The 55984-nt window shown below is 54.6% G+C and carries 58 protein-coding genes and 2 pseudogenes (2 of these 60 cut by a window edge); 28 read left to right on the top strand and 32 right to left on the bottom strand.

The window, feature by feature from the left end; all coding sequences use genetic code 11:
• Together GA0061103_RS33105 and GA0061103_RS33100 are read right to left on the bottom strand one after the other, a co-directional pair.
• Nucleotides 1–10, bottom strand: the start of a protein-coding gene (locus GA0061103_RS33105; RefSeq protein WP_092719938.1) for an ABC transporter permease. 779 nt of this gene lie to the left of the window's left edge; the window shows 10 of its 789 coding nt (coding positions 1–10); the start codon lies at nt 8–10; its stop codon lies beyond the left edge, outside the window.
• Nucleotides 11–15: 5 nt separating this feature from the next.
• Nucleotides 16–1014 (bottom strand): ABC transporter ATP-binding protein, encoded by a 999-nt coding sequence (locus tag GA0061103_RS33100; protein WP_092719937.1) that lies wholly within the window; start codon nt 1012–1014, stop codon nt 16–18.
• Nucleotides 1015–1436: 422 nt separating this feature from the next.
• Between GA0061103_RS33100 and GA0061103_RS33095 the strand changes: the two genes are divergently transcribed.
• Nucleotides 1437–1727, top strand: coding sequence for a hypothetical protein (locus GA0061103_RS33095; protein WP_092719935.1), 291 nt, complete (start codon nt 1437–1439; stop codon nt 1725–1727).
• Nucleotides 1728–2006: 279 nt separating this feature from the next.
• On the opposite strand, the gene GA0061103_RS35200 is transcribed toward GA0061103_RS33095, so the two are convergent.
• Nucleotides 2007–2288 (bottom strand): hypothetical protein, encoded by a 282-nt coding sequence (locus GA0061103_RS35200; RefSeq protein ID WP_092719933.1) that lies wholly within the window; start codon nt 2286–2288, stop codon nt 2007–2009.
• A 217-nt stretch (nt 2289–2505) separates the two neighbouring features.
• Between GA0061103_RS35200 and GA0061103_RS35600 the strand changes: the two genes are divergently transcribed.
• Both GA0061103_RS35600 and GA0061103_RS33085 read left to right on the top strand, forming a co-directional pair.
• On the top strand, nt 2506–2634 hold the full coding sequence (locus tag GA0061103_RS35600; protein ID WP_280949809.1) for a hypothetical protein: 129 nt from the start codon (nt 2506–2508) through the stop codon (nt 2632–2634).
• A 511-nt stretch (nt 2635–3145) separates the two neighbouring features.
• Nucleotides 3146–3391, top strand: coding sequence for a hypothetical protein (locus tag GA0061103_RS33085; RefSeq protein WP_092719930.1), 246 nt, complete (start codon nt 3146–3148; stop codon nt 3389–3391).
• Nucleotides 3392–3482: 91 nt separating this feature from the next.
• Here the strand turns inward: GA0061103_RS33085 and GA0061103_RS33080 are convergent, their stop codons facing one another.
• The 3 genes from GA0061103_RS33080 to GA0061103_RS33070 form a co-directional block, all read right to left on the bottom strand.
• Nucleotides 3483–3746, bottom strand: coding sequence for a DUF982 domain-containing protein (locus GA0061103_RS33080; RefSeq protein WP_092719928.1), 264 nt, complete (start codon nt 3744–3746; stop codon nt 3483–3485).
• Between the two features lie 150 nt (nt 3747–3896).
• The gene (locus GA0061103_RS33075) at nt 3897–4142 is read right to left on the bottom strand and encodes a hypothetical protein (RefSeq protein ID WP_092719926.1); all 246 of its coding nucleotides are present in this window, start codon (nt 4140–4142) and stop codon (nt 3897–3899) included.
• Nucleotides 4143–4775: 633 nt separating this feature from the next.
• Nucleotides 4776–4985 (bottom strand): cold-shock protein, encoded by a 210-nt coding sequence (locus GA0061103_RS33070; RefSeq protein ID WP_092719924.1) that lies wholly within the window; start codon nt 4983–4985, stop codon nt 4776–4778.
• A gap of 312 nt (nt 4986–5297) precedes the next feature.
• On the opposite strand from GA0061103_RS33070, the gene GA0061103_RS33065 reads away from it, so the two are divergent.
• The gene (locus tag GA0061103_RS33065; protein WP_092719922.1) at nt 5298–7079 is read left to right on the top strand and encodes a B12-binding domain-containing radical SAM protein; all 1782 of its coding nucleotides are present in this window, start codon (nt 5298–5300) and stop codon (nt 7077–7079) included.
• A 350-nt stretch (nt 7080–7429) separates the two neighbouring features.
• Here GA0061103_RS33065 and GA0061103_RS33060 read toward each other — a convergent pair whose 3' ends face one another.
• The 4 genes from GA0061103_RS33060 to hmpA all read right to left on the bottom strand — a co-directional run bounded on the left by GA0061103_RS33060 (nt 7430) and on the right by hmpA (nt 10845).
• Nucleotides 7430–8458 (bottom strand): fatty acid desaturase, encoded by a 1029-nt coding sequence (locus tag GA0061103_RS33060; RefSeq protein WP_092719919.1) that lies wholly within the window; start codon nt 8456–8458, stop codon nt 7430–7432.
• A gap of 5 nt (nt 8459–8463) precedes the next feature.
• Nucleotides 8464–8607 (bottom strand): DUF4167 domain-containing protein, encoded by a 144-nt coding sequence (locus GA0061103_RS35710; RefSeq protein ID WP_425349577.1) that lies wholly within the window; start codon nt 8605–8607, stop codon nt 8464–8466.
• A 480-nt stretch (nt 8608–9087) separates the two neighbouring features.
• Nucleotides 9088–9561, bottom strand: coding sequence for an RrF2 family transcriptional regulator (locus GA0061103_RS33055; protein ID WP_092719917.1), 474 nt, complete (start codon nt 9559–9561; stop codon nt 9088–9090).
• Nucleotides 9562–9636: 75 nt separating this feature from the next.
• On the bottom strand, nt 9637–10845 hold the full coding sequence (gene hmpA / locus GA0061103_RS33050) for an NO-inducible flavohemoprotein (protein ID WP_092719914.1): 1209 nt from the start codon (nt 10843–10845) through the stop codon (nt 9637–9639).
• A 190-nt stretch (nt 10846–11035) separates the two neighbouring features.
• Between hmpA and GA0061103_RS33045 the strand changes: the two are divergent.
• The 4 genes and pseudogenes from GA0061103_RS33045 to GA0061103_RS33025 all read left to right on the top strand — a co-directional run.
• Nucleotides 11036–11563: pseudogene (locus GA0061103_RS33045) on the top strand (RtcB family protein); the annotation flags it as partial.
• 242 nt (nt 11564–11805) lie between these two features.
• Complete coding sequence (locus GA0061103_RS34885; protein WP_141694504.1) at nt 11806–12018, top strand: hypothetical protein; 213 nt, start codon at nt 11806–11808, stop codon at nt 12016–12018.
• A 308-nt stretch (nt 12019–12326) separates the two neighbouring features.
• Nucleotides 12327–12980, top strand: a complete 654-nt coding sequence (locus tag GA0061103_RS33035; RefSeq protein ID WP_092719910.1) for an alpha/beta fold hydrolase — start codon at nt 12327–12329, stop codon at nt 12978–12980.
• 742 nt (nt 12981–13722) lie between these two features.
• The gene (locus GA0061103_RS33025) at nt 13723–14280 is read left to right on the top strand and encodes a GNAT family N-acetyltransferase (RefSeq protein WP_092719906.1); all 558 of its coding nucleotides are present in this window, start codon (nt 13723–13725) and stop codon (nt 14278–14280) included.
• Nucleotides 14281–14316: 36 nt separating this feature from the next.
• Here GA0061103_RS33025 and GA0061103_RS33020 read toward each other — a convergent pair whose 3' ends face one another.
• The 7 genes from GA0061103_RS33020 to GA0061103_RS32990 all read right to left on the bottom strand — a co-directional run bounded on the left by GA0061103_RS33020 (nt 14317) and on the right by GA0061103_RS32990 (nt 21292).
• On the bottom strand, nt 14317–14616 hold the full coding sequence (locus GA0061103_RS33020; protein ID WP_092719904.1) for a PAAR domain-containing protein: 300 nt from the start codon (nt 14614–14616) through the stop codon (nt 14317–14319).
• Between the two features lie 159 nt (nt 14617–14775).
• Nucleotides 14776–15735, bottom strand: coding sequence for a hypothetical protein (locus GA0061103_RS33015; RefSeq protein WP_092719902.1), 960 nt, complete (start codon nt 15733–15735; stop codon nt 14776–14778).
• 13 nt (nt 15736–15748) lie between these two features.
• Nucleotides 15749–16399 (bottom strand): hypothetical protein, encoded by a 651-nt coding sequence (locus tag GA0061103_RS33010; protein WP_092719900.1) that lies wholly within the window; start codon nt 16397–16399, stop codon nt 15749–15751.
• Between the two features lie 193 nt (nt 16400–16592).
• Nucleotides 16593–17225: an ankyrin repeat domain-containing protein gene (locus GA0061103_RS33005; protein ID WP_092719898.1), complete on the bottom strand. Its 633-nt coding sequence runs from the start codon at nt 17223–17225 to the stop codon at nt 16593–16595.
• 8 nt (nt 17226–17233) lie between these two features.
• Complete coding sequence (locus GA0061103_RS33000; RefSeq protein ID WP_092719896.1) at nt 17234–17758, bottom strand: PIN domain-containing protein; 525 nt, start codon at nt 17756–17758, stop codon at nt 17234–17236.
• Nucleotides 17758–18687 (bottom strand): DUF4123 domain-containing protein, encoded by a 930-nt coding sequence (locus GA0061103_RS32995; RefSeq protein ID WP_167376691.1) that lies wholly within the window; start codon nt 18685–18687, stop codon nt 17758–17760. Before GA0061103_RS32995 ends, GA0061103_RS33000 begins: the two co-directional genes overlap by 1 nt.
• Before the next feature lie 13 nt (nt 18688–18700).
• The gene (locus GA0061103_RS32990) at nt 18701–21292 is read right to left on the bottom strand and encodes a type VI secretion system Vgr family protein (RefSeq protein WP_342588022.1); all 2592 of its coding nucleotides are present in this window, start codon (nt 21290–21292) and stop codon (nt 18701–18703) included.
• A gap of 113 nt (nt 21293–21405) precedes the next feature.
• Between GA0061103_RS32990 and GA0061103_RS32985 the strand changes: the two genes are divergently transcribed.
• Nucleotides 21406–22206 (top strand): AP2/ERF family transcription factor, encoded by an 801-nt coding sequence (locus GA0061103_RS32985; RefSeq protein ID WP_167376690.1) that lies wholly within the window; start codon nt 21406–21408, stop codon nt 22204–22206.
• Between the two features lie 133 nt (nt 22207–22339).
• Here the strand turns inward: GA0061103_RS32985 and GA0061103_RS32980 are convergent, their stop codons facing one another.
• The 3 genes from GA0061103_RS32980 to GA0061103_RS32970 all read right to left on the bottom strand — a co-directional run bounded on the left by GA0061103_RS32980 (nt 22340) and on the right by GA0061103_RS32970 (nt 25042).
• Nucleotides 22340–22885 carry an SMI1/KNR4 family protein gene (locus tag GA0061103_RS32980; protein ID WP_092719888.1) on the bottom strand — a complete coding sequence of 182 codons (546 nt, stop codon included), beginning with the start codon at nt 22883–22885 and terminating at the stop codon, nt 22340–22342.
• A 183-nt stretch (nt 22886–23068) separates the two neighbouring features.
• A complete protein-coding gene (locus GA0061103_RS32975; protein WP_092719886.1) occupies nt 23069–23308 on the bottom strand; it encodes a hypothetical protein in 240 nt (79 codons plus the stop codon).
• 282 nt (nt 23309–23590) lie between these two features.
• Nucleotides 23591–25042 (bottom strand): alkaline phosphatase family protein, encoded by a 1452-nt coding sequence (locus tag GA0061103_RS32970; protein WP_245304948.1) that lies wholly within the window; start codon nt 25040–25042, stop codon nt 23591–23593.
• 611 nt (nt 25043–25653) lie between these two features.
• On the opposite strand from GA0061103_RS32970, the gene GA0061103_RS32965 reads away from it, so the two are divergent.
• The 3 genes from GA0061103_RS32965 to GA0061103_RS32955 all read left to right on the top strand — a co-directional run bounded on the left by GA0061103_RS32965 (nt 25654) and on the right by GA0061103_RS32955 (nt 26475).
• On the top strand, nt 25654–25803 hold the full coding sequence (locus GA0061103_RS32965; protein WP_016553206.1) for a hypothetical protein: 150 nt from the start codon (nt 25654–25656) through the stop codon (nt 25801–25803).
• Between the two features lie 112 nt (nt 25804–25915).
• On the top strand, nt 25916–26173 hold the full coding sequence (locus tag GA0061103_RS32960; protein ID WP_092719882.1) for a type II toxin-antitoxin system ParD family antitoxin: 258 nt from the start codon (nt 25916–25918) through the stop codon (nt 26171–26173).
• 5 nt (nt 26174–26178) lie between these two features.
• Nucleotides 26179–26475: a type II toxin-antitoxin system RelE/ParE family toxin gene (locus tag GA0061103_RS32955; protein WP_092719880.1), complete on the top strand. Its 297-nt coding sequence runs from the start codon at nt 26179–26181 to the stop codon at nt 26473–26475.
• A gap of 42 nt (nt 26476–26517) precedes the next feature.
• Here GA0061103_RS32955 and GA0061103_RS32950 read toward each other — a convergent pair whose 3' ends face one another.
• A complete protein-coding gene (locus GA0061103_RS32950) occupies nt 26518–26727 on the bottom strand; it encodes a hypothetical protein (protein WP_092719878.1) in 210 nt (69 codons plus the stop codon).
• Nucleotides 26728–27467: 740 nt separating this feature from the next.
• Here GA0061103_RS32950 and GA0061103_RS32940 point away from each other — a divergent pair.
• The 6 genes from GA0061103_RS32940 to GA0061103_RS32915 all read left to right on the top strand — a co-directional run bounded on the left by GA0061103_RS32940 (nt 27468) and on the right by GA0061103_RS32915 (nt 34368).
• Nucleotides 27468–28160, top strand: a complete 693-nt coding sequence (locus tag GA0061103_RS32940; RefSeq protein ID WP_092719872.1) for an iron-containing redox enzyme family protein — start codon at nt 27468–27470, stop codon at nt 28158–28160.
• Entirely contained in the window at nt 28157–28711 is a 555-nt protein-coding gene (locus GA0061103_RS32935) for an Nmad2 family putative nucleotide modification protein (protein ID WP_092719868.1), read from the top strand. Before GA0061103_RS32940 ends, GA0061103_RS32935 begins: the two co-directional genes overlap by 4 nt.
• 4 nt (nt 28712–28715) lie before the next feature.
• Nucleotides 28716–29795, top strand: a complete 1080-nt coding sequence (locus GA0061103_RS32930) for an ImmA/IrrE family metallo-endopeptidase (RefSeq protein ID WP_092719866.1) — start codon at nt 28716–28718, stop codon at nt 29793–29795.
• Complete coding sequence (locus tag GA0061103_RS32925) at nt 29796–30281, top strand: PIN domain-containing protein (RefSeq protein WP_092719864.1); 486 nt, start codon at nt 29796–29798, stop codon at nt 30279–30281.
• Nucleotides 30282–30420: 139 nt separating this feature from the next.
• The gene (locus tag GA0061103_RS32920) at nt 30421–32415 is read left to right on the top strand and encodes an ATP-dependent nuclease (RefSeq protein ID WP_092719861.1); all 1995 of its coding nucleotides are present in this window, start codon (nt 30421–30423) and stop codon (nt 32413–32415) included.
• A 105-nt stretch (nt 32416–32520) separates the two neighbouring features.
• Nucleotides 32521–34368 (top strand): UvrD-helicase domain-containing protein, encoded by a 1848-nt coding sequence (locus tag GA0061103_RS32915; RefSeq protein WP_167376688.1) that lies wholly within the window; start codon nt 32521–32523, stop codon nt 34366–34368.
• Between the two features lie 209 nt (nt 34369–34577).
• Here the strand turns inward: GA0061103_RS32915 and GA0061103_RS32910 are convergent, their stop codons facing one another.
• Nucleotides 34578–35693, bottom strand: a complete 1116-nt coding sequence (locus GA0061103_RS32910) for a HEPN domain-containing protein (protein WP_141694503.1) — start codon at nt 35691–35693, stop codon at nt 34578–34580.
• Between the two features lie 36 nt (nt 35694–35729).
• Nucleotides 35730–38063, bottom strand: a complete 2334-nt coding sequence (locus GA0061103_RS32905; RefSeq protein WP_092719856.1) for an SEC-C metal-binding domain-containing protein — start codon at nt 38061–38063, stop codon at nt 35730–35732.
• 144 nt (nt 38064–38207) lie between these two features.
• Between GA0061103_RS32905 and GA0061103_RS32900 the strand changes: the two genes are divergently transcribed.
• Nucleotides 38208–39773, top strand: a complete 1566-nt coding sequence (locus GA0061103_RS32900; protein WP_141694502.1) for a DUF5677 domain-containing protein — start codon at nt 38208–38210, stop codon at nt 39771–39773.
• A 170-nt stretch (nt 39774–39943) separates the two neighbouring features.
• On the opposite strand, the gene GA0061103_RS32895 is transcribed toward GA0061103_RS32900, so the two are convergent.
• A complete protein-coding gene (locus GA0061103_RS32895; protein WP_092719853.1) occupies nt 39944–42247 on the bottom strand; it encodes a KAP family P-loop NTPase fold protein in 2304 nt (767 codons plus the stop codon).
• Between the two features lie 234 nt (nt 42248–42481).
• Here GA0061103_RS32895 and GA0061103_RS35705 point away from each other — a divergent pair.
• Nucleotides 42482–42834 (top strand): annotated as a pseudogene (locus tag GA0061103_RS35705) (IS66 family transposase); the annotation flags it as partial.
• A 21-nt stretch (nt 42835–42855) separates the two neighbouring features.
• Here the strand turns inward: GA0061103_RS35705 and GA0061103_RS32885 are convergent.
• Nucleotides 42856–43233: a hypothetical protein gene (locus GA0061103_RS32885; RefSeq protein ID WP_208603603.1), complete on the bottom strand. Its 378-nt coding sequence runs from the start codon at nt 43231–43233 to the stop codon at nt 42856–42858.
• 292 nt (nt 43234–43525) lie between these two features.
• On the opposite strand from GA0061103_RS32885, the gene GA0061103_RS32880 reads away from it, so the two are divergent.
• Entirely contained in the window at nt 43526–43918 is a 393-nt protein-coding gene (locus tag GA0061103_RS32880; protein WP_245304947.1) for a GNAT family N-acetyltransferase, read from the top strand.
• Nucleotides 43919–43959: 41 nt separating this feature from the next.
• Here the strand turns inward: GA0061103_RS32880 and GA0061103_RS32875 are convergent, their stop codons facing one another.
• Both GA0061103_RS32875 and GA0061103_RS32870 read right to left on the bottom strand, forming a co-directional pair.
• Nucleotides 43960–45627 carry an IS66 family transposase gene (locus GA0061103_RS32875; protein WP_092719849.1) on the bottom strand — a complete coding sequence of 556 codons (1668 nt, stop codon included), beginning with the start codon at nt 45625–45627 and terminating at the stop codon, nt 43960–43962.
• Between the two features lie 487 nt (nt 45628–46114).
• Nucleotides 46115–46381 carry a hypothetical protein gene (locus tag GA0061103_RS32870; protein ID WP_092719847.1) on the bottom strand — a complete coding sequence of 89 codons (267 nt, stop codon included), beginning with the start codon at nt 46379–46381 and terminating at the stop codon, nt 46115–46117.
• A gap of 235 nt (nt 46382–46616) precedes the next feature.
• Here GA0061103_RS32870 and GA0061103_RS32865 point away from each other — a divergent pair, with 235 nt between their 5' ends.
• Nucleotides 46617–47789 (top strand): site-specific integrase, encoded by a 1173-nt coding sequence (locus GA0061103_RS32865; protein WP_092719845.1) that lies wholly within the window; start codon nt 46617–46619, stop codon nt 47787–47789.
• A gap of 26 nt (nt 47790–47815) precedes the next feature.
• Nucleotides 47816–48103, top strand: a complete 288-nt coding sequence (locus tag GA0061103_RS32860; protein ID WP_092719843.1) for a hypothetical protein — start codon at nt 47816–47818, stop codon at nt 48101–48103.
• 335 nt (nt 48104–48438) lie between these two features.
• Here GA0061103_RS32860 and GA0061103_RS32855 read toward each other — a convergent pair whose 3' ends face one another.
• The gene (locus tag GA0061103_RS32855) at nt 48439–48891 is read right to left on the bottom strand and encodes a hypothetical protein (RefSeq protein WP_141694501.1); all 453 of its coding nucleotides are present in this window, start codon (nt 48889–48891) and stop codon (nt 48439–48441) included.
• A gap of 89 nt (nt 48892–48980) precedes the next feature.
• Here GA0061103_RS32855 and lepB point away from each other — a divergent pair, with 89 nt between their 5' ends.
• A complete protein-coding gene (lepB, locus tag GA0061103_RS32850; protein WP_245304946.1) occupies nt 48981–49841 on the top strand; it encodes a signal peptidase I in 861 nt (286 codons plus the stop codon).
• An 18-nt stretch (nt 49842–49859) separates the two neighbouring features.
• Here the strand turns inward: lepB and GA0061103_RS32845 are convergent, their stop codons facing one another.
• Nucleotides 49860–50369, bottom strand: a complete 510-nt coding sequence (locus GA0061103_RS32845; protein WP_167376687.1) for a GNAT family N-acetyltransferase — start codon at nt 50367–50369, stop codon at nt 49860–49862.
• 104 nt (nt 50370–50473) lie between these two features.
• Between GA0061103_RS32845 and GA0061103_RS32840 the strand changes: the two genes are divergently transcribed.
• Nucleotides 50474–51160 carry a gamma-glutamyl-gamma-aminobutyrate hydrolase family protein gene (locus GA0061103_RS32840; protein ID WP_092719836.1) on the top strand — a complete coding sequence of 229 codons (687 nt, stop codon included), beginning with the start codon at nt 50474–50476 and terminating at the stop codon, nt 51158–51160.
• A gap of 166 nt (nt 51161–51326) precedes the next feature.
• Here GA0061103_RS32840 and GA0061103_RS32835 read toward each other — a convergent pair whose 3' ends face one another.
• Together GA0061103_RS32835 and GA0061103_RS32830 are read right to left on the bottom strand one after the other, a co-directional pair.
• A complete protein-coding gene (locus GA0061103_RS32835) occupies nt 51327–51968 on the bottom strand; it encodes an HAD-IA family hydrolase (RefSeq protein ID WP_092719834.1) in 642 nt (213 codons plus the stop codon).
• A gap of 140 nt (nt 51969–52108) precedes the next feature.
• Nucleotides 52109–52621 carry an NUDIX hydrolase gene (locus GA0061103_RS32830; RefSeq protein WP_092719831.1) on the bottom strand — a complete coding sequence of 171 codons (513 nt, stop codon included), beginning with the start codon at nt 52619–52621 and terminating at the stop codon, nt 52109–52111.
• 546 nt (nt 52622–53167) lie between these two features.
• On the opposite strand from GA0061103_RS32830, the gene GA0061103_RS32825 reads away from it, so the two are divergent.
• The 3 genes from GA0061103_RS32825 to GA0061103_RS32815 all read left to right on the top strand — a co-directional run bounded on the left by GA0061103_RS32825 (nt 53168) and on the right by GA0061103_RS32815 (nt 54917).
• Entirely contained in the window at nt 53168–53428 is a 261-nt protein-coding gene (locus GA0061103_RS32825; RefSeq protein WP_092719829.1) for an antitoxin, read from the top strand.
• Nucleotides 53425–53829 carry a type II toxin-antitoxin system VapC family toxin gene (locus GA0061103_RS32820; protein ID WP_092719827.1) on the top strand — a complete coding sequence of 135 codons (405 nt, stop codon included), beginning with the start codon at nt 53425–53427 and terminating at the stop codon, nt 53827–53829. The genes GA0061103_RS32825 and GA0061103_RS32820 overlap by 4 nt, the downstream gene beginning before the upstream one ends.
• Before the next feature lie 182 nt (nt 53830–54011).
• Nucleotides 54012–54917 (top strand): recombinase family protein, encoded by a 906-nt coding sequence (locus GA0061103_RS32815; protein WP_092719825.1) that lies wholly within the window; start codon nt 54012–54014, stop codon nt 54915–54917.
• A gap of 179 nt (nt 54918–55096) precedes the next feature.
• On the opposite strand, the gene repC is transcribed toward GA0061103_RS32815, so the two are convergent.
• On the bottom strand, nt 55097–55984 hold the 3' portion of the coding sequence (gene repC / locus GA0061103_RS32810; protein WP_092719823.1) for a plasmid replication protein RepC. It continues 327 nt past the right edge of the window; only the last 888 of its 1215 coding nucleotides appear in the window; its start codon lies beyond the right edge, outside the window — the gene reads right to left on this strand; it ends in the stop codon at nt 55097–55099.

Genomic DNA, 55984 nt, shown 5'->3' with positions numbered 1-55984 from the left:
CCAGATACATTCTGCTCACGCTGGCTCCATCGCGGGGCGATTTTGGTAATAGGTCCGGATCACCTCCTCGATATCGGGCGCGTCGACGGAAACATCATGCAGGTCGTAACCACTGCCCAATTCCGTCAAGACCTCGACCAACGAGGTTTTGTCGTTCTCCAGTAAAAAGTGCCGCGTCAACCCTTCGCTGGCGACAGGCGTCGCGCATTTCAAGCGAACATGACCCGGATCGGATTTGAATTCCAACGTCAATCGCCGTCGCGCACCAAAAGCGGCCCGCAACCTCGTCAACTCGCCATCGAATAAGAGCTTTCCATTATCCACCATGATCAGACGTGGGCAAATCTGTTCGATGTCTTGAAGATCATGGGTCGTGAGGATGATTGTAACCCCTCGTTCCTTGTTGATCTGCGACAGAAACTTTCGCACCACATCCTTGGCCATGACGTCGAGACCGATCGTGGGCTCATCGAGAAACAATATCTTTGGATCATGCAATAGAGACATGGCGATCTCGGCGCGCATCCGCTGGCCGAGGCTTAGTTGCCGAACCGGCCTATCGAGATAGGCCGATATACCCAGCATACCGCACAGCATATTGAGATTCTCATCAAAGCGTCTCTGCGTGATATTGTAGACGTGACGGCTGAGCTCGAAGCTATCCCGAACCGGCAGATCCCACCAAAGCTGACTGCGCTGGCCGAACACCACGCCAATTTCTCGCGCATTGGCCATGCGCTCCTTGTGCGGGACGCGCCCAAGGACCGACACTCCGCCGCTCGAGGGAACGAGGATCCCGGTCATCATCTTAATCATCGTTGACTTTCCGGCCCCATTCGGCCCGAGATAGCCCACAGCTTCCCCAGCCCTGATGGAGAAGGAAAGCCCGGTGACAGCTTTGATCTCGGTATACTCGGGAGAAAAGAGGCCTCGCATCGAACCGAGCATCCCGGGATAGCGGCAGCGCTGGCGGAATATTTTCGACGTCTTTTCGGCGACTATGATGTCCGTCATGACGGAAATACTCCCTAACCAAGCATTCCGGGGTTCTGGGCGCAAGCGTCGGAGTCGATCAACTGGCACGGTGGCGGTCGAGCCGTCGTGTGGTCATTGAGATTTTGACGATTAACGAATCAAATTATCAATCAAGGATTGCTTACAGGCTAGTCCTTTGTTCAAGTTTTCTCAGATGAGCATGGCAGTGAATTGCAGATAGAGATGTGCATCCCGAAAACGAGCTCGCCAACAAGTGCGCCAGGGCGCTCGCACTCACCGGTCATTCAACTGACAAGCTCAAAACAGGGGTCCAATATTGCCGGATGATTGAAGGCTTCTGTATGCTCTTGATGAGATTCGAACCTGCGGCCCATTAGACCAATTGACACCAAGCCACTGATTACATGTGATAATGTCCTTTGTCACATATAGGAGGCACCATGCTAAAACCCCATCAGCCCTTCCTGATCACTATCGTCGATCGCGACAAAAAGCTGTTCACCGTCGAAGGCCCCACCTTCGACGACACGCCCTGGTACGAGGCGCAAGCGCAAGCTAGCACCGCAGGGCGCAAGGTGGATGTCATCCCTCATCAGAGTTGGGACACCATCGACCGCAAGGAACCTCCCACACAAAGCACCCTTGTCGACCAGACGAAGCGCGATCCGGGTTTCAGAGATTTCCGATGTGTTTCGCCAGGCACGATCCTCAATCCGCAATCCTTCCGATGAACGAGCTTATTGCCGTCACCGCACATGCCCGCTTGCCGCTCATGATAGCGTAGAACGCGGTGCACAAGCGACACTTTCTGGAATTCTTCGCGGTGCAGATCCGCAACCCGAACACCCGGCGCTCTGCGTTCGGCGGGATTCGGGTCGTTCGTCCGCCGACGCAGGCTGAGCGAGGAGATCGCTTTGCATCTGACTGCAGGGCTCGCCGACACGAAGCGTTCGGTCTCATGATGCTGGCCAATCCAGCTCTTATCCAGAGTTTGAAGTCACGCACGCTATTCAATGAGGTGCTGCGAATGCTTTTCTACGCCGGCGGCAATGCGGGAAGTTATTTATAATGACTATCCCGCACCCTCCGCATCGACTGGCTGAAAGGATTGGGCAAAGCTCTTCAGGTCGGGACGCGAGGGTAGCGATGATGTACCTCAGCATCTTGCTGACAAACTCAATGAGCGTCTGCCGCCGCATCGTTCGGCGGACAATCACCACACCTTTGCTGTCGACACCGACAATGCTGTAGCTATTCTTGTCTATATCGATGCCCAAAATCGAAATCGTCATGGATCGACACCGCTTCCTTCAGTGACGGATCATCATACTCGATGTCTTCGGAAGGGCGGGCCATCCCATAATCAGCATTCAGTCACTTTCCCTCGTGGCGGCCCGGCCGGATATTCAGAAAAATCTAAATTAATATTTCATAAACTTTATGAAACTTTTCTAAGAAACTGTGATATTATGCCAAATTCCTAGAAAATAATTATAACAAGGAGCCAAAATGAAAAACGTTCTTTTTGCAAATACATCGCGCCGATTGACACGCATGCTGATCGAGACCTCGGTATTGATCGCTGGAACCGCCGCCATTTTGAGCGTTAGCCTTCCACCAGTTCATCTTTGGTTATGATCATGTCCAAGCGCCCAAAGCGATTCACCTGCCCGATCCGCGAGAAGACCGAAACGGTCTTCCGACAAATTACCACTGGTGATGTGGCCGGCCGGCTCGAAAAGGCTGCGCTTCTTAAAGCTCTAAGGATAGAGAGGAACCGGCCCATGCGTCCTCAAACTGTACGCTAGTGGACTGCTCGTTGCATGGGGGAACAGTGCGCATCGGATTTCCAGCGGCACTATCGGGAGAAAAATATTATGAGTAACGATTTCGATAAACCAAACCGCGACCAACGAAGGACAACTCCCAGATCTGGTCGCCAATTGGATATATTACTCCCGATGCTGGTTGTTCTCGTCTTGGCTGCTCTCGTGTGGAATTTCTGGCCAATCATACGATCAGCCTACGCGCCTGCTCCAACTGTTCAATCTACAACTATTCCGTCCGCAGCCGTTCCGGCACAATAAATACCGATCAATCTTACGACGGCAGACTATTCGACTGTCGCGTGATATTGTGAAAACGATCGATGAACGCAAAGGCCGTTTCGGCCGCAGCCATCCTTCAGGAGAAGGCGATGGCAACAAGCACCAGACGCTATGCCGTTCGTCAGGAAATGGATTTTTCCTGGACCGTCTATGATATATTTACCGGAGTGCCTGCAAAGCCGTCGACCTGGGAGCTTGAGAACTTGCCAGAGAAGGAAGCGCAAGTCTTCTGCGCCATCCTCAACGAAAAAGATGCCGCTCGCCGCATTATCAGGGATTCGAAGTAAAGGCAGCATCTCACAGAGCCGCCCGTTGCCTATTAATCTTTACCCATACCGGCCACCGTTTGCCGTGGCCGTTGACCGGTACAACACCAGTTTAACGGGCATCGATCAAGGCATTGTCACAAGCGATAACAAAATATTTGCGGGCAATTTCGGCGGCGGATCGATATCGAAGCGCTTTCATACAGGAATAAACCGCGTTCCAATAAAGCTGACCGGAGTGTTGGTCAAAATCTCGCTGCAGATATCGCAGCGCCTCTCTGGGACCATCTATCGCCCTGGTACAGAAGTCACCCTTATGGATGAGGACCGGCGTCTCCCAAATAAGAGAAAATCCCACCTTGATAACAGAACCCATTGATCTCCTCCCAGGGATCGCGGAGAGAAAACCTCTGCCGTCATTGTCAGTACCACCCACTGAATGAACTTGTCTAAAGGGATGGAAACGAAAGCGTGTCGCGATCTTTCAGATCTGCTTCATGCGAGGCTGGTCCTAAACATCATCGTGTTATCGCCGCGCCTTTTGGCCGTCGAGATAGCCGTGTTCAAAGGCTTTCGCGAGCACGCATCCTTCTGGATATGGATTCTCTTCATCTTGCGTCTCCCGCATGCCAGCGTCGCCTCCACGCTCGTAAGCCTCTCTGGATGCCACATCGGAGGTTTCCAGGTCCGGAGGGCCGATCGCTCCTGCGCTCGTCGGATCAGGAAGCCGCAACCCCAGGCCGGCCGGGACGATAGGATTTTGGACGTGCATAGCTGTTTCCTCCATGTTGCGTAAAGCAGTCTGCGGCTGATGTTTCCAAGCCAACTTGCGCGGCTGCCTGAAACTTCCGCCTTTGCAAGAACCCTGCTACCGCTGAGGCGACGCCCACACTCTGGTAGGACAAGACGAGAGCGACGCTGATGCAACACTATCGCTCTCCATTTAAGGCTATTTCATGCGCGGGGCTTGCGCGATTTATCGTTTCCATTCTTGCTGGACGATGTCTTCGCATCATAGGTTTGCCCGAAATTAGTGCCTCCCAAGTGCCCGCCACCGCTTGTGTTCTTCACTTGGCGTAGTGCTCGCTGAAGGAGCTTCTCTGCATTTGTCTTCGTCATTATATTTCTCCAAAACAAAAAGGCCGGGGAATGCCCGACCTTTCAAAAAGGTTCGCAATCCCGCCGTGCCAGTACATGCGTGGTCAAAGCAGGCACGAGCCGATTGCTGTTTGATTATGCAGATGCTGAGTTCTATTCAGCTTGCTATTACATGCGTCTCTTACCACTTCGTAGATGCAGGTGAGAATACGACTGGTTCCAATAAGATGGGGTGTTATCCCGATCTCCTACGGTCATTCAATTCTGCTGCCAGTACATCCGTGGTCAGCTGGAATGAGTGACAAGCTTAAACCGCCTGAAGATTGTCGGCAGAGCTTTTGCCGGTTTTGCGATCCTGGAAGAGATCATAGCTGACCTTCTGACCATCCTTCAGCGCGCGCATCCCAGCGCGTTCCAAGGCGGAGATATGAACGAATACGTCCGTGCTGCCGTCATCGGGTTGAATGAACCCAAATCCTCTGCCGGCATCGAACCATTTCACAGTGCCTGTGGCCATGGTGATTTCCTTTCGAAGCAATTGTCGTAGTTCCCGCAATACCTTGCAGGATCAGATCGATTATTTGAGCGGAAATCCGAGGGAGCCCTGTGGCTCTTGAGCGACATCACAAGCAATGGTCGATTTACCCAACATAGGCTCTATTTCTGATTTGGCAATGCGCGGACAGATTTAATCGACAAAGGGTGATTGTCGCCGACAGCCCGATCAACATCGGCGGAGAAGTCCTACAGGGCCAATCCCAATCTATTCCTTGCATCTAAAATATTGCCTGTTACCCTAGGGCCAGCGCCTCCACCGAAAGATAGATCTTTGGCCCAACAGATCGAGGCGCGTCATCGACGCTTCCAGCTCATTCTTATAAAACCCTCTCACTACGACGATGACGGCTACGTTATCCGATGGTGGAGAGCGATGATTCCTTCCAACTCGCTGGCTGCCATCTATGGCATCGCCCGCGATTGTGCGGAGCGAGAGAGCCTTGGTCCCGATATCGGGATCGACATTGTGGTAATCGATGAAACCAATACCCGCATCAAAATCGCATCACTCATCGAAAAGCTGCGCCAGAACGACAATTTCGGAATGGTGGCGCTGGTGGGTGTTCAATCCAACCAATATCCCCGCGCGCTTGATATTGCCCGCCCGTTCCGAGAAGCCGATATCGCCGTTTGTATGGGTGGCTTTCACATTTCCGGCTGCCTGGCCATGCTTGACGGCGCCGCCATCGAACTGGATGCCTGCCGGGAGATGGGCATTGCGATGTTTGCGGGCGAAGCCGAGGGGCGCCTCGAAGCTGTCCTGCGCGATGCTTCGCAGGGGGCATTGAAACCCCTCTATAATTTCATGAATGATCTGCCCGGCATCGAGGGTAGCCCGGTGCCCTTTCTGCCCAAGGATAGCATCGAACACACGCTTGGCCTCAGCAGCAGCTTCGATGCAGGGCGCGGATGCCCATATCAATGTTCATTCTGCACGATCATCAATGTCCAGGGCCGCAAATCGCGCTTTCGCTCCGCCGATGATATCGAAACGCTGGTGCGCCTGAATTGGGCGCAGGGAATTCACAAGTTCTTCATCACGGATGACAATTTTGCTCGGAACCGAGATTGGGAGGCAATCTTCGACCGCCTTATCGAGTTGAAGGAGCAACACGGCATTCCGCTCGGCTTGATGATCCAGGTCGACACGCTCTGTCACAAGATCCCGAACTTCATTGAAAAATCCAAGCGCGCCGGTGTTACTCGCGTCTTTATCGGGCTTGAAAATGTCAATCCCGACAATCTCGTCGCGGCGAAGAAGAACCAGAACAAAATAACCGAGTACCGCAAGATGCTGCTCGCCTGGAAAGCGCAAGGCATCATGACGCTTGCGGGTTACATCCTCGGCTTTCCTTCCGATACGCCGGATACCATTCGCCGCGATATTCGCATCATCCAGGAGGAACTGCCACTCGATGTCATCGAATTCTTCGTGCTCACCCCGCTACCCGGCTCGGAAGATCACCAGACGCTCTGGCGCAATGGCATCAGCATGGACGATGATCTGAACATATACGACGTCGAACATGTTTGCACAGCGCATGATAAGATGAGCAAGGTGGAGTGGGAGGAGATCTATCAGGAGGCCTGGTCCCTCTATTATTCTCCGCAACATATGAAAACGTTGCTGCGTCGCGCTGTCGCCACGGGCATGCCGGTCGCCAGTCTGGTGAAGGTGCTGATATCCTTTGCAACAACGGTGCCGCTCGAAAACGTTCATCCCTTGCAAAGCGGCGTGATGCGGTTGAAGCATCCAGATGAGCGTCGGCCGGATCTGGAGAGGGAAAATCCCCTATGGTTTTGGCCAAAATTCATCGGCGGCACCCTCGTGAAACATTTGAGGCTCGCCGGAGCAATCACCAGCCTCTCTTTCTCCGCCTACCTGATCGCCAGGGATAAAACGTCAAAGGCCTATATGGATCAGGCACTAACACCGGTCGCCGACGATGACGACAGCCGTCTTTCCTTGTTTACGCAGACGAGTGGCGGAAGCGCAGCTGTCAAGCATGTCAAAAAGGTTGCCGAGCTGACGAAACGCGCGCCGGTTCACTGAAGGCGTTTTGGTGCAGTCGGTTTCGAGGGGTCAAGTCAACATTATTCCTGGTCCTTCACCGGCACCGTTGCCAACTAAAAGTGCGTATTGCCCCTTATAGGAACTGTTCTACTGAACGTTCGGAGGAGAACCAGGATGGAATCCCGATTTGGCAAGAGAATAATGGTCACCGCCATGGTTATCGGCCTGGCACTTTCCATTCTCTATGGACTAAGCGGAACTCACAAGCGCTCTGAGCCAGCAGCGCCTGCAGCGAGCGATGTCGCCAAATAGCCGGCTCCTGCAGCCTTGAATGGCGATATGCGAACTTCCGATCAACACCATGAGACCACTTCGCCGCCAATATGGTCTTAAGAGGCCCTCGCAATTTCGGCTGCATCGCGGAATGAAACCAGCTTCTGGCCGCCCTCGTCCCAAAGCACGAGCTTTACGCATCGCAGGCTCTGACGCAACGTGATCCGGCCTATGTCACCAAGTTCTGGATGGTTTCGCAAAACCTCCGGCAGGCGATAATAGGGAATGCGGCTGCAGAGATGATGCACATGATGAATGCCGATATTGCCGGTCACCCAGCGCAGAACGGGCGGCAAGTCATAATGGGAAGCACCATGCAGTGCGGCGTTCGGAAATTGCCACTCCGGCTTCTTTGACCAGTGCGTTTCCTCGAATTGATGCTGCACATAAAAGAGCCAGATACCAACGGCGCCAGCCAGCAAAACGATCGGCAGATGGATCATGAAGAAAGCTGCAGGCCCAATCGCCCAGATGAGAAGTGACATGATCACAGCAAGCGCCAGATTGGTCGACATTGCCGATACCCATGGCAGGAGACCGGCACGCAACATGCCGACCGGGAGACGTTGCTGGAATAGAAAAAGCCACACCGGCCCAATCCCGAACATCACGAGCGGATGCCTATAGAGACGATACCCAATTCGCCCCCATTTGGAGCGAGCATAGTATTCACTTACGGTTAGCGTGGTTATGTCGCCAATACCGCGCTCATTCAGGTTTCCGGCTGATGCATGATGTTCGGCATGCGCGCGCCGCCAGTAGTCATAGGGCGTTAGGGTCAAGACACCAAGAATACGCCCGATCCAGTCGTCAAAGCGGCGATTTGCAAAGAACGAACCATGGCCACAATCGTGCTGGATCATGAACAAGCGCAACAGAAATGCCGCGGCCGGGACAACAAGGATGAGGCCGTACCAGAATCCGTAGTGCACAGCGACCCAAGTCAAGACCCAGAACGCGGCAAAAGGAATGGCTGTCACGGCGAGTTCAAAGGCACTGCGACGTGGGCTGGGTGTACGATATTTCGACAGAATTTTCAGCCAGGCTGCTGCATCTGGCTCGTTTTGGCATCCGGAGACGGTCATTGTGATCAACGGTTGTAGCCAGCCTTTTGTAGGGCTGCGGCGCGATAGTAATGCTCCGCATGTTGAAACATGTTTTCCGCCTCAATTTGGTCGCCAGCCCGGGCGCGCTCATGCGCCAATAGCTGAAATTGTTCGTATCTTCGCTTCAAGCTCGCAAATGTAGTCTTTGATGCGGTGGTATCGAAGGTGGCTTTATGGGTCGGCGGGTGTGGTTGTTGTGTTGAAACCAACTGACAATTCAAGCTTTTTACGGCTTGCTCCTTAAACAATGATATAGAGGATAATGACGCGACTGATGTTGCTTTTGCTATTAATATCGCCGTCTGGAGTGCGGCATCGCGACATGGTTATCAGCATATCATGTCAATGCGGCCGTTTCGTGTTGTGCAAGAGCGGTTCTGCAATTACCCATCGCAGTGTCGATCAATACGCCAGTTGATTTCCATGGGAAGCTCACCCGGCCTGACGTTTCGTGAAAGTCCGCAATTGGTTCGAAATAGGGAGACATTTCACCGTCTGATTTCCGCTCGGCAAGTTAAAGGCCAAACGTAATAACGGGGTCAAATCTCAGTGATAATTTCCCGCTATCTCGGGTCAGCTCTCAGCGCAAATCAACAGCCTGGCAACATTCATGCATCCACCGCCCTCTCAGACGCATCGGAATTCTCAATGCCCAGAAGTTGCCGGAGCGCGAGACCAGGCCCGACGAGATCTTCCAGCGTATATCCGTCGAGGACATCGAGAAAGGCGGCGGCGGCGGTTGCAAGTGCGCGCTTGAGCACGCAGGCGGGCAAGATAATGCAGCCTTTGCCGCCTTCAGGCTCCATGCAAGGAACCAATGCGAAATCCGGCTCGCATGCGCGGACGATATCCCCGACGCGGATCGCCGACGGCTCGCGAGCGAGACGCATTCCCCCCTGACGCCCCCGAATAGTCTCGATCAAGCCTTTCTGACCGAGCTCATGGGTAATCTTCATCAGATGGGCCTTCGAGATATGGTAGGCTGCGGCCACCTCATCGATTGTGGACAGGTTTCCGCCCCTGCGAAGGCCGAGATACATCATCAACCGCAACGCATAGTCCGAATAAACTGTCAGCCGCATGGATTATCTCCCGATTCCATTGCAGCATAGTGGCAACCAGGCGGCAGAGCGAGTTCCAACCGCCTGATGCTCGCCTTACGCTGCCAGATCGTCGGCAGGACCGAAGAATTCGTAGTGGATCCTGTCTTTGGGGACGCCAGCCTTTGCCAATCCGTTGACGAAGACGGCAAGGAACGGCTTCGGCCCACAGAGATAGATGTCGGCCTCCTTCAGTGGCGTGTTTTCGGAGAGCCATTCAAGAGTGACAAAGCCCTCCTGATCGTAGTGAACGCCCTTGCGGTCTTCCGAATGCGGTGTCCGATAGAAGATCGCCGATCTCATTCCTTCGTGAGCGAAGATGAGCTTGCGCACATGCTCGCCCATCGCATGGACCCTGCCATCCTCGGCGCCGTGAACGTAGTAAACACTGGCATTGCCGTCCCTTGCCGTCATGGTTTCGAGCATACTGATCATCGGCGTCAGGCCGACGCCGCCGCTCAGCAGAACTATCGGCCGCGTTGTATCCTCCTTGAGGAAGAAATCGCCGGCCGGCGGCGCAATGTCGAGCACATCGCCCTCCATCACGCTGTCATGCAGATAGTTCGAAATGACACCTAACGGCTCGCGTTTGACGGAAATTCTGTAGGTCTTGCCATTTGGTGCCGAAGAGATGCTGTAGTTGCGGCGGTACTCTCCCCTTCCCGGCACCGCGATCCGGAAGGTCAAATACTGGCCGGGGAGATGGCGGACGACCGCTTCATGGTCTTCCGGCTCCAGAACGAAAGAGGTGATGATATCGCTCTCGCGTTGCTTGCCTGCGATGCGGAAGCGGCGCCAGCCACTCCATCCGCCCTCCGCGGAGCTCAGCTCTTCGTAGACCTGCTTTTCCCTACCGATCAAAATATCCGCCAGGAACCAGTAAGCCTCGCCCCAGGCTGCAAGTACTTCGTCGGTCGCAGCGTCACCCAAGACCTGCTTGATGGCGGCAAGCAGCGCATCGGCAACATAGGGATAATGATGAGGCAGAATCTGCAAGCCGACATGCTTCTGTGCGATCCGCTCGACAGCCGGGCCGAGGACGGCAAGATTATCGATATTCTGCGCGTAGGCGAGGATTGCCTGCGCCAACGCCCTAGTCTGACCACCGCCCTCTCCCTGGTTCGATTGATTGAATAGGTTGCGAACCTCCTCATTCTTGAAAAGGAGCAGGTACATTGCAGCGGTGATGTCCGTGCCGTGCGCAGCCAGCGCCGGCACGGTCACCTTTACGATTGCCTTGGTCGCCGCGCTCAGTTCTCTAGCCATTTCGGATCTCCGTGATTTGATGGTGGCGGCACTCATGTATGCTCTTAAACATATATGTACAATATATCTTTAAGTTCTAAGTCCGCCCTGTGCCGTTCTGTCACAGGCACACCATAAGAGATCCGAAGTGCCGCCTTCAGAGCAACTCGAACCGGCTTCTTTAATCCTTCAAGCTCATTGCTACCAAGGCACCTGCAAGGTCGCCGATCGCTTCTGGAACGAGCATAATTTCGTGTTCCGGAAGTCGGACGGGCTGTTCTATCATGGAAAGGGCGCGACGCCGGCGTTTGATAACTGGGCACACGATGCGGCTGATCTGACTATCATTCCGCTCAACATGGCGGAACCGGTGCTGATCGTTCGCGGAACCAATGCCGCTCATGGTCTCGGCTTCTCGCCGCACGGCGCCGGCCGCAATGTTTCGCGCAGCGCCCATATGCGGCAGTTGTCGGCGGAGTATGGGGCAGATTCGCGTGGTCTGAGCCCGAACAACATCGCGGCAATCCTGGAGAAGGAAACAAGCGGCCTCGACGTTCGCTTCTTCTCCGGCTTTGCGGACGTGTCGGAACTGCCGAGCGCCTACAAGAGCGCTGCCAACGTGCGGGCACAGATCGAACATTATGGCCTTGCCGAAGTGGTCGACGAAGTGATCCCGTTCGGGAGCATCATGGCCGGCGACTGGCAGAAGAATGCACCTTGGCGGAAAAAGCGTCAGTGAGCGTCGGGAAGGCGACAGGTTCGCCTTCGCTCAACAGGATTTCGGTCGGCCTCCAATCTCCCTTTCTTGTTGCGGCAGTCATGTGGCGAATGAACGATTGGGTCGGACCGGTTCGCACGGCGGCGTTCCTTTGTGCACAACGCGTGTTCCCTCTCACCCAACCCGATGTGATTGCTCGCGCCGGATTGGCTCTGCTCACGCGGCAACATGGTTGGGAGCGGTGGGGCGAGCGGGAACGATCCATGATCGACGAGCTCTACGCCCGACCGGACGTAACAGCCGAACTAGCAAAGCTGCTGATCCAGCAAACAACAGGTCCGACACCATCGACGTTTCGCCACGCGCTGCGTACACCCTTGCTTGACGCCTATCTGGAGGAGATTTCCGCACGATCGGTGAAGCCCATGGTGCGAGCGATCGCGGCCGAAGCGCTCATTGACGGGATGGCAAGATAGCGTTCCGGTTTTCGTTGGGATTGGATAGACAAACGCTATAATCTCAAGCGGTGGAATCCAATCTACAGCCATCGAAAGCTTGTTTGCTCGGCATCACCAATTGAAGTCGCCGACCCGAGCGATCCTTGATCGATCGCCGCAGGTGAGGCGCGTCGTGCTGGATTGCATAGGGCGGAACTCGCTGCCAGGAGATGCCGGCCGCCACTATGCCCGGCAGGTTGAATTCGATAAATCATCGGCCGTGCGGGAAGCGGCGGCATTTATTTTACGCAACTGACGTAGATTCCCCGAAACCAGGAGAATCCTGAATGCCCCATGACTTTCTCGTCACCGGTCCTCAAGATGCCAAGATCACCATCGTCCTTGCCCACGGCGCCGGCGCGACAATGGACACGACGTGGATGGAAAACACGTCGTCCGCACTTGCCGACAAGGGCCTGCGGGTCGTCCGGTTCGAGTTCGATTACATGGCAGCACGACGTTCCACCGGAAAGCGATCGCCGCCTCCACGCGCGGAACTTCTAAAGCAGGAATATGAAGCTGTGATCGATGAACTCGGTGCGCGAGGAACCATCGTCATCGCGGGAAAATCCATGGGCGGACGCGTGGCCAGCATGATCGCGGATGAGCTTCGCGACGTGGGCAAGATTTCTGGGTTGCTCTGCCTCGGCTACCCGTTCCACCCGATCGGAAAACCGCAGAGCTTGCGGACCGCTCATCTCGAGGAAATGAAGACACCTACCCTCGTCTGCCAGGGGACGCGCGATCTGTTCGGATCGCGAGAGGAGGTCTCTGGTTACAAGCTCTCCAAAATGATCGAAATTCTATGGCTTGAGGACGGAGATCACGACTTCCGGCCGAGAAAAGCCATCTCCGGTCTCACGGTCGCCGATCATCTCACCACCATCGCCAATCACGTTAGCACATGGACAGCGACCTTGCGGGAGCCGGAGTGGCAGTGAAGAGCGCATAGTTAATCCTGCCGGACCGCGGGCTCGAAGTTGTTACGTTAAGCTGTGGGCGCAGCCAAAAGTGATTGATGTGAACCGTAGATCTGCGTATCAAGCGGGCATGATAACTGCGCTCAGTATAAGTATTTCATTGCTTTAGACCAACTGCCGGCTACAACAGAAGCTTAGGAAATTTCTTCGCTCGAAGTTGGTATATCGCCTTCCAACGATTTCCATGGCTCACTTTTAAGCAGGCGCAGGACATCGTTCCAATCACGCCGAAAGCATGAATGGCATCGTCGTCCGTGAACTCCACTCCTGGAGGAAGTAAGGGCGCAATGTCCTCCGCCCGGCTCTTTGTCAGCTTTTCAGGCATTCGCTGCTCGGCGTTTGCGCCTGGTTACATTTTCCTCGAGCGAAAGGTAGTGCTCGAAGGCGGCCACGAGTCGTCTAGCGTCAAGAGGAAAGCTCGCGCCAACCTTCCCGTAGATCGAAGAGATCGCCGGCAGGAGGACCCTGAGCTTTGTTCCAGACACCTACCTCTCCTTCCCATAGGATAGGACATTCGCAGTGCGGATGAATCACTCATTCTCCACCTTGAACAGGTATCCAGGCACCACTTCAGATGAGCGTCCGAGGCATAGTCATGGATGGGCTTCTCGATGACCGGTGGTGTCGTTTTGCATTTAGTCGTAAGATTCTTGCCTTGGGCCTGAACCAGGCTAGAGAGACTGAATGAATAGGCGGGAGTTGCATGGAATTCACGTTCGCAAAAAGTTCAGACATAGATTTTATTTCAAGTGGCTTTTCGCAGATCAAGACACTTCCCACCATCAAAGAAGGCCCAGCCTATGCAGACTCTGGCTGGATAGCATCCAGATTGGAATTAAGAACTGATCCGCTGTATCAGTTGAGGCAATTTTCTATTGCTAATATTAATTCTTTCCGAGTAGGATTTATTCAAATACTTGATTTTGATTTGCTCAAAGAGCACTTTCGTTTCTATAAGGCACTTGGATTATACGATGTGAATGGTGAAGTATTAAACTTCACCGCCCCTCTTTCGATTATAAATTCAATCTATGTTGAAAATGGATTTAGACGGCGCGGCATAGGTAGCGCGATGATAGAACATGTTAAAAACAATTGTAAACGTAGTATTGGAATACTTTACTCGAAACATAATTCTGAGAATATTGAATTTTACCTAAATTCCGGATTTATGAAATTCGTTCCTGATTATAACAATATAAAAAGAAATACGGAAATTTTCCTGATGGTGGCGGAGGTTTTTTCGAACGGCCGACTCTAGTTTTGATAGAAGCCATCCTTTCCAACGCACAAATACCTATTCAAACCTGAGCCACGCTTCGCCTTGTACGAGCCGACCGCCATGCTCGCAGGCATCGCCCATGCGCGCAACCTTCTTGCCGTTGATCTTAGCTACGGAAGAGCCGCTTGTAATCGCTGCTGTCGTCGGCACCCCCGTACAGAGGCATTTATCGCCGACTGTCGCGAGGGGAATACCGTTCACCTTGACGAAGTCTTGCTGGCACGATTGCACCGGCCCACCTACATGTGGCTTTGGACCTGGATCGCACATCGGACAGACATGCATTTGACCCTTCAATGTTCCCGGGCTTCCCATTCGTATCCCTCACAGTCATACGCGGATTGACTCCGCTTCATGTTCAACGATCACCGCATCGGAACGCTGTTCCCTGAGCCAGATGTGATCAAGCTGGACGCCACCTCGCTCTACTCATCGCCTCTCTACATAATCCCGAAAATTCGCAACTTTTCAGGATTATGCTTTAGGCGTGAACGGCAGCGTTCCGGGACAAACGAAGCGCGTCCATTTCTCACCATCGAAACGGGCGATATCATCATAACCAAAGGCCCACAGCACATCGCCAACAACCTGCAAACGATGGGCATTCCGCAATTTTGGAACAAGCCCGGTCTCCACTTTAGACAATGTCCCCGAGGCATAGGTGTAAAGCGCGTTTGCCGAGTTCAGCCAGACTTGCCCTTTGAAAAAGGCGATGGAAAGGAATTCCTCATAGCATCCGAGGTTGCCAGCACTGGTAAATCCACTTTGGGCGTTGCCGTGAAGAAGGGCGCCATTTCGACCGCAGGCCCACACCATCCCGGAGGCAGGATCGGCCGCGACCGCGTTGAGCCAATCGCCCGACGGGTTGAATTCGTCCACCCAGATGCCCTTGCTTCTGGAGCAAATCCGGCCTCTACCGCCCATCCGGGTTACGGCATAGAACGTCCCGCCTGACACGCACATGTCGGTTATGTCGAACTCGTCACCAATCGAGCCGAGCAACCCTTCGTCGAAATGCTCCCATTTCCCGGGAGCAGCACGCCGGTAGACTTGGCCGGCGAAGCCAAACGCGAAAAGGTCACTGCTGAGCTGCTTGATTCCGCCGAGATAGCCAAGGCCCAAGGAGCCAGGTTTTTGCAGACCGGCATCGGCGATGTCTTCCTCGATACGCGTCGGAAGATGGAACCAGACTTTCCCCTCTTCCGAGACGCAGACAAACGCCGGACGGTCCATGTCATCCGACTTGAATGTGCTGATATCCACGAAGACGTCCTGAAGATTCTCCAGTCCCCATTGGCCATCGGGTGTGCCGATGTCTTTAAGCACGATGATCTTGGTTGGCGGCTCGAATGGATCGCTGTCGCCAACATAGGCCAGAAACATCGCCAGATGAGGATATTTGGCAAATCCTTTTCGAAAGCGCAGATAGTCCAATTTTCACCTCGCTTTATTCCAGTCCGTCGCCAATGCCACGTCCGAACAATCTGTCTATTTGATTTTGGTTGGGAAGCGGGCTTTTTTGATGCCTGACGGGAGCGTCGTCACCCATCTTCTCGAACGCTTTGTCGACCTGAGACTTCAGGTCATCCATCTTCCCCTCGCATTCGGGCTTCACCTTCTTGATCGCGGCCATCGCAATGTCTTTGACCTGCCCAAGTGTGGCGTCCGGCCCAAGGTTTTTGACGGCTGCATCCATCTGCCTGTGTACACTGTTGTGCTCGGTATCATCAAGACAGATGCTTGGGCCGTCATCCAGGGAGGGCGCGTTCGGCAGCCGAAGGCTGTCATCCAGTCGTTTTCCGGCTCGAATCACATAGTCGGCGATGATGTGGTGTTTCTGCTGGTTTTCGCCGCATTTGAGTTTGTTGTACTTGTCAAATTTGCATTTGTCTTCTGGCGGGCAATTACCTGTTGCACAGGTGGCCGTGTCCGCCTTGGTCTGGGCGCTAGCTTGTGTGTCAGCGTTTGGGGTATCTGAACTCAACCCAGCGGCTAGAAGAATACCGCCACCGATCCATGTTGCGGCGTTGACGAGCGCGGGACCCCAAACCGGTGCAGTTTCTGCAACGAAATAACCTGCAGCCACTGCGGGAGGCATTAGCGGTTCCCCCTTGCATAATTGATACTGGCTTGGAGCAACAGCTGTACACGCCGGTCGGGAGTAACGACGGGATTATGTGTCGTCATGACTTTGACGACGTCGGGATTTGTCGTGAGCTTGCCGGATGTCATGACCTGCATATAACTCCATCGTGCAAGTGCGGCCTCGCTTTGGACGCCGTATTAAGTATCTATAAGTTTGATTTGATCCACTCGTAGACATCAGGCTTTTGCGCCATCGTTCGATCTAGAAAAACTTGCTTTTGCGCCGGTGTCGCCTTGTATCCAAAGTCCTTTAGGAGTTTTAACGCCGCTATCGCCGTCTGCTGCTGATCGGATTGTCCCAGCGTAATACAATTCACCGCTTGAGTGGGAATGTCCAACTTTGCGCCGCCGTAACGCTTAATCTCCGCATATGTATTAACGGACGCCCCGTTCTCCAGCAAAATTCGCGCCTTTTCGATATGGCCGAATTTGATCATGGATGACAAAGGCGTGACACCTTCGTCATCCGCAAGATCGACCGCCTTGCTCAACCTAAAGTGCTCAGCAAGCCATCGGTATGCGTCCGTCTCAAATTCCGGGATTTTCTCCATCAGCAGCGTACTGCCATCCGACGACCGCTGCAAAAGATTGACATCGTTATCGTCTAGGAATTTAAGCGCAGAAAGATTCGAGACACATTGAAATAATATCGGCGTATCGTCCTCAAGTATCTCGTCGCGGAAAATTTTCACGCAAAATGCGTCATGCGAATGATCTCCAGCGAGGAATTTCTCCTCCCAGTTTCTCAAGATATATTGCTCTTCAGAATTCAAAGACATAGCGGTGCTTACCTAAGGGGTATGAAATCTTGTCCGGGAGGTACTTCTATATTCTGATTGGTCAAGGAATCCGCATGATCCCTGGTTACTTTATCCGCCTTCGATACCTTGTCGTAACATTTATTCTTGTTGAAGGCTTGCCCCTCATTTTTTAGCCCCCGCTGAAGGTCGCGGATTTCCTTATAGTGTCCTCCAGGGGAAGTCAGCTTTCCACCTCCCATGGGAAAGCCGCCCTGCGCATCGAGGATGGGATCGTATTTTGCCAGTTCCTTTTTGAGGAGCTGAATCTTTTTGCGCATCTCCGCGAGGATGCCCTCACATTCAGGCGGAGGCGGGCAATTGCCTGTCGCGCAGGTGGCGGTGTTAGCTTTGGTCTGCGCGTCAGCCTGTGCGTCCGCATTCGGGGTATCCGAACTCAACCCAACCGCTAGAAGGATACCGCCGCCGATCCATGTTGCGGCGTTGACGAGCGCGGGACCCCAAACCGGTGCAGTTTCTGCAACGAAATAACCTGCAGCCACTGCGGGAGGCATTAGCGGTTCTCCCTTGCATAATTGATACTGGCCTGAAGCAACAGCTGTACACGCCTGTCGGGAGAAACGGCGGGATCGTGCGCCGTCATGACCTTGACGACGTCGGGATTTGTCGTGAGTTTGCCTGATGTGACGACCTGCATGTAGCTCCATCGGGCAAGTGCGGCCTCGCTTTGAACGCCGTATGTGCGCCCCTCATCCATGTAGCCTTGCGCTGCCACGGACAGTTCTGCGTCGCTCATGGCGGCCGTTTGCGATGGGGCGACATCGCGCAGGTAATTGCAGATCCGCCGTTTCGAAGCCTGTGCCATCAAATCGTTGGTGGCTGAGATCTCAGTTGGCGTAATTGTAAGCGGGCCTTTCGGCATGGGCGGGAGGTTACTGGACTTTGTCACCCGCTTCATGCCGCCATAGTCAGTGGCGTTCATGAAGATGGTCGTCGCCGGGCCGAGAATTCGCGCGAACTGCGACTTCGTGAATGAATGCAGCAATGATCCCATTACGTTGGGGTCCCAATGGCGGAACAATACACGCTCATAGACGACCTTCTTGCCTGATCGGCCGTCATTGCCCGCGATTCGGTCGTCCGGGACCAGAATCCGGTTGAGGGTTCGCAAATGCTTGTAGAGCGCCGCCTCTCCGGCCAGACATGACCAGAACACCGCACAGGGCTTTTCCAACGCAAAGTCTGCGACCTGATCGCAGATATGCCTGTTGACGAGCGCGACCAGCCAAGGCCCGTCACGCCGCCACTTCGGATCCCCTCCCGACAGGAACAATGACCGGGCGGGAATGTCCAGACTAAGCAGTTCCTGCTGCAAATCATCGAAATGCGCACCATCAAGGACCGCAAACATCGGTCCCGCCGCCATCATGTCGGCCAGTCCAGCGCGAAAACGCGTTGAGAACGCGTCCTCTTCGGTTTGCATGGCTGTCATCTGTTCAAGTCCTCACAAAAGGCGTTGAGGACTTCGCCATCAACCTGGGACAAGAGGGGCCTTGGCCCGGTCCGCCCTTCCTAAAGTCAATTTGGTCGCCTTCGATCTCGATCTTAAGGGCGTGAAGCTTGATGCCTTGTTTGTTGATGGCGATGTAGCCGCCCGGAGCGGACAGACGGATCTCGGTGCCGGCGTAGATCTCCCACACCTTGGACTCACCGTGAAATTTCTCCCCCGAGGCGATGTTGTAGAGTTCGCCGACCTGGACATTGATCTTTTTGCCGACGTTAGTGTGCTGTTCTTTGCCCACCTTTTCAATAAATGTTTGCCCCACATGTGTGACTTTACTCATGCCGATCTGTTCGACACGGGCAATACCAATGCTATCATGCTTGAAGGTACCGGCTACGGTGTACATCATACCCGGCAGGGAAAAGAGACCGCCGACATCCTGGCCCACGCCGGTTCCGGCTCCGGCAAGAGCCGTGCCAGCATCTGCGCGGGGGCTGGGACCGGACACCACGCCCTCCCGTGCGCTCAATCCCTCGCCTGATAGGAATCCCAGTGCCGAGGAAGCAATCGACATGGCGAAGCCTCCAAGCTCTGCGCCACCACCACCAGCGATCTGGCCCGCCTGCTGCAAGAGGCTGGCGGTTTGTCCGGCGAGCCCGGCTACACCGGCAAGCGCTCCGAGAGCGCCAGCGCCGGTCCCTCCCACGGTGAGGTGATAGGAGCCTCCGATTTCATGCTTCTGGTTGTTGGCGACCTCGACCGATCGATTACCTCCGACGGAATGAACGTCGTGGCTGTCGATACGTGCCGTCCGGTCGTTGAGGACGCGGGTCGTGTGGTCCTTTTGGGCATGGAAGAACATGTTCTCCCCGCCCGTCTTGTCTTCCAGCGAAAATTCGTTGAAGCCGACGCTCTTGTGAGAATTGGAGCGCAAGGTCGAGCGGGTCTTGTTCGCAGGAAGATCGTAGGGGACCGTTTGCCGTGCGTTCGGCGCGAGGCCAAGCACCACCGGACGGTCGGGATCTCCGCCGATGAAAGCGACCATCGCCTCCTGACCGATACGGGGGATGATCTGTCCGCCCCAGGTCGACCCAGCCCATGCCTGCGAGACTCGTATCCAGGGACTATCGCTTCCGTCCTTCTTGGCTTTGCGGTCCCATGGCATCCAAAGCTTGATTCTGCCGTGCTGGTCGGTGTGAATCTCTTCTCCCTCCGGCCCGGCGATGAAGCCGACATGCACACCGTCGATACGCGGCTTCGATGTGGTACGGTGCGGCGTCGCCGGCACCCGAGCTGGCAAGGCGACAAAACGATTGGAATATTCCGGCACATCCTGATCGGCCGCCTCATAGGAATGGTCGCTCGCGCTTACCTCCAGCTTGTGGATCACCATCTCCTCGAACGTGTTGGCGGGATTGGCGACATCATACGGCTGGAATTTCTGGCCGACCTCCAAGGTGCGGACGGTCGAAGAGCCTTCGGTAAGATTGTGATCGACTTCGGTGGCCTGCATACGCCACCTTGATTGCTTCTCCACCTCCGCGCTGTCGATGCCTTCGGACGCGGAGCCGACGCCATAACCACCCACCACTGAGCCGAACTCGAACAGCTCGTATTTCTGGTTGCCGTTGAGTTCGATCAGTGAGGGTACATCGGCTGTGGGAATGTCGACATGCAGGAAATTATAGTCGGCACCCGTACGGCGTCCGGGAGAATATTCGAAGCGCTGCAGCCAGTTGTTGATATGGTTGCGGTCGGAACTGCCGAGGGCATAGCGGATCTTCCCATCCGCCTCGTTGGTTGGTTTGTCGTAACCCGACTGATGATCAGCAAGGACCAGGACGTGCTTGGCCGAAACCGAACCTTTCTGGCCGCCCTCATGTCGGAAGTAGTAGAAAATCCCGTCTGCCTCGAGGCGGCGGGTGAGGTAATCGAGATCCGTCTCACCTGCCTGGACGGCATAGACCATCGGCTTGGGTTGATGGATCACGCCCGATACGTCCGGTGCAGGCAGTCCGTGTTCGGAGAGCAACGTCTGTGCGACCTCGACACTCGATAGATGCTGCCATGTGCGCCAGTCCGATTTTTGGCTGAGCAGGAACAGTTGCGGCCTGATGACCAGCGTATAGGCCCGTCCACCCCTTGTCAGTGGCGGTCCGGCCGTCACGCTCTGAACGAGACCGTTCCACGTCTTGCGCTGCCCTTCTCCAATTTCCAGCGACACGTCGGCAAGCGTGGCGATCAACCTCTTGGGGTCTATCTCGCCATCCTTGGCACGCACATCGACGCGCAAGTCGAACAGTTCGTTGATCCCGGCTCGATAATAGAGGCGTTCTGCCAGAAGGACATCGGCTCCCAAAACCGTTTCAATTCGAATGGTTCGATCGACCTGCGAAAATCCTTCGCTCGTCAGCGTGTCGCCAAGTTCATCAAGCGCCATTGTAGCGTGCCCTTCTTGGTATTCACAACGTAAGGTTAGCGAGGCTTGACTTACGATACGAGTGCCACATGTGTACGACGCAATCAAAGATAGGTGCCATCCTGGAAAATCAAGGCCGCGATGAACGAAGATTTGACGCCTCAACAGCTCAGCCTGATTGCAATGCGAGCGCGAATTCGAATTCTGGAGATGGCACCCACATCTATGCTCTCAAGCGCCTACCGCCTCGGGGCGGCATCGCTGGCGCATGGCGAGTGATGCTGCGTCGACAGGGGCGGCAGATCAATCGCACCTTCAAGGATACCGCTTACGGATCCGCTGAAGTTGCCTTCGAGCAGGCACGCGCCTATCGCGACGCAATCATGCACGCTTTGCCGCCGTCAACCCTGAGAGAGACGGCAAACTGCCTGAGAAGCGACAACACCAGCGGCGTATCCGGCGTCTACAAGGTAGATGATCCTCAGCCGCGATGGGTCGCCTACATTTCCTCTCCCGATGGAGCAAGGACAAAGAGCTTTTCGATTTCGAGGTATGGTGACGTCGAAGCAAAACACCGTGCGATCGTGAAACGGCAAGAATGGCTCGCGGATATTCCGTCAGCCTTTCACACCGTCGGCGAGGAATCCGAGGAGGTCGCACTCCGGCAATTTCCCGAACGTCTTGAACACGTCCCCGATGTCACGAGTGGTCAGCTAATGCCTCGCGAGGCAATCGACGAAATCCTAGACAAGATAGACAAGGATTTCGATGCTCAGCGTCCCTTTCGGCTTCGAGTCACGATTCACGGTGACGCCAGTGATCGCTTACGCGCAGTCGTCGCGTTCAATACGACTGACGCGCGGATCAAACAGATCAGCATAGGCATGCGAAGCCGTTCCTTGGCCAAGTCCCTCTCGCTGATGGGATCGAGCCTTCAGCGTGCGCTCTTCGAACTTTGCGGCGAACCGGTGGTCCGAAGATTCGAGGCAGAGTATGCTGCACGCCTGCTTGACCCTGTCTTTTTTGATCCCGTACGCGGCTCAGGGATAACGATGTACATTTCGCGTCACACAACATGACCTCAGCGGACTCAAGATACATCGCAAAGCTAATGAGCATGAACCCGTTTTCGCTGTGGCGTTGATACATGGCGATAGCGTGGTTGCGTTCAAGGCCGGCGAACGTCTCGACGGCTGCGGGCGAAATCGGCCGTCAGACCAGTTTGCCATACATCTCTAGCAAAGCATTGAATGAAGGGGCAACCGGCATGAAGAAGCCGTGCTCGATGAACGTGTTAATCAGCGCATCCGGCGTTTTGGTCCAATCGATCCCAGCGGCTTCAAAATAGTGCCCGTACAGCTCGCCGTCCGTGTACATGATCTCGCCAAGCTTTGAGCCCTCGGTGATTTCGACAAAGGTGCAAAAGTCACCTCCGACGGCAATCGGCGGCGCGAAGGTAAGCAGTTCTCTTCCGTATGGGTCCATCTTCGGAATAATGCTCAGAAGATCAGCGTAATCGCGTCCATTTTCGACGCCGTAGAAGGTATTGATATCAGCCAGGGCTCCGCTCAGGCCCGCCCCTCTCACCTCATCGAAGTCGAACGTCGTGCTCAAGCCGTTGCAGCGAGTCAGAAAGTGTATGTAGTCCTGCGATAAATATACGCCGTGTTCATTTACCAGGCGCTCGAGGGCTGTTGGGGTCGCTTTGCCGAAAGATTCGACCCTCTCGGATCGGAGGATTGCGTCCAATGCCGTCATAAGCTCTCCTTTGGGCAGTTATCTCGAAATCTCAAACATTCACACGTGATCAAAATATCAGGCGCAGAATACCGGGAGTTTTGAAGCTACATCTTATGCCGTCCCGATATGGGGCTCCCGGACGACAGTCAGGCTAGGCCACAAAACAGAAGTGCGAGCGTGGTCGCCGAGATCGGCCCTACATCACGAGGTGGCGAATTTCACAGTCACTCCGCGTTGCCGCAAGTAGGCCTGCATAAGTTTCCTGCCAGAACGATTGTTATGCGCGAGTCTGGCCGGATCGAATACGGCTTCCTTTAAACCCGCCCGCGCCAAGGCTGTCTTGAGGGTCGCGATGTGCAAGTCGATGTCGGCATTGTCCGCCTGAAGAGATTCGTATATGCGGTTGACTGCGTCTGCCACGGTCGGTTCGGTCACTCTCATACTCCAGTTATGATTTGCTCATGCTTACCACGTTTCTTGGCCTGCCCTTATTGTGGTGAAGTATGTCCACGTCAATAAGTAACAATTGAGTGGGCCGCCGCATACGCAACGACTTTCACCCTCTTGAAGAGATTAGAACCCACGACCCTTCCCACGCGATTGTTCGCGAGGAGGATAACACGTTGATCTTTTCGGGAAACCTTTTCGCCGATTATGAAAAACCGCATCCCTGATCACCTATGTCTGACGGGCATGCCCGCACTCCCTTCGCCCCTGTCGAGCTTATACAGTTCGGAACAGCGCGCCGAGACGAGACTTGATGTATGTGATGGAGGATGCCACGTCTTTGGCGACACCGTCGGGAACTCCATTGAGTCCACGCGATAAGTCTTGCATTTGCTGGCCGATGAAGCTGCTCGCTTCAAGTGCTGCCCCTGTTACGCCATTTTGCATATTTGCCGCAAACTCAAGCAGCGCGGACTGCATTCCGTTTGGCGGTGCTATCCGCGCTCGAACGACGTCGGTAGGCGACGCGCTGTAGGGTGTGGCATCGAGCCAGTCAGGTCCGAGATTGTCTGGAGTCGCGAGGGTCAGAGCAATCGACAGGTCCGGCGCAACCGCATCGCGTTTCGTCAAAGGTAATCCCAGGGTCGGGAACCGTTTGCGCAGCGTCGCAATAATGGATGTGTGATCAAAAGGGGTTTTGTTTTGCGGTCGCACTACTGTCCCTTGGGGAACGTAGGGCGAGACGATGACAGCGGGCACACGCACACCATACCGACTAAAATCGAACGCGGCCCCAGGTCGTTTCGGCTCCGGTGGTTGTGCCGGTGGAGGCGGAACGTGGTCATAGCATCCACCATGTTCGTCATATGTAATGACAAGAAGTGTCTGGGTCCAAGCTGGACCGGTGCGAACCGCGTTATAAACATCGGCGATCAGTTTTTCGCCAAGAGTTGCCACATGGGGTGGGTGCTGATCGTTCGGCAATGATAAGTCGGCGAAATAGCGTGGCTCGATAAACGAGTAGGCAGGCAAATCTCCAGTTTTCGCATCAGTCAGGAATTCGTCGAAAAGCCGAAAACGATTTAGTGAAAGCGAAAGCTTCTGAAGCGTGATCGCTTGCGGCACGTCATGGAAATAGATTTTCCAACCACCGGGCAATCGCGCATCGTCGATGCGGTTATAGATCGTCGGCATCTGGTAGGGGAAGTGAACAGGCGAATTGTTCTCATAACCATTGGCCGTGGCAGTGTGTGCGAAAAAGCGGTTTGGCCAAGTCTGACACGGAGCGGAAGCGAACCAGCGATCACACACGGCGAACTGCCGCGCCAGTTTGCTGATCACGGGAACCTGCTCGGGCGTGAAATAATGCATCACACTGGCAGGATCATAAACTCCGGGCGAGTGGGCTGCCTGAGCCTGATAATTCTTCACAAAGCCGCTCATATCAGGCTTCGCTCCGGGCCGCGGTAGGCTCATGCCGAACAGCTGCATATTGATGTCAGTCCAACTCTCCCCCGGATCCGGAGCGGGTATGGACATCGTCGCATCGCTGGAGCCGGCTATATTGTGAACAGCGTATGCAACACCCGCTACGTCGAGGTTGGCTTCGGAACCTGACAGGCCATCAAAACCCGGTGATTTGGGATAGAGTTTGCCGAGCATGCTGTCGAAAGACCGATTTTCCAGCATAAGGACCACGATATGTTGGATCTGATCGAGTGCGCTCATTTTCTGGCCTTTGGATGATAAGGTTGGGAAGGCTATCTCCAGAGTTGCCGGCACGCGCCGGTTTCTCGCCGGTCCAGAGAATACTCGTCAATTTAACCAGAACGTCAAATCAGAAAGGGGCGCCGGGTAGCGAGCATCTTGTCCTGCTCATATGCGGCGCTTCACATTATGTTTGCATGTTTGCACCGCATCCCGGCGGAGTGCAGATTGCCTGGAATTGACCCCAGGTCGTCAATAGCGATGTGGTTGCGGCCGCGGAGTCGAACCGCCTGATCCAGCACAGTTGCCGACGAGCGCCCGGCGCTCCTAACCGCATCTCTCCCACTCTAGAAGTCAGTCCCTGAAATCTACTGCGGATACGACGGTTTTTCTGCTGTCTAAATGGCTAAACCACGTGCAACTTTCGTCCAGCCTTCTGCGGCAAGGTCTACGGCAGCGGTTGGTCGGCGATCCCGAGTTCATCAGACAATCACGAGCCGGTGCGCGATTATTTCATGAACGCGACGTTCTCCACGTTCCGCCTTTGGACACAAACTGTATAGTCAGCGACCTCGGCTCGCTCGGAACCTGAGCTACTCCTGGAAGTTATATCCTTACAAGGAGAAGCTGCCATGATCCGCAAACTAAAATCGGGCGAATATCGTCTTTACTCACGCAAGGTCGATCCCAAGACGCACAAGCGCAAAAACCTCGGGACCTTCAAGAGCCGCGAGGCGGCCGAGAAGCATGAGCGCGAAGTGCAGTATTTCAAGCACCACTAAATTCGAGCTATCCGGTTCCTCGCACATTCGGAATGAGGATGAGTGCGAAGAGGATTGATAATAGTTGATAAACGACCTATTTTGTCTTCCATCACATTTGATGGAGTACAGCATGATTAGTGCCGATCTGGGAAAGCAGCTCGAAAGTTATATCCAGCAGCTCGTCGACACAGGCCGTTATGGCTCGAAAAGCGAAGTCCTGCGGGAAGGTGTGCGACTGGTCCAGGACCGCGAGACCCGGCTTGCCGCGCTGGATGCTTCCATCATGCGCGGCATTGCCGATGCCGACGCGGGCCGAACGAAGCCGGCGAGCGATGTCTTCGAGCGACTCGAGGCAAAATATAGCGCGATGGCTGACCAGGCCGAATAATCGGTATGATCCTTGAGTTTTCCAACGAGGCGGAAAGCGATCTTGAGCAGATCGCCGATTATATCGCACGGGACAATCCCCGACGCGCCCTTTCATTCATCCGGGAGCTGCGGAGCAAGTGTGAGGATCTCGCCGATAATCCGAGCGGCTTTGCCCTCGTCCCCCGCTATGAACACCATGGTATCCGCCGGCGCGTTCATGGCAATTATCTGATCTTTTACCGCGTCGAAAATGCGAAGATGGTCATCGTTCATGTATTGCATGGCGCCACCGACTATGGCGCCGACCTGTTCGGTGATTGAGTTCGGTCGGTCGATCCGAGACGATCGCGCCTAACCGCCGAGCTAAGCGGCGATTTTATCAGTCCTGGCATCCTCCCGCGCTGAGGTGGCGAGCGCCTCCTCGACATCACGCAATGTTTTGCGCTTCTCCGCAAGTTCGTCAGCGAAGCCGAATACACCGCCCTGCCGGGACTGGTGGGATACGAGCCGGCGCCGATAGCCATCCAGCGCCGGCGATAGCGCTCCCGCGCCGCCTCGAACCCATCCATCCATGCGAGAACTGCTGCGGAGAACTGCCCTTTGTTTGGCTCGAGAACATACACAACTTCGCCACGTGATGAGGTCTCTCAACATACAATTGCACCTACCGGTCCGTCCAGTGCTTGAAGATCAACGTGGGTCCAACTGGCGCAATCATATGCTCTTGAAGGGATATGAACCGACGACCCTGCGGTTACAAGACCTATCCGTTTGAAATTCTTTACTAACGAACCCGTGCAGACTCATCTCTTTCGATCGCGTCAGCGCGAGGTAGAACGAGCAGGAAACGATGAAGAGCAACGGAGAAATCAGCATGGGCGCCGGCCACAGGCCGAGATTTCGGGAATTCTCGACGCGCAAAAGGCGGAACAAGGGCAGCCGCAGGAGCTTCAACAGAGTGGTCAAAAGGCGAAGCGGGATCGACTGCCCCACTCTTCGCGCGCCGTTTGCATGCGGCCTGCCGAGGTTGTCACTTTCAAGCTCAGATGCGGCGCCTATACATCAGGAAGCAGTACTTGCTGATCCCAAGGCCAAAATCTGGACGCCACTTATGCGCGCCTAAGCGTCAAAACGTCGGCGGATGGATCTCGGTATGATGGATGTTGTCTAGTGCTCCTACGAAAGCTTGCGGGACGTGCCCAGGCGTCGCCATTCTCGATTCACTAGATTTCCCACCTCATCACATTCTAACAATAGTTGAATTTTAAATCGCTTCATGGTTATTCTCTGCAAGTCGAAGGGGGAGAATACGCATGCAGCGCGAAGAAGCTTTGGCCTTCTACCAATTATTTCCGTTTCATCGTCACCCACTTTGGAAAGCTGTAATCTCCGGCAGCTTAAGTCGAGAACAGATTTTATTGGCGGAGATACAACATTATCTCCGATCAGAAATAGGAAAAATTTTCCGAGAACACTCCGCAATCGCTGCCAAACATCTCGATGATGAGATTTATAATCTGCTTTATCAAACCGTTGTTGAGGAGTGTTATGGAAGTGATGGTGGCCCGAGTCACGCTGAACTTATAAAACAATTTCTGCTCGCAAATGGCGTCGCAGAAGCCGACCTTCGCAGAGCAATATCGACACCCGGCAACGCGGCGGCAATCGCACTCTACAAGGATATTGCCGACAGAGGGCCTTTACACCATATGCTGGGTGCGGGGTGCGTCGAGTATTATTACAGCCAACTCTGCCCTCAGATATATGCGGCTTATACTGACATTTATGGATTTAAGCCGGAATCCTTTGAGACATATCAGCTTCATGGACCAATGGATGAAATCCACGGTGAGCGAGCATTGGAGACGCTCCAAACCCCAATCGTGCAAGCCCTGTCGAAAGAGTTAGGCCTCGCGATCAGGGACGCGTTTGTAGCAACGAGCCTGCATTACGATGGTATGTTGCAGGCAGCCACCAACTTGAATTCGTATTGGGACGGGAAATGAAAGGCTACATCTACAAGCTCTATAAAGGCGCTGACCCCTATGCCGGCTGGACTTTCAACGATCCGATATTTGGGCGAAAAGCATCTCTCGGTGCATGCATGCCGAATATCCGGAAAGCCGTTGAAATCGGCGATTGGGTCTTTTGTATCAGCGGGAAAATTCCTGAAAAATCCCCATACATCGTGGGGGGATTTCAGGTGGACGAAAAAATCAGCGCAATTGAAGCAAACCTGAAATACCCTGAATACAAGCTTCAAAGAAACGAGCACGGTCAAATTATAGGAAACATTATCGTCAACGATGCTGGAGAACACCATCCTCTCGATGATCACAACAATTTCGAGAAGCGGCGTGAAAATTATATACTCGGAAAGAACAAGATATATATTGAATCACCGCAATCAGTCGAAGCTAGCCGCCGCAAAACGCTTCAGATCCTGGAAGCGACTTTTAACAAAAAGGCAAATCGGCTCGATGATTTGGTTCCAAGATGGAGAAAGTTGGATCAAGATCAGATACAAATCCTCGTAGGCGAACTGAAGAAGATTTAATGGCGTGACCGCTTTGCTGGAATACTTGCTGGCACGACAGATACCCAAAACCACTGTGGTTGAGATGGGCATTTCGCAACGTCGGGTGGATGAGCTCTACTCCGATGGAGAGCCAACTATTGACGAAATCAGAAAGATCTCAAAAGTCTTCAAAGTTCCCGCTCGGGATTTGATACTGCCCGTTAATCGGAATCTGGGGCAGGAAGTTAAGCTTAGGTCAAACTTCAACTATACATATGATGATCTCGGATTTTATGAAGCATGCTTGATAGAAAATAGGCTCCACGAAATATCCTCGTCTATACAGATAGGATCACATTTACCTTTTTTTGTTGATTATCCAAGAGACGGGAATAGCGCAGAGCAGTTGTCAAGATTATTTCGCCAAACTCTTTTAGGTGTTGATTTTTATATATCATTGATACAGTTGCCATCGATAATATATAATGCCTTCTCGCTTTTCACTTTCACCTTTTCGTCGAAGAAGATCGATGGAGCATCGTTTCGGAAAGATAAAGCGGCCGTTATAGCTATTGCTGAGCGGAATGATATTCGCATGCTTTATACACTAGCCCACGAGATATCTCATCTACTCGTCGATATAAATGACCACGACAATCGCGAAGCTTGGATCGATGAGGATGTCTTCGCTTCACCCGAAAGCGATGTCAGGAGAGCCGAGTTCTTTGCCAATGAATTTGCCGCATCAGTCCTCATACCTGCGGAGGGGCTGTTCAAGGAAATAAAAGCAGCTCGCGCTCATCGAGGAGGGCCAGATCAGCTGACGGCCTATGAGATTGCTTGCGCGGCAAGAAAGTTTGGGACCAGTTTCGGTGTCGCAGCGAGGCGCTGTGAAAATCTCGGCCTGCTCGACACCGGGGGGGCAGCCTCGCTAGAAATCGCTCTAAAGAAACAATATCAAAGCGCGGAAAAATACGCGGACCGCTCAGGAATTCCCCCGAGGGAAAGCATTAATTGGCACTACCCAGCAACTGATGTTGTGCGGAATCTGGATAGCCAGTTTGAAAGCGGCGCGCTTTCGTGGATTAGGGTTCACGAGCTTTTCAACCTGAAGATAATGTAGATGCACATCATCGATGCCTGTGCACTTATAAACATTCTAAATAGTAGTGTCTGGGAGGTATTCGGCGCGCATTTTTCGAAGGATATTTGTTTTCAGGGGTTAGTTGAGGACGAGTGTTCCTCTGTCCAAGACAAGCTCGAACATTTGGTTAACCGTGGAGCTCTAATAAGATTTGATGGCTCTCGGGTAACCGCAAAAGAAGTTGCAGAAATGGCAACTTCTTTTGCAATAGGGATGGGAGAGTCCGAGTGTTTGGCGATCGCGAAAAAGTTCAACTATAGTTTTATCTCGGATGATAAGCGCGCGCGTAACGCTGCGCATCAAGCAATCCCCGGAGCGATGGTGACTGGCAGTATTGGTATACTCTGTGCCCTAGTGGACAATAGCAGAATTAGCCACAATGCGGCCGGAGAGGCCCTCGCCGAAATTCGTGCCCGTGGCGGACATATCCCGAATTTCAACTTTGAGACCAGGCGGCTCTGGTAGCGCTCATTTGACCTGCCCCTGAATTGGCTTGTATATCTCTCCCTCAGTTACTATCAGGCGATCGCTTCGAGGTTTTCCGCCCGCTTAGGTTGACACACCGACGCTACGTGTCAGCTTCTAAGCCGGTGAGGTGAGTCGCATGTTTCTTTCAAAGCTTGAAATCTCTAATTTTCGCCATTTCGGAGCCGGAGCGAACGCGCTCGTTCTCGAATTGAACAATGGCATTACCGCGCTTGTGGGCGAAAATGACGCCGGTAAGACAGCCATTGTTGACGCAATTCGCATGGTCCTTGGCACGAGAGATCAAGAATATTTGCGTGTACAGCCATCTGATTTTCATTACTCAACAGCAGATGGCGTTAGAGCTGAGCAGATCACGATTTGTTGCACATTTTCTGATCTTACGCCCGCCGATCGCGGGGCATTTGTTGAGCACTTGTCGTATCCTGAAAATGGCGATGCCCCCCTTTTTCACGTCAACTGGATTGCCAAACGCCAAGAAGCGCCCGGCGGATCGCGACGCTACAATACGGCCGAGTGGCGATCGGGAATTAGTGGCGAGGGCCCAGTGGTCGACGCGGGCGCGCGGGCGCTGCTTACTGCGACTTATCTGCGTCCACTCCGCGATGCTGAACGGGCACTTTCAGCCGGCAGAGGATCCCGATTAGCTCAGATCTTGCAGAACACGCGTGAAATCACCGCGGAAGGAGCGCCCTTCGATAAAGATGCGTTGGATGGACTGGATCCGAAAACCCTGAGCCTCTTGGGTCTTGCGGATTACACGAACCATCATTTTCAGGAGAATGAGGGAATAAAGAAGACGAAGGCGCGGCTCGACGACGATTTCTTGGAGCCGTTGTCCTTCGTGACCGACAAGCTTACCGCCCACATTTCCGTCAATGGAAATGGCGAAGACAACGTTCGCCTTAGACAGGTGCTGGAGAAGCTTGATGTCATCGCAAACGCTCCGGGTGTCACGGACGGATCGCTCGGCAGGGGGCTAGGTTCGAACAACATACTGTTCATGGCGTGCGAACTCCTTCTCCTCGCCGGCGAGGAGGACGGGTTCCCACTGCTGATCATCGAAGAACCGGAGGCCCACCTTCATCCTCAGCGGCAGTTGCGATTGATGGATTTCCTGCAGAGCCAGGTCGAAAAGGTCCGGCCTGATGGGCAGAAAATCCAAATCATCGTCACGACCCACAGCCCCAACCTCGCATCAGAAATCAGCCTTCAGAACATCTCTCTCCTGAAGGATCGAAAGGCATTCCTTCTGGCAAAGGGGAAGACGCTTCTCACGGATTCAGACTACCCTTTTCTGGAGCGGTATTTAGACGTCACAAAATCCAACCTCTTTTTCGCTCGCGGCGTCATTGTAGTCGAAGGGCCGGCAGAGAACATTCTTGTTCCAACCCTGGCGGATCTTTTAGGGCGGAACCTCGAGCGATACGGGGTCTCATTGATCGACGTGAAGGGTACGGGTTTGGGACGGTTCGCGCGCATCTTGCAGCGCTCGAAGCCGGAGGTCGACGGAGAGATCGGCATTCCCGTGAGCTGTATAACTGACATGGATGTGATGCCTGATTGTGCACCATGGCTGATCGGCATCTTGAAGGAGGAGGATTCCTTCCCTCCGCTTCAGGGCTCGAAACGAAAGTGGAGAGCGAAACGGGACTTTACTGGAGACGGGCTCGTACAACGACGTGCCACCATTGAAGCGCGGGCGAGCGGCCAGCGGGTTCGAACATTTGTCGCCAATGAATGGACGCTAGAGTACGACTTGGCCTTCTCCGGTCTCAGCGAATATGTGTGGATCGCGGCACATCTAGCAGATAACGACGATGCGCTTCTGTTAGCCTCCGAGACTTTTGACGCAGAAGTCGCACAGGCAAAAAGCGAGTATAGCGACATTGCTGGGTCGGTCCCGTCAAACGAACAGCTTTGCTCAAAAGTGTATGCACGCTTCGCGAAAGACGGTGTTTCGAAAGCCATATCGGCCCAGTACCTGGCGAGCATTCTCGCCGACGCTGTGGGGAAAGGCGATCTGACACCGACAGGGCTGAGAGCGTTGCTCCCGTCGTATCTTTCGGCCGCCGTAGAGCACGTCACGGCACCATTCGAGGGAGCAGCGTAATTGTTCATCCCTCCGGATATCAGCGCTGAGGATGTCAACTGGGTCTGTGGCACTATGGGACTGCCGAACCATGCCTTTACCGGTCTAGACGGAACGGATCCACGCATGGCTGTCCTTAGACGAACCGATAGTGTCGATGTGGAGGCCTGTCCTGGAAGCGGCAAAACCACTCTACTAGTGGCTAAGCTCGCAATTTTGGCGCGGCGATGGAGATGGTCGCGCGCGGGAATGTGTGTTCTGTCTCATACGAATGCGGCTCGTGATGAGATAGCGAGCCGTTTGAGCGCCTCCCCAGAAGGCGCAGCCCTGCTTCAATATCCCCATTTTATCGGGACGATTCACGGGTTCGCAAACGAGTTCCTTGCGATCCCCTATCTCCGTTCAAAAAACAACCCGATCAAAATGATCGACACGGACATCGCGTTGAGCCGCCGTTGGGCGAAGGTCCCTCGCGCTACAAAGGCCTTTCTGGACAGGAAAAATAATGGAGATGGCCGTGCTTTCCTCCGTTACAGCCGCGCCGATTTCGGCGGCGGCAAGATGTCAACGCTCGGGGAGCATACACCGACCTACGGCGCACTTCGCGCCATCTGCGAAGAGAGCTCCCGCGAGGGCTATTTTTGCTATGACGAACTTTTTATCTGGGCAGGGATGCTTCTCGATGAACAGCCGAGTGCAGCTGCATCTCTTCGGGCCCGGTTTCCGATGCTTTTCCTCGATGAGGTTCAGGATAACGACGAAAGCCAATCATCGTTGCTGCATCGGGTTTTTATGCAAGGGGACGACCCATGCCGACGCCAGCGGTTTGGCGATTCCAATCAAGCGATCTATCAATCTGCAGCAGTAACAGTTGGTGCTACCACGGACACATTCCCCGGCGCCATCCGGGCAAACTTGCCGAACAGTTTTCGGTTCGGCGGGGTCATTGCCGATTTAGCAAACCCGTTTGGATTGATGCCGCAAGGCTTGGTTGGTCTCGGGGCTGGGCCACACCACTCGCCGACAATCCTGCTCTTCAATGACGGCTCGGTGCGATCGGTGCTTCCAGAGTATGGTTCTCTTTTGAGCGAGACCTTTTCGGAACAGGAACTATCGGCAGGCGTCTTCACCGCTGTCGCCGGTGTGCACAAACGCGGTGAAAATGACCGGATACCGCGATGGATGGGACACTACGCTCCAGCCTACGACCCGGATATCTCAAGTCGAGAGGCTTATCCCTCGTCCTTTAGCCAGTTCCTAATGGCCGGCTATCGCGAAGCTCAACGCACCAGACTTTCCCAACCCATCGCCCGCGCCGTCGCGCAAGGCATGCTGGAGCTGTTGCGCCGAGCCGATTATGATTTGTCGGAGATAAAGCCTCGCAATCCGCATGCGTTCCTGCTTACAGTGCTGACTGGAGAGGCTCTTGTTCGCTACAAGCAACTTCTCGATTTTCTGATCGTGAACGTCGGCGTGATCAGTTTATCGCTATGGAGGGACTTTGTTGGGGTTATCGTGCGCGTCATCGCCGAGGAAACCGCGGGAAAGGCGATCGGCGCGAGGGAATTCCTTGATTTCTTGCAATGGAAGCAACTCGACGAGGTTCCAGCTGGATCGCCCACTGTCGCCTCGAACGTTTTTGCTTACCCAGCAGAAGATCCCAAGGTCAAAATCCGTCTTGGCTCAATCCACTCAGTGAAAGGGGAAACGCATACCGCGACGCTGGTTCTGGATTCCTTTTTTCATGACCATCATCTGAGCGCTCTCAAACCTTGGATATTAGGCGGGAAGGCAGGCAAAGGAGCTGAGGGAAGTCGGATCCAGGGGCGCCTGAAGCTTCACTACGTGGCGATGACACGGCCCGCACAGCTTCTTTGCCTCGCTATGCGGTCGGATGTTTTTTCGGCTAACGAACGGGCGCAGCTCGTCGCCAGAGGGTGGACCGTTCGGGAGTGCCCTCCTCATGCGGTCTGAACGCCAGGCGTTAGCGAATTGCCGAAGATCCGACGGGATGGCACGAAGTTTCGGGTCAGAACAAGATTTCGCGCTAATCTTGTTCTGACCCGAAAAGCTATTGACGAATCGTGATACCGCCATCCTCGCTGGAGGCGATGAAATGCGGAGTTGGGTGAAATCTCGACACAAATGAACCGCTGTACTCAAATAGCCATTCTCCCGTCGATCTAGGTCGCTACGTCAACGTGAGCGCCAAGTTCCGTAGCGAAAGTCAAAAGCGCGTAACGCATAATCCGTTCGAGACCACTAAAAAGCGGCGCCCTCGCGAGAACTTCTCCCATCTCCTTGTCCGGGACAACAGGTCTACCAACCTGAACCTCAAACCTCTCCATTTGCAGGCTAATCCACTGTCCGAAAGGATAGCCCGAATGAACAAAGCGACTCCGCAGGTCGTACGCTGCCGCGATGCACCTCGGGAAATCTCCTTTCCGGATAGATCCCCATTGCTGCTCGGCCTCTGTTCTGTCGAAGAAGCTATCATCGATTTTCGAGGTTATGGCACTAACAAATCGACGCTTGATGCCCCGCATACGCGCTCGTAGAAAACTAGCCAGCTTCTTGCCATCAGGCAACTCCTTAGCAATTCGCTCCAACACTAGACGAGCTTCATTATCAATCGCCTCTTCTTCTGTAAGCTCGTAAAAGTTCGAGACAATTTCTCCGGCTGTGATGAGATTTAGGTACGCACTCTCAGGATCCGCCTCAACCGCGATAAGTGCTTTTCGGTAAAATCGTGCGGCCGAGAGGAATCCGGCGACACGTGGATCATCGTTTGTGTTGGTGATCAGACCTGCCACCCGGCCAATCTCTGATAGATTAAGCGGAATCGGTCGATCCGCCCTGGAGCGCCTATCATTGTGGCGCAAGCTCTGATCACACGGCGTCGAAAAGGCGGAAAGCTCCGGCATTCCGAAGTGACCTGACATCTCAAAAGGCCCATGCGAATCAAATCTCTTTCCAAACAGGACACTGAGGACGGAGGCCACAACCTCCCCTGCGGCCTCATAATTTGGAAGCATTACACCTGGAGCGGGATCCGGCGGCGGTGGAGTAAGGAACGCCAGGACTATAGCGGTCCGGCTGAGCGAATCTCCATTTCCGCCGAACCACCTTGATCGTCCGGCATAAAAAGGAGGCCAAGCAAGCGAAATGAGAACCTCGGGCGTATTGAACTCCCCTATGAAATGGGCAGGGCTGGAAAGCAAAAGCTTGTGGACACGCTTACTCGGTCGCAACATAGTTTCTTCTTCTGTTCGCTCCATCATCCCTCCATTGTTGAACATCAAAGTGTGGCACCTATCCGCCGTCGCCAATCCTTGCTAGATGCCGTGGCATTTCTTGTATTTCAAACCACTACCGCACGGACAGGGATCATTCCGCCCTGACTTGTTACCCTTAACCGGGCTAACGCCATTTTTGGGCTGGTTGAACATCACTGTACGAGCGGGCTGTGTCATTCGAGCAGCATCTTCGTAAATCTGGATATTCTCCATGGTACGCTTGGTCGGGACCCGGACAACAAAAGATCGAGCGCTGCGGTAGATTCCATCGACACCGATCTCCACCGCAACGCAGACCATGTTAGGTGCTTTGACAGACAAGGCGGCGGCACTCGCCTTGTTGTTCGCCTTCTCCCAATCAATTTGATGATCTGAGTTGTTTAGCCAAACGAAAAGCGGTGCGCCGTCCCCAGCCAGCAAAAAATAGCGAGCCGGGTGACGGCCTAAGGTTTGGCGAAGATCCGATAGCATCTTGGCCAAATTTCTTCGACCTTCCTCGTCGAAATCGCGAATGAGGCTATCGACTGAAAACCATCCGGCTGCTCGGGTGGCATCAAGCGCTTGCAGTAGCGCCAGCACTTCTTCTGGGAAATTCTGTGTCGGAAACGGGCCAACTTCCCAGTTTTCGCCTTCGAAGCTCCTGTCAACGATCTCGCTCATACCGTCCCAGAGAACCATGTTGACCTTTCCGCCCTTCAGTTGATCGGCAATGGTTAAATCAAACCGGTTCTTTTTCAGGTAGGCGCCAAGATGATCGAACTCGTCGAAGAGGTGAGCCCGGCGCGTCCCAGCCACGGCTTGCCTCACTTCCATGTAATGCACAAACGAGCCGGGCGTCGGCAGGAGCCGTTTGAGGACAAGCAGATCGTCGATGGACAGTGAAACGAAAGCATGCTTACCGAGGAGCGGCTCAATCTGCGGCAATTCCTTGCAATAGGCCGAGTAAGGTGAAAATGACTCGACCGTGAGCCCAATCGGCACCATCACGCGATAGTCCGAGCGACGAACTCGACCGCACTCTAGATATTTTCCATCGACACGATTATAGAGCGGCACTTCGGCAGCAGAATCCAAATAGCTAAAGAAGCGCTCACACTGTTTATACGCCTTGATAACCAGGTCCTGGACAGCTTGGGCGTGACGCTCGAAATTGAGCGCCGGCGATGCAATGGTTGCGGCCGTTCCTGCCTTGGCCTCGACCAGGAAGAGCACATCGCCAATCAGGATAAGAGTGTCGTTCTCCGACCACTGCTTGCTGACGGGGTCCTTGTAATAGACCTCTTGGAAAATGATGGCGTCAGGGAGCTGGGCCGATAGGATGTCGGCGAAAGCAGCTTCGCTCATTGCCTTTTGTCGACCCTCGAACATTCTCTTGTAGTCTGGCCTCCGTCGAAGAAGGTTATAGAGAAGTACGCGATAACCTGAGTCGCGGGCAAAGCAGGGGTCAATTGCGTAATATTCCGATCCAAGCTGGATCAGAGGCTTCTTCCGGGCAGGCAGCGTTCGGTAGGGCGTTCCCGAGAAGTCACCCGGAGCGAAGAATTCGCTTTCCTCACCGCGCCGGTATGCCAAATCCTCCAACAAGGCTGGCGGCAAGTCGGTATGACGGCTCACATTGGCGATGCCGCCATGCAGCATATCGTCCATCGCCTGTCCAGCGGCTTTCGATTCCTCTGCATTGGCCGCAACCCACTCCTCCATGACGTCCTCAAAGGACGCGCTCTGCGCCTCCGCGAAGGCCTCCACGGCATCAAACTGCTTTATCACTTCTAAGATTGCACCCGAATGCCCAGAACGCGTCGCATTCGCCATAGCCTGGAAGCCTTCGGCGATTCCGGCAGCGCCAACGCCGTAAACCTCTTTCAGGACATCGTCGTGCGGTTCCAGAACATAGCGATAAAACTCGCCTTCCAAGACTTGGTAGCGGTTCCCGCGCAGCGTGACCCAGGCGGATTTCGCACGGAATTCAATCTCTGCAGTATTTGGACCAAAGACACCATCCTTGATATCTGCGGATGAGGCGATGGCAAATACCATGGCTTGTCCCCGTAGTTTACTGCTGAGCTCAAAGAGTTCGGCGGCCAAATGTTCGTCGAAAGTCGCATTTGCGGATTCCGGATCTGCGGCGAGAACGGCATGCACATACTCCAGGAGGAACTGATTTTCGTTGATAAAGTCATCGGAGCCGTTGAGATCAGGCTGCTGCCCAACATCGTCTTGGACGGCAATCGCTTTCATCATGTATTGAGCATAGATGTAGCCGAGCAGATCATGCGGGGACATGGCAACGATCAGCGCTCGCATTCGCGCTGCTGTATTTTCCATATCCCGCAACAAGGAAAGGGTGGCCTCGGTCAGCCTTTGCTCATCCATAACGTCCTAAACCTAGCTACGATAGATTCGTTGTTCTGCAAAACGCATCCTAGACTTGCCGTGGTAATTTTCTAGCTGCAGTAGCGATCGGCGCCATGTATAAGTTGCATTCGTTTCGAAACTGAGGAGCGAAAGGGAGCTGCTTTGGCCAACGAGACACGGAAGCCAGTCCTGCACGACCATGTGGCGGTCAAACGTAAGCTCGTTCCGTCGTTTTTACACAAGCTCGGTGGCAAATTTTCCCAATACTCATGGACTCGCCAGCTCGTACCCGAGGCGATCTGGATTGGTTTATTGATCGACAGTTGTGGTTACAAGAGCGCTTGGGAACACGCCTGCGCTCTCGGCAAGGCCGCAATTGCCGCCATGAATGGGTCTGAATGCCCACCGTTCGTGAAGTTCAGCACGTTCGCAGAGCTTTCGGATTATCAGAAGGAAGCGACGAGATCTGCACTCGATCAGGCGAGCCTCATGGCGATCCGCCAGTCGTTGGCTCCGCTCGCCGCCATAATACCAGATCACCCTTTGGCCTTCCTGGGAAAGGCAGACGCTAGCCCCGAACAGAATGCTCGTTTTCCTGAACTGCTTGGCGAGTTCTACGATCGCAACAGCCGCGCTGCCGTGCGGTCGACGGCGCTCGGCTACGGTCTCGGGCTCGACCAGGAAAAGATCCATATCTCTTCGCATCTCATCGATGACCTCATCGTGAGATTCAACGTTATTGAAGACTATCCGGAAACCGAAGAGTCTCGTCAAGCAGCCGGCGCTTTTCGAGCGGCGGCCCCGATGCTCTTCATGAGCGCAAACGCTGACGACGCCGGTTTTGAAAGTGATGCACCTTGGATTGCGGCATTTTGGGACCATATTTCTGGCTTCGGACCGTGCCTCATTACAGACACGCTCGAAGACGAAACGACCGATAGCGAGGATCCCTTTGAGCTGTTCATCTTCGACTTTCGCAATGCCGTACGAGCCGATCTGCGTGCCAGACTGGCAGCCTGGCCGCTCGATTTGAACGAAATCGAAGTCTTCGAGGTGGTTACCGCACTTCTTTGCCGGCAAGCGACTCTGACGATGGAAATGGCATCGTCTCCCGGCACATGGACCCCGCACGTGGCGCCCATTCTGCTGCGCGCCATCGCTGACGTCTTCATCAATCTTGCTTGGATATTGAAAGATCCTAGTCCACGCGCTAGGCTTTATGTCGAAGATGGGCAAGGCGCCATCAAGTTGCAGATTGCTCATCAGAAGCGGGCCCTAGAGGCCGCAACCGACGCCAACGAAGCCGGCCAGCTCCGTGAGATGATCGAGATGTGGAGCGACTGGCTCTCAGCGCAGCGCATCGAGGCCCTTGTCGAGGTCAATCTCGGAAGCTGGTCCGGCCTTAATACACGAAGGATGGCTGAGGAGGCAGGCTTTCTCGATTTCTACAATTATGTCTATCAGCCGTTCAGTAGCGCCGTGCATTCTAACTGGGCACATGTGAGCGTGTTCAATACGGTCCACTGTCAGAATCCCGCCCATCGTTGGCATCGCAGCGCCGCGATAGCGGCAACGCCGATCGATCCCAACTGGCTCCACCTAGCGTCAAAGTATCTGAGCAAAACATTCGCGCATTTCGACGACGTGTACGGCTTCGACCTCCCAAATGCCGCGTTCGACCTTGTGGCAAGTCAATTGTCAGAAACGACAGAAGAAAACCTCAGTTAAGAAATAGATAGGGGTTCCAAGGCACTTTCATGCAATTTCTGCGCGCTTACTGATATCAGATGGCCGCGTAAATGCGGGCACCTTTGAAGACGCACCGGAGTTTCGACCACCTGAAAACCTCTTCCACCGTCGCTTCCGTTTCTCATGGATAATTTTGCTTTGGACGCATTTTAAGGTGTCCGGCCCCTCCGTCGCTCACCAGGCTCGAGCGAACTCGTCAACACCTGTAACGCATGCCGCTGCTCGGTCGTCAGTCGCTCGCGAGTGACGAGAGGCAACCTCCGTTTCACCTCGTCTAACCCGATAAATTGATCGAGTGTATTGTGATCAAACTGCTCGACTTGCGACGAGACCAAGTCCCCCGCAGAATGAGTTATTCCAATCGACATTAACCGCGCGAGCAGCTGTGCGAAGCCTTCGTCAGTTTCGATTGCGATCTCAACCCAAGATCTCGGAGCATCCATGCCGCCAGTATAGTCGCGCCAGCGATAAAGGAGAGACACTAGATCAGGCTCAAGTAAGAAGGTTTCTACATCGGCCGACTGGTTGACAATTTGGCGGAGCCATTCCTCCTTCAACAGCCTAACCATGTTCTGATCTAGTTTCGGATCGGACTGAGAGCCTTCTTCCTGATCTTCGGGATCGTTGAGGTGAATTATTACCGCCGCGACTGACAAGGCACCAGTTACTTGCAGCGCGTTGAGAGTTTCAGACCCTCGTATTTCCCGGGGAATCCTATCAATGTACCAACTTATAGCGCGCCATGCTTTCACCCACGGCGAACTGAACGGATCTCCACGTTCGGCGACGAATTTCTGAGCAAACGCAAACATCGCCGGAAGCAGGACGCTTGCGTTCTCAACGGGCAGCTGCTCAACTCCATCATCCAACCGACCTGCAAGAGAGGCCGAGAGTCCACGTTGTTCGACACTCTCGAGCGCGTCTTGCAATAGTCCAGCATCTGTCGACGCGGCCAGGATATCCACGAACTCATTTTCCGATATCTCGTCAGTCCCGAGCTGCAGTTCAAAGTACCGCGCGAAAAATCTTTCGCTACAGACACGCTTGGCGTCTGACCAGCTCTTGTGCCAAGTGTCACCAAGACGCCTTCCGCCGAACGCCCATTCTGTTTTGGGGAAGAGAAGCTTGAACGCGGCTTCGACCGTCGATCGATTGGCTTCACTTGCTTTGTTGACCAACGCGGTAAGCTGAGTTCGATGGGCATCGTCTTCCCGATCGCCCCGGAAGCGGCCGGACTGAAATAGCAATTCCTGCTGTTGGGAGAGAGCCGCGTACAAATCAGGTTCGAAAACCTGAACTGCATTCAACACCAGGAAGTCAATGATATTGACCTCAAGCTCATTCTTCCCGACATGCAGCGGCAAGTGAATTGCCACTGATGACAAGAACCGCCGGGCATCCCGCAGGTTTTCAACGAAGGGCAGGATCGTTCCGAGAAGGGCATTGCCCCATCTAACCTGCTCAAAGCCGTTCTTTGATGTCGCATGCGGGGACGCAATCCGGCTGAGCTCGGCAGTGAGTATCTCGTGAACAGACGATTTCGATAGTGCGGGAAGGTCAAAGTTGGCTTGAACAATCTTCTTCAGGAAGTCTCGTCCCTGGCTATTTGCGATTGGGTCCAATGCGCTTTCAACGATACTGGGCTGAAAGAGGAGCACAAAGACAATATTGGGGAGATTGGCGTTTACCTTAATTTGACGAATCAAAACCCGGATTTGGTCCGGTTCCAAGCGGTCGATATCATCGACGAAAACTACCAGCGGTCGCTTCAAATTTCGCAAGCTATTTTCGAGCGCAGTGCGAATTTTATCTAGTGACTCAGACCATCTGTCTTTGCCGACGTAGGCAATGATGTGTCCGATGATCGGAACAACGATGCTAGCAATTGCCAAGACACCAGCAATCTTAGCAGCGGAGGGTAGCTCCAAACCGAGCGACGCTGCGATTGCAATTACCGAAGCATTCGCGAGGAGAAGCGATATTGAAGTTTGGTCGGCCCCCATTTTCTTAATCGAAGGCCCTGAGCCCGTGAGAATCGCGCCGTACCTTCGGAAGATCGAGGCACGCTTTCCAGCCTCCGTCGACAGCGGCCCGCCAAGTTCGTCGGCTATTTGCTGAAAGAGAGCCTTAGATATAGCGTCTCCGTCGCCCCATTGCCATGGATTGAAATCCATCCAGCGAGCACCAGACTCTCGCGCAGCCAGCTGCTCGATGACAAGGTTTTTCAAAGAAGATTTGCCTGTTCCCCATGCTCCGCGAATGGCAAATACCCTGCCCTCGTCGAGATTGAGCTGACTGAGTACGTCGGCGATCCGTTTGGCGAACGTGCTCCGACGCAAGAGATCCTGCGATGCTGTACGGATCGGAACATCGGAACCGATATCAGAATCGCGCGAAGAAGAAGGCTTGGCGGTGGCCTGCGGGAACCAGTTACTGAAAGGCTTGAAAATCATCCCAACGCTCTAAGGGTAACTAGTGACTTCTCAATTAAAGAGTTTCGGTGAATTGCCTGCGAGTTGATCGAGATTGTGAACCGCAAAGCGATCTTCTGCCGTTACAAACTCTCCCAAGACCTTATGTCAGCTTAACGCGACCTTCGCCTCGTCGGCTGTGGAAAAGCGATATTGCGCGAGCGACAAATAAATCATTCACAACTTTATCTTGGGTTCTGTCATTGCGGAGCGCATTTCCGACGACGGTTCGACAAGATCTTTACCATGCGCACCGGCTTATGATGGGCTCGACGCGCCTCTGGTACGGCTGCACCGCCGAAAAGACGAATTGCTTAAGGTGCTGGAATATCCCGACATCCCGTCGCATACCAAACCATCGGAGAAAGACCTGCGGACCTTCGTCACCGAGCGAAAAATCCCGGCGGAACGATGTCTAGTGACGGCCGCATTGCGCGCGACACCATGCTCGGCCTGATGAAGATCTGCAAGAAGCTCGAGCTTTCCTTTACCATTACCTCGGCGACCGGCTCGGTATTGCTTGCCAGATCATTCCGCCGCTGCCCAGGGCCATCCTCATGCGTGGCTGAACCCAGATTAACCCGATGAGGTCAGCTTGCCGGCGCCCGGCGATTGGCCCGGATCCATGCAGCATAATCTTCGTCGTTCAACGACAAAAATGGCGTCTCCCGCTCGACTTGTTCACGCACGTCCTCCTGCGTTATCCGGATCAGATGCGGCGAAATATTCCATTGCGTGCGGTCGTCGACTTGAATGCTCAACGTCTTGCGATTACGACGGACGACAATTCCGCTGACCAGCGTATTGTCCGGCCCTTCGAATATCACGCGACCGCCGATCTTGATTTGCCGCAGCGCTCGCACCGTCTTCTCCAGATCCAACAGCTGCAAACGCCCGACGATGCGGTCGTGCAGCGAGATCAGCGCCGCTTCATCTAGGCTGTCGATATCGATCTCATCCACTTCCACCGTGCCCCTCCCGTCGCTGATCGCGTTTATGCTCCACAGCCAAGTATGGTAGAAGAGCATCAACGGCACAATTGCCCACCAAACCAGCAGTGCCAGAAAATCAGCCCCTTTTAGTACGTGGAGCAGAATGGGTGGCGCCGCCGAATTTTCGGAGCGTGGTGCCGAACGTCATCAAGCACAGCTTTGCTGCTGTTCACCAATTGTGGTCATTGCAGTGACTTGCCAGGTGTGCATTCTTTAAGCGCCCGCTGCGTAATTGAGGTTGGAGGATGCAATGCTACGGAAAGCCAGCATGAGAGACATCCCGGCACTTAAAGCTATCCGGTCTGCTGTTGTTGAAAATGTTCTGAGCGATCCCTCAAAGGTTGTCGACAGTCACTATGAATGGTTTGTGGCAAATCCCGGCGTGATCGTGTGGGAGGAGCAGGGAGAAGTTGTCGGCTTTTCTGCCGCCGACCCTCGCGATGGCAACATCTGGGCTCTTTTTGTCGCTCCTGGTTACGAGGGAGAAGGGATTGGCACGGCCTTGCTTGCTGAAGTGTGTGCCGATTTAAAGTCCGCAGGCATCCGCCGTGCGTGGCTTACTACAGATCCGAACACGCGAGCCGAGCGATTTTATCGGGCCGCTGGATGGGACGCGGCTGGTCAGAAGGACAACGAACTGTTGTTCGAACTATTACTTTGAATATCGGATCAACGCGGCGGGTTGGTGTCCTCAAATCGCCGTCAGGCAGGCGCACCTACCAGCTCAGTCAGTGAGGGTATTTTTGATGCGCTAGTCTCCAGTCCAAGACGATCGCCGAGATAGTGATAAAATGAGATGCCGAGCTTCTGGCAGGTCTTCATCAGCCCGAGCATGGTGTCGCGTGCAATGCGGCCGTCGAGGCTAATGGTTCCACCGGAGATCTTGCGCCTGGTGACGAAGCTCCGCAAATCATTTTCCGACGCATTGGTATGCAGCGGAATATCTGGATGCTCCAGCACCTTGAGCAGTTCCCGCTTGCGCCGATGGAGGCGTACCAGCAGCCTATCGAGTTCATTGTAGCCGGTCCGTAAGGTGAAAATCCTGTCGAATCTGCGTTGAAACCCTTGAGCAGCATGCGGTGACGGCTGCTGTTTCCAAAACTTGAGCGCTTTATAGAAGCGCCAGACAAGATCACGGATCAGCGTGACGGACCGCACCTCCTTCGGCTTTGCCGGCATCAGTTTCTGCAGCAGTCGCTCCGCATGAATCCAGCACAGGGCGTGATTGCCGACACGGAACTGGCCGGCATCGTCAGAGACAATCGTGGTTTTGCCCAACAGGCCATGGTGTCGAATGGCGCCCCAGATGGTCGCCTCCGCAAGAAGGCGTACGAGCTGGCGATCGAAAATATCGATCTCCTTACCGGCTAGGTGCTCGAGGAAAGCCACCTGATCCACGAAGACAACGGGAGCATGCGTCTCGAGCTTTGCAATGATTGCGTGATCGGCGCCCTGTGTCTTAAGCCAACTCATCGCCTCATCATTGATGACATAGCCCTGATGACCCGATCGCAGGATCGACAGAAAGTTAAGCCGCGATTTCGACAGGCTGGTGCGAAAGACAGTAAAGCGGTCGCCGCCGATTTGCGTGGTGAAGGCGTTGCGTCTGTTGTGCCGGGCACCAGTATCGTCGACGGTGACGAATGGAGCCGACACAAGACCGGCATGCAGAACCGCACTGTCTTCGGCGACGAACGGCTTAAGGTCGGTGGTGAGCAAGCGGATGATCTGTCGCTTCGAAATCTCGACGCCGACGTCGCCCAGAATTGCGGCTAATCGTGGTGTCGTGACCTGTCCTTGCGCGGATAACGCCAGGCAAAGCCGGCGCAGATTACGACCAAAGCCGTTTGCAACACCATCCGGCAAAGGCGCGGTGATCATCTTGCCTTCTGGCGTTCGCCAGCGTTCGCGCCGATAATGCACAAGCTCTGCGATCAGCACCAGGTCGCGAACGAAGAAGCTCTTGTAGCCCTTGAACCGGGAGCCTTCAGGTGCTTCGGCCCTTAGCGTCACGATGCGCGTGATCCGGTTCTTGTCCCGCTTGGGGCCACGGGGCGATTTGCCAGTCGCGCGACCACCGCTGCCTGGTTCAGTCGCCTTATCCATGCCCGAGGGTCGAAACGGTGGCCGCGGCGGCAGTTTCTTCAGCCGCGCGATCTCGTCACGCAGTTGCTGGTTCTCGATCTTCAGCCGATCATTATCCAGATGTAGCTGGGCATTATCTTCTCTTAGAGCCGCATTCTCCAACCGCAGCGTTGCGACCTCGGCCTTCATCGTGTGGAGTTCTTCTACAAGCCCGCCGACGAGCCGGCGCATCGCCACCAGCGACAGCGTCTCAACATGCTCAACCGACGGCAGGCTCTTCTTCATGACGGGAAGGAATCATGATTTGCCCCTTCTTGGCAAACCCATCCGCCACCCATTCTGCTCCACGTACCCTTTTATCGGCGAAGTTTCTGCCCGTCCTTCTCATTAACTATATGAATTAACGATATTATTTTGCATTGTTAAAGCGAAATCGGCCATTACTTCCGTTGCTCAGACGGTGTTTTTCTGTGTCGATGACTATCGATAAGTATCAAGTATCGATAGTGATGGATTTCAGGCCGCAAAACCGTTATGTCAGTCATCGAGGATCGGCGGAAAAGCCGCAAATCCAAGCCTTTTGCGGCTTTTTCATTTTGGATCGGTGGAAAATTCTGTCTGATTGAGTGAAATAACACGCGCCTAGAATTGCCGGACCAAATTTAGCACAGTATTTGGTTACCACGGATGCATCGGGAGAACCTGAATGTCACGACAGGCATGGCCAAAATGGAACGGTGGCCCATCTTTGCGGCAATACGCACAGTGGATGCTACAACACGGCGATAACGTTCCATTCGACGCACATCGTCCCGCCAGCGAAGACGATCTGCTCGTACCCGATTACGGTGACTGGGCGGTCCGAGCCGCTCGCGGCATCATTGCCGAGTACGGGGACCGTGGAGCAGAATTCAATGAAGCTTTCCACCCAGAGCGCGTCGCCGAAGATACCCGGATCGAAATCATCGACGTAATGGCTGAGATCATACGTGAAGCCCTTCGACAGGAACAGGAGTCGGAGAGTTCTGCAAATTCTCAATGAACAGGCGCCGCTCCGCTGCGCCAGACGGAAGCCGCGTTCAGTTTGTCCGGTTTGCGGCCGTCCATGCGCACTCCTACCTAGAGCTACAAATCAGGCTAAAATTCCACTGATCCTGACCGATTCCGCTGGATTAGGATGAGCTACTATTGTTCCATAACAAAGACATGCAGTCCTTGGAATTAAGAAGAGCGACACGATAAAGTCGGGGCAAATCACAGCGCCAGAGCCAGCTATGCCGAAGCCTAAAACTCTCCCCTCCCCCGCCGATCCGGTGCTGCAGCGTGCCGAGGAACTCGATGCGCTCGACGCCATCCTGCCCTTCGCCCGCCGCGATCAGCTGGCGATCCTGCTGACGGACGAGGACGTCGCCACCTTGAAACATCTGGCCAAGGAGGGCATGGGCGCCAACACGCTGCGGGCGCTTGCCTCCGATCTCGGTTACCTCGAGGCCTGGTGCGAGTTTTCCACCGACACACCCCTGCCCTGGCCGGCGCCGGAAAGCCTGCTCCTCAAATTCGTCGCCCACCATCTCTGGGATCCGGTCAAACGTGCCGAGGATTCGTCCCACGGCATGCCGGCCGAGGTCGAGGCGGGATTGCGCGCCAAGGGCCTGCTGCGTGCCGATGGTCCGCATGCGCCCGACACGGTGCGCCGGCGGCTGACCTCCTGGTCGATCCTGACGCGCTGGCGTGGGCTGACCGGAGCATTCTCAATGCCATCCCTGAAAACCGCATTGCGCCTGGCCGTGCGCGCCACGCCGCGGCAACGCCGCCGTAAGAGCAAAAAGGCCGTCACCGGCGATGTGTTGGCAAAGTTGCTGGCCACTTGCGGCGGCGAGCGGCTTGCCGATCTCCGCGATCGCGCCCTACTGCTGACCGCCTTTGCTTCCGGCGGCCGCCGGCGCTCCGAAGTCGCCTCCCTCCGGGTCGAGGATCTGGTCGACGAGGAGCCGGTGCATGCCGATCCGAGGAATGCCGCCTCCCCTCTCCTGTCGTGCCTGACGATCAGTCTCGGCCGCACCAAGACGACGACGGCCGACGACCGCGCGCATGTCATCCTGATCGGCCGGCCGGTCGACGCCCTGAAACAATGGATCGAAGAAGCCAGGATCGACACCGGACCGGTGTTCCGGCGCATCGACCAATGGGGCAATATCGACCGGCGGGCGCTGACGCCGCAGTCGGTCAATCTGATCCTGAAGACGCGTTGCAGCCAAGCGGGGCTCGATCCAGAGGCATTCTCGGCGCATGGGCTGCGATCGGGCTATCTGACGGAAGCCGCCAATCGCGGCATCCCGCTGCAGGAGGCCATGCAGCAGTCCCTGCATAAGTCGGTGACGCAGGCGGCGAGCTATTATAACAATGCCGAAAGGAAGAGCGGACGGGCTGCAAGACTGCTAAGTTAGTTTGGAAATCAGTCCGGGATGAGCAGATGCGGTATTCAACCGGCCAGACGATAATGGTGGGCGATCACGTTAAGGTGGATGGCATGGCAGGGATCGTCGTCTGCGATTTCGACAATCGCGCCTTCGTGGCCGGCTATGGCGGCGGGGACAGCCCGGGCGCTGAGATGATAGGCGGCGGCACCCTGTCTTCCGGAATCATGGTCAACACGACTGAAGCGGGCTTGATTCACTACGAACAGGGAAGTGCGCACATCCTATTTGTTGAGGTGAGTGGCCTGCAGCCTCCTGGCGCCAAACTGAGATCAGAAGATTGATCCTCCGCTCGGCCCGGAACCAGACTACCGCCACCGCGATGATCGGGGCCCCGGGCTGACCTCGTTGTCTATTCTAACCCGTTGGCACTGAAGGATGCCAAAGCTTCCTTCGCGGAATGTTCCGCGAACCTAAGCATGGTGAAAACGACCGACTACTTACTTGGCGATACCACCGCGGGCAGTTTTGGAACGGTCTCCCTCTCACTCACGACCTTAGCGATCCAACTGGCGGGCACTGCGTTCGCAGTTTCAGTCGGCAACGCGGCCTGTGCGGCAAATACAGCGAGCACGACAGCAAGATAGGTCAAAGTCAATTTTCCCATTGGGGTGCTCCTTCAGTCCTTGTTGAGTTCTGCTAGACGAGCACGGCCGGAAACCGTGAGAACGTAGGTATTGTGGGGTCCCTTCTCGAAGAGCCCGAAGTGTACGAACGCTTCCAAGGCAACGTCGAGCTCCTTTTTAATGCGCTTCGCCGTGTTGTTGTGAGTGGTAAGGCCCTTCTCCTTGTCCAGACGTTTCAGTTCTTGCAGAGATAAGCCATGAGCCTCCAGCTCAGCTTCCGCCCATTCCTTCCAGATTTCAGTGCGGTCGATGCGCCCATCTAGTTGCTCTGCCGCGATGAAAGCCAGTCCTGCGAAGGTGGCACCAACCTCAATATCGCCGATCACGCGGCTTGGCCCTGAGGGGCCAGCCTTTTTCGTGAAGTCCCATGGATTTTCACGGAGCAATTCGGTGGCGATCTTGGACCACGCATCGGAAAATCTGCCCAAGCCCTGCATCGGTGTCACGGTAGGCTCCTAGACTGGCGATCTCGAGAATCTAGCGACAGAACATGCAGCCCGCTAGATACACTTTTTTTGGATTTGCGGCACTTTTCTTGGACACGCATCCTGCTCTTGCCGAACATTTCGAGGCGGCAGAGAAGGAACGAAGACCGATGATCACATCAAACCGACGCAGTGACCGGTCAAACACCGGCTCCGGCAAGAAGTCCTCAAGAGACTGGAGCGTTGGTGAATCGATCAAGATTATCTTGCAGTCCCTGATGATCGCGCTCATTATCCGCAGCGTTTTGTTCCAGCCCTTCACCATCCCATCCGGTTCGCTGATCCCTACACTATTTGTTGGTGACTACGTGATGGTGTCGAAATTCAGCTACGGCTGGTCACGCTTTTCCGTGCCCTTTATCTCTGATTTCCTGCCGGCCGGACGCTTCTGGGCCGCCACACCCAACCGAGGCGATGTTGCTGTATTCAAGCTGCCGTCCGACCATTCCACCGATTTCATCAAGCGAGTGATCGGTCTCCCGGGGGATCACATTCAGATGAGAAGCGGGCGCCTGTTCATCAATGGCGTCATCGTGCCGCGCGAAGCTGACGGCACATTCCCGGTTAAAGATGGATCGGGCCGAATTTTTGCAGCGCCACGTTATGTCGAGACGCTGCCAAATGGCGTCAGACACCTCGTGATCGAGGTTGATGGCGACACAGGTGAATATGACAATACACCGGAATTCGTCGTTCCCCCGGGTCAATATTTCATGATGGGCGATAACCGGGACAATTCCGACGATTCCCGCATCATCGGGCCTGTGCCGTTTGAGAATTTCGTTGGCAAGGCTCAGGCTATATTTTTCTCGATAGGCTCCGATCCAAGCGATACAAGCACCTCGGCGCTGAAATTCTGGGAATGGCCATCGGCAATACGCATCGAGCGCTTCTTCAAATTTATCCATTAATGAGCGACCTGGTCCCTGCTACAAGCCGCTCGGAAGGTTGCCCTGTAGCGGACGCTCCATCAGGTTCATCATTTTCCCGTTCATGAACGTGGTTCCGACGGAAGCAAAGCCGTTCTTCTCGTAATAGGCAATTAGCTTTGAGCTGGAGAGTGAGCAATCCAGTCTGATATTCGCTAAGCCGCGTTCTCGTCCCATGCCGGCAATTTTTTCGATGACGGTTTTGCCAATTCCATTTCCGGCCTTGTTCCGGCAAACCGCGAAGGTGTGCAGATAGATGCTGTCGCCGGTTTCTTTCTCACCCCAATACGGACGATCCTCTAACAGGATTCGAAACGCGGCGACCGGTTGGCCGCCCATATAGGCAAGGAACAACTCGCGGCGCTCGATCCGAGGCAGCATCCACGCGTCATCGAAGGGATAATTCCAGCCCTCCGACCCACGCGCCTTTTGCCACGCACTGGCCTCCTCCAAAATCTCCGAGAAGTGCGCTCGAATTTCAAGATCCACCGGACGAATGTCAATTTTCATGTCGATATCGCTCGTCAATCGCGCCATGAATCGGCAACTATGCTGTCTTGATCCGAAGCGTGCTCAAAAACAGTATCAAAACGACTAAGGCAGAACCCGATCCCATGCACCAGCCCCGCATCGCCATCATCCTCGATGAGAACACCAGCACGGGCGGAACCCGTTACGAAGCGGCAAAGGGCTATTTCCGCGGAGTGAGCAAAGCGGGAGGTCTTCCCTTTGGCATTCCATATCTTCCTGAGATCGTCGACATCGTTTTGAACGAGTTCGATGGCCTGGTCTGCGTCGGTGGCCGGTTTGCTTATCCCGATGATTGGTACATCGCCGGTGAGATGTCCAAAGCCCCGCCATCGGAACGTCTCGAAGTCGAAAGGGCAATCATCGAGGGCTTTCTCGAGAGGGACAAACCGATCCTCGGCATATGTGCTGGCATGCAGATGCTCGCTTGCCTGAACGGCTGTCTGCTCACGCCCGATCTACGCGCGTCCTTTCCGAATGCCAATGAACACGACAAACGAGATCACCTTCATCCGGTTGAGATCGTCCCGGAATCCCGCCTGGCAACGATCATTGGTGAGCGTCGTATCGAGGTGAACTCCTATCATCGTGAAGCGGTTGCGCAATTATCACCAGCCGTTCTTGCAAGCGCCTACGCTGAAGATGGTATCATCGAGGCCGTCGAAGTCGTTTCCAACTCGTTCGCGATTGGCCTGCAATGGCACCAGGAGTTATTCGCTGACGCGCACCATCCAGGCAACGCAGTGTTTCGTGGGCTCGTGGAAGCAGCATGAGAGAGCTCGTATCGCATACGAGCTGGATCTACGGCAGGTACTACTTGGATCACCAACGCGCCGGAGGGGTTTCTCGAGCTTTGCTTCGATGTGAGCCTAGAGTTTCCGCTTTAATCGAGCGTCACTAGCACGGAGATTTCAAAGCCGAGCACTGAGCTTTTAATATTCACTCGCTTTGCGACAGCAGCTCGACTATCCAAGGGTGACGGGCACAGTCGCTTACATCTTGATATAGAACCCCCTCCCAACCGAACGCGTTAGCGGCCTCCACCACCGCCTCGGAGTCATCGAAGAAAAGTGGCGGCTCAGACTGGGGGCCAAGAAGGTCCGAAGCACGGGCAAAAAATCCGCGACCCGGTTTCAACTCGCCAAACCTTGCCGCATGAAACATGTCGTCGAACAGGTTTTCAAAGCCATGGCGATTCCAGAGATGGAAGGCCCGCATGTGTTCCTGATTAGTCGCGACATACAGGCGGACCAGTCCTGCCCGCCGAATCCGGCGGACAAGTTCCAACAATTGCATGTTGATGTTGCTGTCCCGATTGAGCCAGTAGCTTGCGACGACAAATGGCGAGCCGTGGAAACCCAAGCGCGGAAGGGTTTCTTCGAGAGCTGAAATCAGCGCCTTCCGACCGGTCAGAACTTCCTTTTCAAACACCTGCTTGATGAAGAGTTCGGTGAATGCGGTGGAGTCGATGCCAAGATCAGCCAGCAAATGCTTATCCCAGCGCCTGCGGCGATGCAACTGCTCTGTGTAGCCATGAATGAGGACGCCATCGACATCAAAAAGCACTGATCGCAACATCATTTCCTCTGAGTTTCCGTCCTCTTAGATCGAGAATGCCCCCAAGGGTCGCCGCCCGGATCAAAGTGAGATCGGCGATCGGCGGCGCACGAACCCGGTAGACACCACCTCAGCGCGAATCTCGAATTTTCACTCGCATCTTTCTATTCCCAAGGCTTGAAATTGACGAGCAAGGATTTCAGCTCGATCTCGCCCACGCGCCGAGCCGCCTCATCAGGACTAACCCATTCAAGTATACGCTGCCCCCGTTCCTTGAACTGGGTTTCGATCTCTCGAACCTCTACCTGAAACATTTCGACCACGCATGGGACGACTTCGCCACCCTCGAGATTTTTCATGTAGGTATAGCGCCCGATCGGCATCTTTCTCACCCTGCCCCGAACGCCGGCCTCCTCCCATGCTTCTGTCGCTGCCGCTTCGTGAGGCTCTTTGCCTCTCATCGGCCACCCCTTCGGAACGATCCACCGCCCGCTGTCGCGCGAGGTGATCACAAGGACTTCGATCTCGCTGCCGCCATTCTTGCGGCGAAAGCACAGAGCGCCATACTGGTTGTAAAACGCCTTTTGGGACAGCTTGTCAGGAGTCCGAGCAAGCTGTTGCAACAAATGCTTTGACTGCGGTGTGTCAGGCTTTCTGCCGTGCTTCTTTGATTTCATGACAGATAAATTGTCAGAACTCCGCCATCGCCTCAATTATCGCTGTACGGCTTACGCAATTTTCCGGCCACCTGATTGAGCAAAGGCCACTATCAAAGAGCCTCCCTCGGCAGAAAACTCTTGATTTGAGGCATCTATGGGCAATGTGACTATGAGAAGATGCCTCTAGAAACGCCTACAAAGGATCGTTTATCTTCGTCTTGTGCATTTGAACAAACCTCTTACCAGCTGCTCAAATTCCGAATATCGATGGCTCTCGGAAGACGGTTTCCCCAAAAAATCACGCACATCCGCCCTTTCCTCCGTAAAGGGCCATACGGACGCATTGGTGTTCTGACGACGCACAAGTCATCCAAGACCCAAAATCGCGTTCCACGGCCTTCTGTGTAAGTTAAAAAATCAGCGAGTAAGCCGCTAAAATAGCAGACCCTGGTTGTAACCAGCCTATTCACGCGCTTCGCTGCCCACAAATCTTCATGTTCTCATCTTGAAGCCAACGCAATGGCTCTGTATATACATTCGTGTGTATACTTGGAGGAAGCAACTATGCCTCATCTCACCCGAGTTTTTCAGGCCGGCAATTCGCAGGCCGTTCGCCTGCCGAAAGAATTCCGCTTCAATGTCGAGCGCGTGGAAATCACGCAGGAAGGCGATGCATTGATCCTTCGCCCGCATATCGAAACCAAAGAAACGTGGATGTCGCTGAAGGCGGCGTTGGCCCGCGGCTTAAGTGACGATTTCATGGCGGACGGCCGCCAAGAGCCTGAGCAACAAGATCGGCCGGACCTTGACGCGGTGTTTTCGTGATTTCGCATGTTCTCGATACCAATGCTGTGATCGCATTGATTGGCCGCGGATCGGATCTACTGGTCAAGCGTATCCTTGACAGCAGACAGGGCAGTATCGCCCTCTCCTCGATCGTCGTCTACGAGCTTTACTTCGGAGCTCACAAAAGCGCGAAGGTTCAACATAATCTCGAAACCCTGCGTCTGCTGCTCGCCGACTTTCCGGTTCTTGATTTTGACCAGCGTGACGCCTTCGTCGCTGGAGAGATTCGGGCAACCCTTAACGCCAAGGGCACGCCGATCGGTCCCTATGACCTATTGATCGCCGGACAGGCCAAGGCTCGTGAACTCACGGTTATTACAAACAATATCAAAGAATTTGAGGGGATCGAGGGCCTGCGCGTAGAAGATTGGACACAGTGAGCGCACCCAAGTCACCTCGCTTGTCCGCAAGTAGGCCCTGGCGCATTGGATCGGTGCGCATAACAGATAAATCTCTTTCGGTTGAAGAATATGTCGATATTTGACGATTTTATCGACATGATTCTGCTTCATGTCGCCAGCATCGACATGTCATCCTGGCGAAAAATTGCAGGGCCGTTTGCATGAACAAATCAAAACAAAGCAGGTTGATCGGCTATGCTCGCGTCTCAACGGAGGAGCAGGCAACGGAAGCCCAGGAAATCGAGCTGCGCTCGGCCGGCTGCGACGCTATCGTACAGGAGTATGGTTCTGGTGCATCGCGTACCCGGCCGGCACTGGCAAAGCTGATCCGCGAGATCAATGCAGGCGAGACGCTCGTCGTTGTCCGTCTCGACCGTCTGGCGCGCTCTGTCAGCCATCTCTTGTCCGTGATAGAGGACCTGACGGCAAAGGGGGCGCATTTCCGATCGCTGCGGGATCCAATCGACACCACGACGCCTCAGGGAATGTTTTCGCTGCAAGTCCTTGGCGCGGTAGCCCAGCTCGAACGGGCGCTGATCTCCGAACGAACGAAAGCGGGCATCAAGGCGGCTAAATCCAAGGGCAAGCTACCGGGCAATCCTGGCATTCGTGAGCGCCGCCCGGAAATGCTCGTCAAGATGACCGCTGCACAGAAATCCGCATATGGAGAGCGCATCCAGCTCGAAGCCCAAAAGTGGCTCCCGACAGTTCGCCGAATGCGTCCAGACCATACCTGGGACGAAATTGCTCGCGTCCTGAAGCAGCGCGGTATCGACTGGACACCCAAACGGCTCCAGCGGGCGGTGAAGTGGCTGGTTGTCGAGCACCTTGCTGATCCGGCGTTGCTCAAGAAGTCTCCCCCTCGCCCGCCCGAAGACCGGCTGATGACCCTCATCGCGGGTATGTATTCGTCCAACACTGAAATAACCGTTCGGGAAATCGCCAATCAACTTGAGCGCCTTCACGAACGCACGCCCCGCGGCGGCATAAAATGGTCCCCCTCCTCCGTCAAAAACCTCCTCGATCGAGCGAAGAAAATCGGGCTCGTTGACGCTGACGGCGAATAGTCAAATCATCAGTTACGTGAATCTGCCGCTCCGAGCTGGAACGAGCCAACGGGAAGGAAAAGACCATGGAAACCCTTACGGACGAGCACCGCACCCATTTCGCGTAACGGACAATGCCCGGGAAAATCGAACGAACATTGAGGCTCCAGGTTTTCGGCATCCAAAGCTTTCTCACTCCGCTACGCAGATTTCCTGTCGCCGCCGGCATTCGTTTTGAGCAGTGCCATTAGCATCGGCCCAAGCCCGAATTCGCCGCGCGCCGCTTTCCGAGTGAGATCGCGCAGATATCCGCCAGCCGAGTTGATGTGCCCTGCCCTCTCCAGAATACAGGCGATCGCCGTCGCCGCGTTTTCCGGCCCCATCACGTCGCAGGCATCCTGATAGGCCGAAGGACTGACCCCGAGGGTCGACCGGACCACCACCGCCGCACTCATCAGCTCCCGCCAATGGTTGATTGCTCCTCCCGGCCCGTACATCGCGATTTCGGGGCAAGCCCGTAGCACCATGCTCAATGGGAACGGCTGTCTCGGTTCGACCATTCGTTTCGGTTGTTCCGCCGGCTTCTCGCCCTGCTCTTTTTCAGAGCTAGGTTCAAGTTCATGGATGGATTCGGGTTTTGAATTCTGTATGTGACAACCATTTTGGATAGCATTGCTATCCATATTTTGGGAATTTTCCTGAATTTCCAGTCGGTTGACGATCTCTTCGCGCAACAATTCCATTTCTTCGAGGATCGAGGTGAGATCCGAGACGATCGGCGAACGCGGAATCCGAGCAATAAGGTCGATAAACAGCGCCTCGATGTGACGCCAGTCGCCAGGAGCACCCTCTTCCATAGCAGCCGTGATCAGCTTGCGGACATCACGCCGGCAGATTGTCAGAGCTTCTTTCGCAACGCGGAAGCGCTTGCGTTCCGCGGCCACCTGCTGCGCGGCATGCGCCAGTTCTTCCGCACGCGCCAGCAATGGAGCCAGGCTAAAGCCAAAGGCATCCTCGATCGCGCCAGATCCGTCCTTGCGGGCATAACGCTTACCATTGGCACTATCCTTGCGCTGGATGAGGCCCGC

It is taken from the genome of Martinezella multihospitum (genome assembly GCF_900094585.1).
GTDB classification, from domain to species: Bacteria; Pseudomonadota; Alphaproteobacteria; order Rhizobiales; family Rhizobiaceae; genus Rhizobium; species Rhizobium multihospitium.
The sequence above is the reverse complement of the archived record's forward strand: the minus strand, read 5'-3'. Positions and strand labels throughout refer to the sequence as shown.

Excerpts from the sequence above, each read along its gene's own strand:
- GA0061103_RS33000 (WP_092719896.1), bottom strand. The coding sequence starts at position 17,758 with ATGCCTCCCGCAGTGGCTGCAGGTTATTTCGTTGCAGAAACTGCACCG.
- GA0061103_RS32835 (WP_092719834.1), bottom strand. The coding sequence starts at position 51,968 with ATGATGTTGCGATCAGTGCTTTTTGATGTCGATGGCGTCCTCATTCAT.
- GA0061103_RS32910 (WP_141694503.1), bottom strand. The coding sequence starts at position 35,693 with ATGTTCAACAATGGAGGGATGATGGAGCGAACAGAAGAAGAAACTATG.
- GA0061103_RS32970 (WP_245304948.1), bottom strand. The coding sequence starts at position 25,042 with ATGAGCGCACTCGATCAGATCCAACATATCGTGGTCCTTATGCTGGAA.
- GA0061103_RS32815 (WP_092719825.1), top strand. The coding sequence starts at position 54,012 with ATGAACAAATCAAAACAAAGCAGGTTGATCGGCTATGCTCGCGTCTCA.
- GA0061103_RS33095 (WP_092719935.1), top strand. The coding sequence starts at position 1,437 with ATGCTAAAACCCCATCAGCCCTTCCTGATCACTATCGTCGATCGCGAC.
- GA0061103_RS32985 (WP_167376690.1), top strand. The coding sequence starts at position 21,406 with ATGCTGCGTCGACAGGGGCGGCAGATCAATCGCACCTTCAAGGATACC.
- GA0061103_RS32960 (WP_092719882.1), top strand. The coding sequence starts at position 25,916 with ATGATTAGTGCCGATCTGGGAAAGCAGCTCGAAAGTTATATCCAGCAG.
- GA0061103_RS32840 (WP_092719836.1), top strand. The coding sequence starts at position 50,474 with ATGCACCAGCCCCGCATCGCCATCATCCTCGATGAGAACACCAGCACG.
- GA0061103_RS32880 (WP_245304947.1), top strand. The coding sequence starts at position 43,526 with ATGAGAGACATCCCGGCACTTAAAGCTATCCGGTCTGCTGTTGTTGAA.
- GA0061103_RS33055 (WP_092719917.1), bottom strand. The coding sequence starts at position 9,561 with ATGCGGCTGACAGTTTATTCGGACTATGCGTTGCGGTTGATGATGTAT.
- GA0061103_RS33025 (WP_092719906.1), top strand. The coding sequence starts at position 13,723 with ATGGAATTCACGTTCGCAAAAAGTTCAGACATAGATTTTATTTCAAGT.
- GA0061103_RS32955 (WP_092719880.1), top strand. The coding sequence starts at position 26,179 with ATGATCCTTGAGTTTTCCAACGAGGCGGAAAGCGATCTTGAGCAGATC.
- GA0061103_RS33085 (WP_092719930.1), top strand. The coding sequence starts at position 3,146 with ATGAACGCAAAGGCCGTTTCGGCCGCAGCCATCCTTCAGGAGAAGGCG.
- GA0061103_RS33020 (WP_092719904.1), bottom strand. The coding sequence starts at position 14,616 with ATGGGAAGCCCGGGAACATTGAAGGGTCAAATGCATGTCTGTCCGATG.
- GA0061103_RS35200 (WP_092719933.1), bottom strand. The coding sequence starts at position 2,288 with ATGACGATTTCGATTTTGGGCATCGATATAGACAAGAATAGCTACAGC.
- GA0061103_RS33080 (WP_092719928.1), bottom strand. The coding sequence starts at position 3,746 with ATGGGTTCTGTTATCAAGGTGGGATTTTCTCTTATTTGGGAGACGCCG.
- GA0061103_RS32965 (WP_016553206.1), top strand. The coding sequence starts at position 25,654 with ATGATCCGCAAACTAAAATCGGGCGAATATCGTCTTTACTCACGCAAG.
- GA0061103_RS32860 (WP_092719843.1), top strand. The coding sequence starts at position 47,816 with ATGCGGTATTCAACCGGCCAGACGATAATGGTGGGCGATCACGTTAAG.
- GA0061103_RS33100 (WP_092719937.1), bottom strand. The coding sequence starts at position 1,014 with ATGACGGACATCATAGTCGCCGAAAAGACGTCGAAAATATTCCGCCAG.
- GA0061103_RS32975 (WP_092719886.1), bottom strand. The coding sequence starts at position 23,308 with ATGAGAGTGACCGAACCGACCGTGGCAGACGCAGTCAACCGCATATAC.
- GA0061103_RS32995 (WP_167376691.1), bottom strand. The coding sequence starts at position 18,687 with ATGCAAACCGAAGAGGACGCGTTCTCAACGCGTTTTCGCGCTGGACTG.
- GA0061103_RS32935 (WP_092719868.1), top strand. The coding sequence starts at position 28,157 with ATGAAAGGCTACATCTACAAGCTCTATAAAGGCGCTGACCCCTATGCC.
- hmpA (WP_092719914.1), bottom strand. The coding sequence starts at position 10,845 with ATGGCTAGAGAACTGAGCGCGGCGACCAAGGCAATCGTAAAGGTGACC.
- GA0061103_RS32830 (WP_092719831.1), bottom strand. The coding sequence starts at position 52,621 with ATGAAATCAAAGAAGCACGGCAGAAAGCCTGACACACCGCAGTCAAAG.
- GA0061103_RS33035 (WP_092719910.1), top strand. The coding sequence starts at position 12,327 with ATGCCCCATGACTTTCTCGTCACCGGTCCTCAAGATGCCAAGATCACC.
- GA0061103_RS32920 (WP_092719861.1), top strand. The coding sequence starts at position 30,421 with ATGTTTCTTTCAAAGCTTGAAATCTCTAATTTTCGCCATTTCGGAGCC.
- GA0061103_RS32980 (WP_092719888.1), bottom strand. The coding sequence starts at position 22,885 with ATGACGGCATTGGACGCAATCCTCCGATCCGAGAGGGTCGAATCTTTC.
- GA0061103_RS33005 (WP_092719898.1), bottom strand. The coding sequence starts at position 17,225 with ATGTCTTTGAATTCTGAAGAGCAATATATCTTGAGAAACTGGGAGGAG.
- GA0061103_RS33010 (WP_092719900.1), bottom strand. The coding sequence starts at position 16,399 with ATGCCTCCCGCAGTGGCTGCAGGTTATTTCGTTGCAGAAACTGCACCG.
- GA0061103_RS32950 (WP_092719878.1), bottom strand. The coding sequence starts at position 26,727 with ATGGATGGATGGGTTCGAGGCGGCGCGGGAGCGCTATCGCCGGCGCTG.
- GA0061103_RS32875 (WP_092719849.1), bottom strand. The coding sequence starts at position 45,627 with ATGAAGAAGAGCCTGCCGTCGGTTGAGCATGTTGAGACGCTGTCGCTG.
- GA0061103_RS33060 (WP_092719919.1), bottom strand. The coding sequence starts at position 8,458 with ATGACCGTCTCCGGATGCCAAAACGAGCCAGATGCAGCAGCCTGGCTG.
- GA0061103_RS32940 (WP_092719872.1), top strand. The coding sequence starts at position 27,468 with ATGCAGCGCGAAGAAGCTTTGGCCTTCTACCAATTATTTCCGTTTCAT.
- GA0061103_RS33070 (WP_092719924.1), bottom strand. The coding sequence starts at position 4,985 with ATGGCCACAGGCACTGTGAAATGGTTCGATGCCGGCAGAGGATTTGGG.
- GA0061103_RS33075 (WP_092719926.1), bottom strand. The coding sequence starts at position 4,142 with ATGCACGTCCAAAATCCTATCGTCCCGGCCGGCCTGGGGTTGCGGCTT.
- GA0061103_RS32895 (WP_092719853.1), bottom strand. The coding sequence starts at position 42,247 with ATGATTTTCAAGCCTTTCAGTAACTGGTTCCCGCAGGCCACCGCCAAG.
- GA0061103_RS35600 (WP_280949809.1), top strand. The coding sequence starts at position 2,506 with ATGAAAAACGTTCTTTTTGCAAATACATCGCGCCGATTGACACGCATG.
- GA0061103_RS32905 (WP_092719856.1), bottom strand. The coding sequence starts at position 38,063 with ATGGATGAGCAAAGGCTGACCGAGGCCACCCTTTCCTTGTTGCGGGAT.
- GA0061103_RS34885 (WP_141694504.1), top strand. The coding sequence starts at position 11,806 with ATGATCGACGAGCTCTACGCCCGACCGGACGTAACAGCCGAACTAGCA.
- GA0061103_RS32865 (WP_092719845.1), top strand. The coding sequence starts at position 46,617 with ATGCCGAAGCCTAAAACTCTCCCCTCCCCCGCCGATCCGGTGCTGCAG.
- GA0061103_RS32825 (WP_092719829.1), top strand. The coding sequence starts at position 53,168 with ATGCCTCATCTCACCCGAGTTTTTCAGGCCGGCAATTCGCAGGCCGTT.
- GA0061103_RS32915 (WP_167376688.1), top strand. The coding sequence starts at position 32,521 with ATGGCTGTCCTTAGACGAACCGATAGTGTCGATGTGGAGGCCTGTCCT.
- GA0061103_RS32845 (WP_167376687.1), bottom strand. The coding sequence starts at position 50,369 with ATGAAAATTGACATTCGTCCGGTGGATCTTGAAATTCGAGCGCACTTC.
- GA0061103_RS32925 (WP_092719864.1), top strand. The coding sequence starts at position 29,796 with ATGCACATCATCGATGCCTGTGCACTTATAAACATTCTAAATAGTAGT.